This window comes from Methylotetracoccus oryzae (genome assembly GCF_006175985.1).
GTDB lineage: Bacteria > Pseudomonadota > Gammaproteobacteria > Methylococcales > Methylococcaceae > Methylotetracoccus > Methylotetracoccus oryzae.
This window is the reverse complement of record NZ_SRSH01000006.1, coordinates 115,344-173,014: the sequence shown is the minus strand read 5'-3', so window position 1 is coordinate 173,014 and position 57,671 is coordinate 115,344. Positions and strand designations below refer to the sequence as shown.

Annotated in this window: 45 protein-coding genes and 1 pseudogene (2 of these 46 cut by a window edge); 25 read left to right on the top strand and 21 right to left on the bottom strand. The window is 63.9% G+C overall.

Annotation, left to right across the window (positions count from 1 at the left end; translation table 11 throughout):
• Positions 1-939 carry the 3' portion of a tRNA uridine-5-carboxymethylaminomethyl(34) synthesis GTPase MnmE gene (mnmE, locus tag BWR02_RS08120; protein ID WP_139557249.1) on the top strand. The gene continues 411 nt to the left of window position 1, outside the view, so only the last 939 of its 1,350 coding nucleotides appear in the window; its start codon lies off the left edge, out of view; its stop codon occupies positions 937-939.
• Positions 940-1,133: 194 nt separating this feature from the next.
• Here the strand turns inward: mnmE and BWR02_RS08115 are convergent, their stop codons facing one another.
• The gene (locus tag BWR02_RS08115; RefSeq protein WP_139557248.1) at positions 1,134-1,481 is read right to left on the bottom strand and encodes a DUF3597 domain-containing protein; all 348 of its coding nucleotides are present in this window, start codon (positions 1,479-1,481) and stop codon (positions 1,134-1,136) included.
• A 420-nt stretch (positions 1,482-1,901) separates the two neighbouring features.
• Between BWR02_RS08115 and BWR02_RS08110 the strand changes: the two genes are divergently transcribed.
• Positions 1,902-6,563 carry a PAS domain-containing hybrid sensor histidine kinase/response regulator gene (locus BWR02_RS08110; RefSeq protein ID WP_139557247.1) on the top strand — a complete coding sequence of 1,554 codons (4,662 nt, stop codon included), beginning with the start codon at positions 1,902-1,904 and terminating at the stop codon, positions 6,561-6,563.
• A gap of 114 nt (positions 6,564-6,677) precedes the next feature.
• Here BWR02_RS08110 and BWR02_RS08105 read toward each other — a convergent pair whose 3' ends face one another.
• Entirely contained in the window at positions 6,678-10,136 is a 3,459-nt protein-coding gene (locus tag BWR02_RS08105) for a PAS domain S-box protein (RefSeq protein ID WP_236102042.1), read from the bottom strand.
• Between the two features lie 3 nt (positions 10,137-10,139).
• Complete coding sequence (locus BWR02_RS08100; RefSeq protein WP_139557245.1) at positions 10,140-10,622, bottom strand: DUF4118 domain-containing protein; 483 nt, start codon at positions 10,620-10,622, stop codon at positions 10,140-10,142.
• Positions 10,623-10,851: 229 nt separating this feature from the next.
• Here BWR02_RS08100 and BWR02_RS08095 point away from each other — a divergent pair, with 229 nt between their 5' ends.
• A complete protein-coding gene (locus BWR02_RS08095; protein ID WP_139557244.1) occupies positions 10,852-11,733 on the top strand; it encodes a bestrophin-like domain in 882 nt (293 codons plus the stop codon).
• 249 nt (positions 11,734-11,982) lie between these two features.
• Positions 11,983-12,927, top strand: coding sequence for a M48 family metallopeptidase (locus tag BWR02_RS08090; protein WP_201276196.1), 945 nt, complete (start codon positions 11,983-11,985; stop codon positions 12,925-12,927).
• A 478-nt stretch (positions 12,928-13,405) separates the two neighbouring features.
• Here BWR02_RS08090 and BWR02_RS08085 read toward each other — a convergent pair whose 3' ends face one another.
• Both BWR02_RS08085 and BWR02_RS08080 read right to left on the bottom strand, forming a co-directional pair.
• Entirely contained in the window at positions 13,406-14,353 is a 948-nt protein-coding gene (locus BWR02_RS08085; protein ID WP_139557242.1) for an alkaline phosphatase family protein, read from the bottom strand.
• A gap of 547 nt (positions 14,354-14,900) precedes the next feature.
• Positions 14,901-15,497, bottom strand: coding sequence for a hypothetical protein (locus tag BWR02_RS08080; protein ID WP_139557241.1), 597 nt, complete (start codon positions 15,495-15,497; stop codon positions 14,901-14,903).
• A gap of 33 nt (positions 15,498-15,530) precedes the next feature.
• Between BWR02_RS08080 and BWR02_RS20840 the strand changes: the two genes are divergently transcribed.
• Complete coding sequence (locus BWR02_RS20840) at positions 15,531-15,704, top strand: hypothetical protein (RefSeq protein WP_162560073.1); 174 nt, start codon at positions 15,531-15,533, stop codon at positions 15,702-15,704.
• Positions 15,705-15,838: 134 nt separating this feature from the next.
• Here BWR02_RS20840 and hmuQ read toward each other — a convergent pair whose 3' ends face one another.
• The 5 genes from hmuQ to parA form a co-directional block, all read right to left on the bottom strand.
• On the bottom strand, positions 15,839-16,141 hold the full coding sequence (gene hmuQ, locus BWR02_RS08075) for a heme-degrading protein HmuQ (RefSeq protein ID WP_139557240.1): 303 nt from the start codon (positions 16,139-16,141) through the stop codon (positions 15,839-15,841).
• A gap of 86 nt (positions 16,142-16,227) precedes the next feature.
• Positions 16,228-16,440: a hypothetical protein gene (locus tag BWR02_RS08070; protein ID WP_129883370.1), complete on the bottom strand. Its 213-nt coding sequence runs from the start codon at positions 16,438-16,440 to the stop codon at positions 16,228-16,230.
• A gap of 120 nt (positions 16,441-16,560) precedes the next feature.
• Positions 16,561-17,199 carry a DUF2459 domain-containing protein gene (locus tag BWR02_RS08065; RefSeq protein ID WP_162560072.1) on the bottom strand — a complete coding sequence of 213 codons (639 nt, stop codon included), beginning with the start codon at positions 17,197-17,199 and terminating at the stop codon, positions 16,561-16,563.
• A gap of 64 nt (positions 17,200-17,263) precedes the next feature.
• A complete protein-coding gene (locus BWR02_RS20835) occupies positions 17,264-17,680 on the bottom strand; it encodes a hypothetical protein (protein ID WP_162560071.1) in 417 nt (138 codons plus the stop codon).
• A 28-nt stretch (positions 17,681-17,708) separates the two neighbouring features.
• The gene (gene parA / locus BWR02_RS08060) at positions 17,709-18,332 is read right to left on the bottom strand and encodes a ParA family partition ATPase (protein WP_139557238.1); all 624 of its coding nucleotides are present in this window, start codon (positions 18,330-18,332) and stop codon (positions 17,709-17,711) included.
• Between the two features lie 253 nt (positions 18,333-18,585).
• Here parA and BWR02_RS08055 point away from each other — a divergent pair, with 253 nt between their 5' ends.
• From BWR02_RS08055 to BWR02_RS08015, 8 genes and pseudogenes are all read left to right on the top strand, one after another.
• On the top strand, positions 18,586-20,280 hold the full coding sequence (locus BWR02_RS08055; protein ID WP_139557305.1) for a SulP family inorganic anion transporter: 1,695 nt from the start codon (positions 18,586-18,588) through the stop codon (positions 20,278-20,280).
• A gap of 321 nt (positions 20,281-20,601) precedes the next feature.
• Positions 20,602-21,933, top strand: coding sequence for a TolC family protein (locus tag BWR02_RS08050; protein WP_162560070.1), 1,332 nt, complete (start codon positions 20,602-20,604; stop codon positions 21,931-21,933).
• Positions 21,930-23,048, top strand: coding sequence for an efflux RND transporter periplasmic adaptor subunit (locus tag BWR02_RS08045; RefSeq protein WP_139557236.1), 1,119 nt, complete (start codon positions 21,930-21,932; stop codon positions 23,046-23,048). Before BWR02_RS08050 ends, BWR02_RS08045 begins: the two co-directional genes overlap by 4 nt.
• The gene (locus BWR02_RS08040) at positions 23,045-26,116 is read left to right on the top strand and encodes an efflux RND transporter permease subunit (RefSeq protein ID WP_139557235.1); all 3,072 of its coding nucleotides are present in this window, start codon (positions 23,045-23,047) and stop codon (positions 26,114-26,116) included. The genes BWR02_RS08045 and BWR02_RS08040 overlap by 4 nt, the downstream gene beginning before the upstream one ends.
• Before the next feature lie 847 nt (positions 26,117-26,963).
• Positions 26,964-30,239: an efflux RND transporter permease subunit gene (locus BWR02_RS08030; protein ID WP_139557233.1), complete on the top strand. Its 3,276-nt coding sequence runs from the start codon at positions 26,964-26,966 to the stop codon at positions 30,237-30,239.
• Positions 30,239-31,456 (top strand): efflux RND transporter periplasmic adaptor subunit, encoded by a 1,218-nt coding sequence (locus BWR02_RS08025; RefSeq protein WP_139557232.1) that lies wholly within the window; start codon positions 30,239-30,241, stop codon positions 31,454-31,456. Before BWR02_RS08030 ends, BWR02_RS08025 begins: the two co-directional genes overlap by 1 nt.
• The gene (locus BWR02_RS08020) at positions 31,453-33,084 is read left to right on the top strand and encodes an efflux transporter outer membrane subunit (protein WP_139557231.1); all 1,632 of its coding nucleotides are present in this window, start codon (positions 31,453-31,455) and stop codon (positions 33,082-33,084) included. Before BWR02_RS08025 ends, BWR02_RS08020 begins: the two co-directional genes overlap by 4 nt.
• Before the next feature lie 315 nt (positions 33,085-33,399).
• Positions 33,400-33,714 (top strand): annotated as a pseudogene (locus tag BWR02_RS08015) (methane monooxygenase/ammonia monooxygenase subunit C); the annotation flags it as partial.
• Between the two features lie 175 nt (positions 33,715-33,889).
• On the opposite strand, the gene BWR02_RS08010 reads toward BWR02_RS08015, so the two are convergent.
• The 7 genes from BWR02_RS08010 to BWR02_RS21450 form a co-directional block, all read right to left on the bottom strand.
• Positions 33,890-34,606, bottom strand: coding sequence for a DUF2490 domain-containing protein (locus BWR02_RS08010; RefSeq protein WP_139557230.1), 717 nt, complete (start codon positions 34,604-34,606; stop codon positions 33,890-33,892).
• Positions 34,603-34,950, bottom strand: a complete 348-nt coding sequence (locus BWR02_RS08005) for a hypothetical protein (RefSeq protein ID WP_139557229.1) — start codon at positions 34,948-34,950, stop codon at positions 34,603-34,605. Before BWR02_RS08005 ends, BWR02_RS08010 begins: the two co-directional genes overlap by 4 nt.
• Positions 34,951-35,073: 123 nt before the next feature.
• Positions 35,074-36,723, bottom strand: coding sequence for a purple acid phosphatase family protein (locus BWR02_RS08000; RefSeq protein ID WP_139557228.1), 1,650 nt, complete (start codon positions 36,721-36,723; stop codon positions 35,074-35,076).
• A 315-nt stretch (positions 36,724-37,038) separates the two neighbouring features.
• Entirely contained in the window at positions 37,039-37,782 is a 744-nt protein-coding gene (locus BWR02_RS07995; RefSeq protein WP_139557227.1) for a DUF2490 domain-containing protein, read from the bottom strand.
• 226 nt (positions 37,783-38,008) lie between these two features.
• Positions 38,009-39,406, bottom strand: coding sequence for a L,D-transpeptidase family protein (locus BWR02_RS07990; RefSeq protein ID WP_139557226.1), 1,398 nt, complete (start codon positions 39,404-39,406; stop codon positions 38,009-38,011).
• A 481-nt stretch (positions 39,407-39,887) separates the two neighbouring features.
• Entirely contained in the window at positions 39,888-40,793 is a 906-nt protein-coding gene (locus tag BWR02_RS07985) for a GGDEF domain-containing protein (protein ID WP_139557225.1), read from the bottom strand.
• 199 nt (positions 40,794-40,992) lie between these two features.
• Positions 40,993-41,115, bottom strand: coding sequence for a hypothetical protein (locus BWR02_RS21450; RefSeq protein ID WP_268921403.1), 123 nt, complete (start codon positions 41,113-41,115; stop codon positions 40,993-40,995).
• A gap of 528 nt (positions 41,116-41,643) precedes the next feature.
• On the opposite strand from BWR02_RS21450, the gene hyfB reads away from it, so the two are divergent.
• The 9 genes from hyfB to BWR02_RS07940 all read left to right on the top strand — a co-directional run bounded on the left by hyfB (position 41,644) and on the right by BWR02_RS07940 (position 52,709).
• Complete coding sequence (gene hyfB / locus BWR02_RS07980) at positions 41,644-43,767, top strand: hydrogenase 4 subunit B (RefSeq protein WP_139557224.1); 2,124 nt, start codon at positions 41,644-41,646, stop codon at positions 43,765-43,767.
• Positions 43,764-44,705: a respiratory chain complex I subunit 1 family protein gene (locus tag BWR02_RS07975; RefSeq protein ID WP_139557223.1), complete on the top strand. Its 942-nt coding sequence runs from the start codon at positions 43,764-43,766 to the stop codon at positions 44,703-44,705. Before hyfB ends, BWR02_RS07975 begins: the two co-directional genes overlap by 4 nt.
• Positions 44,705-45,382, top strand: a complete 678-nt coding sequence (locus tag BWR02_RS07970; RefSeq protein WP_139557222.1) for a formate hydrogenlyase — start codon at positions 44,705-44,707, stop codon at positions 45,380-45,382. Before BWR02_RS07975 ends, BWR02_RS07970 begins: the two co-directional genes overlap by 1 nt.
• Positions 45,382-46,842 (top strand): hydrogenase 4 subunit F, encoded by a 1,461-nt coding sequence (locus BWR02_RS07965; protein ID WP_139557221.1) that lies wholly within the window; start codon positions 45,382-45,384, stop codon positions 46,840-46,842. The genes BWR02_RS07970 and BWR02_RS07965 overlap by 1 nt, the downstream gene beginning before the upstream one ends.
• A gap of 53 nt (positions 46,843-46,895) precedes the next feature.
• Positions 46,896-48,509: a hydrogenase large subunit gene (locus BWR02_RS07960; protein ID WP_236102038.1), complete on the top strand. Its 1,614-nt coding sequence runs from the start codon at positions 46,896-46,898 to the stop codon at positions 48,507-48,509.
• Between the two features lie 7 nt (positions 48,510-48,516).
• Positions 48,517-49,029: an NADH-quinone oxidoreductase subunit B family protein gene (locus BWR02_RS07955; RefSeq protein ID WP_139557220.1), complete on the top strand. Its 513-nt coding sequence runs from the start codon at positions 48,517-48,519 to the stop codon at positions 49,027-49,029.
• An 83-nt stretch (positions 49,030-49,112) separates the two neighbouring features.
• Positions 49,113-50,600, top strand: coding sequence for a sensor histidine kinase (locus BWR02_RS07950; protein WP_236102036.1), 1,488 nt, complete (start codon positions 49,113-49,115; stop codon positions 50,598-50,600).
• Positions 50,590-51,981, top strand: a complete 1,392-nt coding sequence (locus tag BWR02_RS07945; protein ID WP_139557219.1) for a sigma-54-dependent transcriptional regulator — start codon at positions 50,590-50,592, stop codon at positions 51,979-51,981. The genes BWR02_RS07950 and BWR02_RS07945 overlap by 11 nt, the downstream gene beginning before the upstream one ends.
• 212 nt (positions 51,982-52,193) lie before the next feature.
• Positions 52,194-52,709 carry an Hsp20/alpha crystallin family protein gene (locus tag BWR02_RS07940; protein ID WP_139557218.1) on the top strand — a complete coding sequence of 172 codons (516 nt, stop codon included), beginning with the start codon at positions 52,194-52,196 and terminating at the stop codon, positions 52,707-52,709.
• A 137-nt stretch (positions 52,710-52,846) separates the two neighbouring features.
• Here BWR02_RS07940 and BWR02_RS07935 read toward each other — a convergent pair whose 3' ends face one another.
• Both BWR02_RS07935 and BWR02_RS07930 read right to left on the bottom strand, forming a co-directional pair.
• Entirely contained in the window at positions 52,847-54,277 is a 1,431-nt protein-coding gene (locus BWR02_RS07935; RefSeq protein ID WP_139557217.1) for an RtcB family protein, read from the bottom strand.
• Between the two features lie 14 nt (positions 54,278-54,291).
• Positions 54,292-54,822, bottom strand: a complete 531-nt coding sequence (locus tag BWR02_RS07930) for an archease (protein ID WP_139557216.1) — start codon at positions 54,820-54,822, stop codon at positions 54,292-54,294.
• 44 nt (positions 54,823-54,866) lie between these two features.
• Between BWR02_RS07930 and BWR02_RS07925 the strand changes: the two genes are divergently transcribed.
• The gene (locus tag BWR02_RS07925; protein WP_139557215.1) at positions 54,867-55,346 is read left to right on the top strand and encodes a CDP-archaeol synthase; all 480 of its coding nucleotides are present in this window, start codon (positions 54,867-54,869) and stop codon (positions 55,344-55,346) included.
• 7 nt (positions 55,347-55,353) lie between these two features.
• Here the strand turns inward: BWR02_RS07925 and BWR02_RS07920 are convergent, their stop codons facing one another.
• Both BWR02_RS07920 and BWR02_RS07915 read right to left on the bottom strand, forming a co-directional pair.
• Positions 55,354-56,334, bottom strand: a complete 981-nt coding sequence (locus tag BWR02_RS07920; RefSeq protein ID WP_139557214.1) for a metallophosphoesterase — start codon at positions 56,332-56,334, stop codon at positions 55,354-55,356.
• 80 nt (positions 56,335-56,414) lie between these two features.
• Positions 56,415-56,729 carry a hypothetical protein gene (locus BWR02_RS07915; RefSeq protein WP_139557213.1) on the bottom strand — a complete coding sequence of 105 codons (315 nt, stop codon included), beginning with the start codon at positions 56,727-56,729 and terminating at the stop codon, positions 56,415-56,417.
• Positions 56,730-56,894: 165 nt separating this feature from the next.
• On the opposite strand from BWR02_RS07915, the gene BWR02_RS07910 reads away from it, so the two are divergent.
• Positions 56,895-57,272, top strand: coding sequence for a nucleotide pyrophosphohydrolase (locus BWR02_RS07910; protein WP_139557212.1), 378 nt, complete (start codon positions 56,895-56,897; stop codon positions 57,270-57,272).
• Positions 57,273-57,297: 25 nt separating this feature from the next.
• Positions 57,298-57,671: the 5' portion of a high frequency lysogenization protein HflD gene (hflD, locus tag BWR02_RS07905; RefSeq protein WP_139557211.1), read on the top strand. Its footprint extends 247 nt past the window's final position; only the first 374 of its 621 coding nucleotides appear in the window; the start codon lies at positions 57,298-57,300; its stop codon lies off the right edge, out of view.

Sequence of the window (57,671 nt, the reverse complement as noted above, 5' to 3'; positions counted from 1 at the left end):
GCGACCGAACAAGCCGCCCGCTCCGCGCAACGCTCACTGCAGGGCGACTTTTCCAAGCACATCGCCGCACTCTGCGACGAACTCGTCTGGCTGCGCACCTATGTCGAGGCGGCCATCGATTTCAGCGACGAAGAAATCGACTTTCTGAACTCCGGTCAGGTGTCCGCCCGACTTGGCGAGTTGTCGACCCGCCTGGACGCCCTCGTCGCGACGGCGCGGCAGGGCGAATTGCTCCGCGACGGCCTCACCGTCGTCATCGCGGGTCGTCCCAACGTCGGAAAATCCAGCCTGTTGAACCGTCTGGCCGGTCGCGACACGGCGATCGTCACCGACATTGCCGGCACCACGCGCGATCTGCTGCGAGAGCACATTCAGATCGACGGACTGCCGCTGCATGTGATCGATACGGCGGGAATCCATGATGCCCCGGACCGCGTCGAACAGGAGGGAATACGGCGTGCCCGGGCCGCGATCGCCGAGGCGGGCCGCGTACTGCTGGTCCTCGACGATCGCTTTCCCGAACAGGGAGAAGAACTGTTGCAGGAACTGCCGGCCGGCGTGCCGATCACGCGAGTACACAACAAGACGGACCTGACCAACGCCCCACCGCGAATCGAGGTCACGCCCTCGGGCACACATGTGTACCTGTCGGCCGAAACCGGTGCCGGTCTGTCCGAACTGCGTCAGCACCTCAAGGATTGCGCCGGCTATCGGAGCGAGGAGGGCGGGATATTCATGGCCCGCCGCCGGCACCTGGAGGCGCTCCGCCGCACCCGCCAGACTCTCGATCAGGCGATGATCAATTGCGGGGCCTCAAACCCGGAATTGTTCGCCGACGACCTTCGCGCAGCGCACGAAGCCCTCGGGGAGATCACCGGCCGCTTCACGACCGAAGACCTGCTGGGCAGCATCTTCAGCAGCTTTTGTATCGGAAAGTGAGCCGAAGCGGCGCCAACGCCGGCCATCCATCTAACGGGTTGGCACCCGCCAACGCACGGCCGTCCGATCAAACCTTCGAGCCGCACCACCGCGGATAGCCGTCATTGATGCTGCGCAACCCGATTACGAAAACCGGGCTGCGGGTATGGCGCATCCGGCCGCCCAGGGCGACCGGATACCGGTGGGCGAACCTATTACAGGAGTTCCGGGGGCACGTTGCCGCCGTTATCGGCAAGCTTCTGGAGCACGGTTTTGTGCAGCCAGACGTTCATCTTGGCAGAATCGCCCATCAGATCGGCCGGGCAACCCAGCTCGGTAGCGAGCTCCTTGCGAGCCGCCAGGCTGCTGTCCAGGCCCAGCAGCTTCATCAGATCGACGATAGATGTCTTCCAGTTCAACTTTTCAGGGTTCGCGGCAGCGCGGCTGTCGAGTTGCGCGGTGACGTCGACCAGAGCGGCGCCGGCGGCCCCTGCGGCTGGCGCCGAAGCAGCGTGGGCACTGCCGAAACCGAGCTTTTCAAGAATCGTACTGAACAGGCTCATCTGACTGACTCCTTGTGCGTTGAAGAGCCACCAGTGTACCGAAAGTTTGCCGGTACCGGGGAACACCGGACACCCGGGAGGACAACTGCCTTGGCGCCGGTATGGCCGCGAGTCGGGCCCGCAGAGGCTTTATCCCTGTGCCGCCACGGCCTTCCCGGCCAAGTTGACGCCGCTCATTGCGGTCGACAGACCCAGGCCTGAAGAATGCCAGCGACAAATTTCCGATATGCGCTTTTTGAATTAGACTACAGCCGCTTGACGGCGCCGCACTCCGCCGCTCGCCGCGTACGCTCCGCAAGCAAGCCCGTCCGTCGCCCTTGGGCGGCGGTCAACTGAGCCCTGAAGAAGCCTCCGGGGCAAGCAATCACGCCTTTAGTTTGGAAACCGATCGCCCACCCTCACGTTTCTCCCGAGGTTTCCATGCTCAAGCCAATCCCGACGTCGACGCTGTCGCTGCAGCAAATGCCACCTTCCGACGCCGGACGTGTTCAAAACCCCGACGCACGGCCGTGGCGGTTCCCGCTGGCCATCCTGATCGTCACTGGCCTGATCGGGGCTGTCAGTGCGTCCGCATTCTTCCGCGCCCGCGCTCAGATGCGCCAGGAGTTCCAGAATCAGCTAACGGCCATCGCGGAACAGAAACAGCAGCAGATCCAGCAGATGTTGACCGACATCAAGGTCGACGCCGATCTCTATGCATCGGCCGAATCCGAGGTCGCGCAATCCATCGCACGGTGGATTGGCGGCAAGCGGAACACCGCGTTGGAATCGACCATTCGCCACCGTCTGGAAGCCATCGCCACTGCGCACCATTACCTGTCGATCGCCCTGTTCGATGCGTCGGCCCATGACCTGTTGGTGATCGGCTCTCCTGATGCAACCGAGCACGCCGCTTCAGTGGCGGCCATCCTGTCCGCAGAGCGAGGTTCACTGGTCGACCTGCACCGCAATGCCAACGGCCGGATCGAATTCGGTATGCTCGCGCCGGTAAGAATCCCCGGGGCGCCGTCCCCCGCCGTGCTGTATCTGGCCAAGGACGCCGCAACCTCCCTTTTTCCGCTAGTCGAACGCTGGCCGATTCCAACCGAATCGGCAGAGACGTTCCTGGTCCGGCCGGAGCGAGACGGTGTCCGCTTCATCAGCCCCTTGCGCCACCGGCAGGAACCTCCACTGAGTCTGCTTAAGCCCCTGTTGTCCCCGGGGCTTCCCGCCGCGTCCGCAGCGCGCGGTGAGCACGGCATCCACCGCGGCCCCGATTATCGGGGCGCGCCGGTTCTGGCCTATACGACGCCCATTGCCGGAACCTCGTGGTCACTGATCGCCAAGATCGACGCGGCAGAGGCGGACGCGGGCGTCAGGCGCCTCGCCACGTGGACGGTCGCCGTCCTTTCGCTGCTGGTCCTCGGGCTCACTGCGATCGGTTTCGCATGGTGGCGGCACGATCGCCAACGGCGAGCGATCTCGGCGCTGCTGGACCGCCAGGACTCCGAGGCACGCTTCCGGGTGCTGTATGAGAATGCGCCCGTCGGGATCGCCCTGATCAGTTCGCTGACAGGCCGCATCCACCAGGCCAATCAGCGCTTTGCGGAAATCGCCGAGCGTCCGCGCGAGCTACTGGCCACCCTCGACTGGATGCAGATCACCCATCCCGATGACGTGCAGGCCGACCTGACGCAAATGGCGCGCCTGAATGCAGGCGAGATCACCGAGTTCCGGATGAACAAACGCTACCTGCGCCCGGATGGTTCGGTGGTCTGGATCAACATGACAATCGCTCCTCTCGGAATCGATATCGGCCAGGGTCCGACTCACGTTTGCATGGTCGAGGACATCACCGCGCGCATCGATGCGGAAAGCGCCCTGCAACGCAGCGAAGAGCAGCACCGCCTCCTCTTCGAGACTTCCCCCCATGGCATCGTTTATCAGGATCGGAGCGGGGCCATCGTCGACGCGAACCCGACCGCCGCCTCGATACTGGGCGCGAGCGTCGACGAACTGCGTTCCCTGGACTCGCGCGCTTCCCGCTGGCAAGCGATCCATGAAGATGGATCCCCGTTTCCCGGAGACACGCATCCCAGCATGGTTGCGCTGACCACCGGCGAACCGGCACACGGCGTTCTGATGGGGATCTTCAACCCCGCCCGCGGGCAACATGTTTGGATCAAGATCGACGCCATCCCACTGCGTGCGGCCCCGGGCGGCGACGTCTGCGCGGTGTACACGATCTTCGAGGACGTGAGCCAAAATCGGGCTGCCGAGCACGCGTTGCGGGAAAGTAACGCCCGTTACGACGATCTTGTTCGCCGGATACCCGTGGGGATTTACTCGATCCTCCAGCGCGCCGATGGCACGGCGCGCTTCGACTTCATCAGCGACCGACTCTGCGCCCTGTCCGGGGTGAAGAAGGAGGACGCGCTGGCCAATTCGGGCGTTCTCTTCGACACCCTGCACCCACAGGATCGCGAAGCGTTCGAAGCCGCTCAGAGCCGCGTGGCACGCACCCTTGAGCCATTCCGCTGGGAGGGCCGCTTCGTCGTCGGGGACGACATCCGCTGGCTTCGACTGGAGTCCGATCCCGTACCCCTGGCAGGCGGCGACATCCGTTGGAACGGTGTCTTCATCGACGTGACCGAGCATAAACGGGCCGACGAGGCGCTGCGGATCAGCGAAGCGCGCCTTCGTCTGGCCCTGAAGGCCGCTCGTCAGGGGCTCTATGATCTCGACCTGCGGACCGGGGCAGCGATCGTGAACGACGAGTACGCGTTGATGCTCGGCTACGACCCGCGCCAGTTCCATGAGACCCATGCGCGTTGGCTGGAAAACCTCCACCCTGACGATCTCGACGCGGCGCAACAGGCCTATCAGGACCATATCGACGGCAGGAGTGACGACTACCACGCCGAATTCCGGCAACGCACGGCGTCTGGCGACTGGAAATGGATCTTGTCCACAGGGCGCGTCGTCGAGCGGGATACAGAGAACAACCCGCTCCGGATGCTCGGCACCCATACCGACATCGACGAGCGGAAGGCCATGGAGGCGAAATTGCGGGAAAGCGCGTTTTTCCTGCGGGAAAGTCAGCGGGTAGGACAGTTAGGCGGCTGGCGCGCCGATCCGGCGAACAACACGCTGATGTGGACGGAGGGCGTTTACGAAATCGTCGAGATGCCCGCGGATTACCAACCGGACCTGGCCACCGGACTCGATTTCTACCTGCCCGGCTCGCGCGAACGGGTTGTGGAAAGCCTCCAGCACACGCTTACCACAGGCGAACCGTTCCGGATCGAGGTCGAAGTGCGCGGTGCGCGGTCCGGAACCGTCAAGGCGACCGAGCTGCGCGGCTTCCCTCACTATCGGGCCGATGGCGGCATCGACTACCTGATGGGGACACTCCAGGACATCTCCGAACGCAAGCTGGCCGACCAGCGGGAAGCGGCGCGCATCCAGGCCATGGATCTGATCGCCCGGAATGCCCCTTTAGGCGAAATCCTCGATGCCATCGTGCACGCCGTCGAAGCCGGCCAGCCGGGAACGCTGTGCAGCATCCTGTTGCTCGACCCCGAAGGCAAGCACCTGCTGGTCGGTTCCGCCCCGAATCTTCCCGAGTTCTACAATCGCGCCATCCATGGGCTGGAAATCGGCCCATCCTCGGGCAGCTGCGGCACAGCCGCACACAGCGGGCAGCGCGTTATCGCCGCCGACATCTCGACCGACCCTTACTGGAGCCCATTCAGGACGCTTGCGGCCAGCGCCGGCCTGGCTTCCTGCTGGTCCGAACCCATCCTTTCCGCCAACGGTCAGGTGCTCGGCACCCTGGCCATCTATCATCGACAGCCCGCGTGGCCCACTGACGGGGATCTGCGCCTGATCAAGCAGGCCGCCGATCTGGCCGCGATCGCAATCGACCGCTTCCACGTCGAGGCCGCCACAAGGGCCAAGAGTACGTTCCTGGCCAATATGAGCCACGAGATCCGAACTCCGATGAATGCCATCCTGGGTTTGAGCTACCTGTTGCGCAAGGAGCCCTTGACCCCGACCCAGGGCGATCGTCTGACCAAGATCGAACAGGCAGCCCAGCATCTGATGAGCCTGTTGAACGACATCCTCGATCTCTCGAAGATCGAGGCCGACCGGATCGTATTCGAGCACGCCGATTTTTCCCTGCCCGAACTGCTGGAACACACCCGGTCACTGGTGGCGGATGCGGCCCAGCAGAAGGGCCTTCGCATCACGGTCGACGCCCGCAATGTACCGCACCGGTTACGCGGCGATCCTACGCGGTTACGACAGGCGCTGCTCAACTATGCCGGGAACGCCGTCAAATTCACCGAACACGGCTCGGTCACGCTGCGCGCGCGCGTGTTGGAGAACACGGGCTCAACCCTGTTGATCCGATTCGAGGTGGAAGACACCGGGCCAGGCCTCGATCCGGGGCGCCGCGAGCGCCTGTTCGCCCCTTTCGTCCAGGCCGATGCGTCGACCACCCGGAAGCACGGCGGCACGGGTCTTGGCCTGACCATAACCCGCAGTCTCGCGCAATTGATGGGAGGCGATGCGGGCGTCGACAGCACTCCCGGGTGCGGCAGCACCTTCTGGTTCACGGCGCGGCTCGAACACGGCAGCACGATCGAGTCCAGCGACGAAGTGCCGGATGCCGATTCCGCTCTGAATGCCTTGCGCCGTAAGCATGCCGGAACGCGCATCCTTCTCGCCGAAGATGACCCCATCAATCAGGAGGTCGCCCTGGAACTGCTGCGGGCGGCACAACTCCACGTGGATACCGCCGAGAACGGCAGAACCGCCGTTTCCCGCTGCGCGAGTGCCGCCTATGATCTGGTGCTGATGGATATGCAGATGCCGGTCATGGACGGGTTGGAGGCCACGCGTGCCATACGTGCGCTACCGGGTTATGCGGCCACACCGATCCTCGCGATGACTGCCAATGCCTTCGAGGAGGATCGGAACGCCTGCCTCGAGGCGGGAATGGACGATCACATCGGCAAACCCGTCGTGCCGGAACGGCTCTACCTGACCCTGCTGCAGTGGCTGGAACAGCCAGCCGTAAACGGCCCGGCGCCGTGAGCGCGCAGGCGACACGGCGTCAATGAGTCTGCAGCCAGCGACTGGATTCCTCGGCACGGATGTCGTGGTGCCCACGCAGTCGACCACCCGTCTCGGATACATCGCAACGACAGCCTAGCGACGGTCTTGCTTGTCCCTTGAGGCCGCCATGCCCGGATCCGGCAGCACCCTGGCCAGCATTTTACTGATCCTCGACCAGTCCTGTATGAGCGCAGTGCCGATCTGCCGGATCTCCCCAGCCTCGGCGCCGCGGCGCAGCGCAAGACCCAGCGCGTCCGCCAACGCGGCGACACTCTCGATACCCAGGTTGCCGGCCGCTCCCTTCAACGCGTGCGCCAGTCGTCCGATCTCTACACGCTTGTCCTCAGCCAGGAGCTCCGCGAGATGCTGCAGGTCCGGCGGATGCTGATAGACCAGCATCGAGAGAAATCGGAGATAAGTCGGCATTTTGCCGCCCGTGTGGCTCAACCCTGCCTCCACGTCGAGGCCCGGTATCGCGGCCAGGCGCTGCCGGTACTCGTCCTCAACCGAAACCTCCGCGGCATTGACCGGTCCATCGATGGTGCTAATGGTCCTGACGGGTAACCACTTCAGCAAGGTCGCGTATAGGAGTTCAGGATCCACGGGCTTGGCGACGAAATCGTTCATGCCCGCGTCCACGCAATCGCGCCGGTCCTCGTCGAACACATTGGCGGTCATGGCCAGGATCGGGACTGCCCGACGCTCCGGCATCGCACGGATGAGGCGCGTGGCCTCCAGCCCATCGATTCCAGGCATCTGCACGTCCATGAGGATGAGGTCGTAAGCGTTGGCCCTGACCTTCTCCACGGCCTGCTGCCCGTCCCAGGCGACATCCACCAATAGCCCGGGTGCCTGCAACAGTTGCAATGCGACCTCCTGGTTGATGGCGTTGTCTTCCGCCAACAGCAGACGGGAGCCCGTGTGGTTCCTTCGCAGCTCCGCCTCGGCCCAGGCCAGCGAGACACCGGGGTCGAGCGGAGCCCCTTCCTCCCCCCGCTTCAACCGGACCGTGAACCAGAACGAGCTGCCCTGACCGGGTTCGCTGTCCACACCGACGGTGCCTCCCATCAGACGGGCCAGACGTCGGGTGATGGAGAGTCCCAGACCGGTACCACCGTGCTTGCGGGTGGTCGAGGCATCGGCCTGCTCGAACGCCTCGAACAACCGCGCGGCTTCCTCCGGCGCAATGCCGACGCCAGTGTCCTGGACAGTGAAACGGACCAGCAAACCCTCAGCGTCCTCCCCCAGCAGCAGCGCCCTCAGGCTGATCGAGCCGCTCTCCGTAAACTTCACGGCGTTGCCCGCATAATTGAGCAGCGCTTGACGCAAACGCGTCGGGTCGCCCTTCAGCCACAGCGGCACATCGTCGCCATCCACGTCGACTGTGAGGCTCTTGGCGCGGGCCTGTTCCGCGATCAGCGAACGCACGTGATCGAGGATGCTGGCCAGCGGGAAGTTCGCTTGCTCCAGTTCCAGCCGGCCGGCCTCGATCTTCGAGATGTCGAGGATGTCATTGATGATGGAGAGCAGGTGCCGCGCTGCCCCATCGATCTTGCCCAGCCGCTCCAGTTGCTCCGGAGTGGGGTTATCGCCCCTGAGCAGATGAGCCAGGCCCAGAATGGCATTCATCGGCGTTCGGATCTCGTGACTCATGTTCGCCAGGAAGGCGCTTTTCGCCCGATTGGCGCCTTCTGCTTCCGCACGCGCGGCGACCACATCCCGCGTCCGCTGTTCCACCAGTTGCTCCAGATGTTGGCGATGCGTCTCCAGTTCCAGGAACAGTGCCTTCTTTTCGGTGACGTCCTCTTGCACGGCCACGTAGTGGGTAAGCCGGCCATCGGGCTGACGCAGCGGCGAGATGATGGCATCGTCGACGTACTCGCTCCCATCCTTGCGCCGGTTGAACAGTTCGCCCCTCCAGGTCTGGCCTTGCGCCAGCATGGCCCGCAGGCTGCGGAAGGTGTCGGCCGGCGTCTGGCCGGATCCCAGGAATGCCGGGTTTCGCTGCAGGGCTTCCTCTCGCGCATAGCCGGTGTTGCGGCAAAAGGCATCGTTCACGTACTCGATCAGCGAGTTCGTGTCGGTGATGATGATGCTGGCCGGACTCTGCTCCACCGCGAGCGCCAGCTTGCGCAGCTGGTCCTCCGCCTGCTTGCGGTCGGTGATGTCGGTAAAGGTCACCAAGGTGCGCTGATCCGGCAGGCGGGTGACATGAAACTCGATGTCGCGGGGAACCCCATCGGCACGGTGAACGGAGTAGACTCTCGCCTCATCCAACGTGCCCTCGTCCTCGCGAGCCATCACATTTTCCTGCCAGGCTCGCTGCACCTGTTCCCGATAGGCCGGCTCGGGGTAAGCCCTCCTGAACATCGTGTCGAAGTCCGGAATGTCAGCCAGCCGATACCCCAGCAACCGGGTGGCGGTCGGATTCAGGTAAGCCGTCGTGCCTTCCGTGTTGATCAGCAGGATGCCGTAGGGCGCGTTCTGCATCACGGAGAGCAGATTCTCGCGGCTCTGCAGCAGCGCCTGCTCGTTCAGCTTGAGATCATGGATATCCGTGCAGGTACCGAACCATTTCAGAATGTTTCCCGCGTCGTCGACGGCCGGAACGCCCCGGATCAGCCACCAGCGGTACACCCCATCGGCCCGCCGCAGGCGGCATTCCAGGGCGTAGGTGGCATTGGTTTCGACCGCGTTCCGCCACGCGACCCAGGCCCGGCTCCGATCATCGGGATGGAAGGGGATGTTCCAGCCGTGGCCGGAACTCTCAGCCAGAGACAGCCCCGTGTAATCGGCCCACTGATGGTTGAAATAGGTGTTCCGGCCATCTGCATCCGTGGCCCAGACGATCTGGGGCATGGCTTCAGCCAGCAAGCGGAACTCCCGCTCGCTGGCCGTCAGCGCGTCCGCCAGCTGCTTCCGCTCGGTGATGTCCTGCACGATGCCCGCCAGTGCCAGCGGTCGACCCTGTTCGTCGTACCGATGCCGCCCTTTGGCCCAGATCGATCGCAGCGCACCGTCCGCGCGCCGGATGCGGCACTCGAAGTCCCAGTCGGCACCGCTGGCGGTCGCGTCGCGGAAACACCGGTCCACGTGGTCGCGATCGTCCGGCACGACATGCTCCAGGAACATGTCGTAGGTCCAGAGCGGCAGCGCCTCCTCGTAGCCGAAGATCCGGTCGTGCAGCAGGGTGCGCATGGCAACACGGGTGCCCAGATCCAATTCCCAGGCGCCGACGCCGAGCGTCTCCAGCGCGAAACTCAAACGCTGCTCGCTGTCCGCGAGGCGCGTTTCCGAGTGTTTCAGCCGAGAGATATCCAGCACGATACCGCGATAAAAACGCTGGCTGCCGTCGGCATCGAGCACCGCCTGCCCTCTCGAAAGTAACCAGCGTTCTTCTCCCAGCGGGCTATTTGCCACCCTCCATTCCAGATAGAAATCCCCGCCGGTCCCAACAGCCGCATGCAGCTTCGCGATGGTGGTATCGCGATCATCGGGATGGACGCTGGACGCCCAGGCTTCATAGGATGGCTCACAGCTGCCCGGTTCCAGGCCTTAGAGACGCCAGATGCTGTCAGACCACAGGACTCGATTGCTCTTTAGATCCCAATCCCAGAGCCCCGCGTCAGCCGCATCCAGCGCAAACTCCAGACGATCCCGCTTCGCCTCGAGATCCGATGCCTGAATACGCTCGATCTCCCCCGCCAGGTCGAACAGTTTCTGGTGAATCCGGCTAAACAAGACCCCCATCGATGTGAAGATGGCGAAACTGACCAGGTGACGGGAATCCGCCACGACCCAGGAGAGCCGCGGCTCGACGAAAAAGAACGCGGCCAGCCCGACCGAGAGTATGGTGGCGAGCAGCCCGGCGTAGAGTCCGCCCAGCCAGGCGCTGAAAAAAACAGCGGGGTAGAAGAACAGCCAGACGAGGGGAGGGACGTGGGGCCATAGCACCCACTGCAGCCCGCAGGCCAGCAACGGGATCAGCGCACCCCACACCAGGGAATACGGAAGCTCGGGACGACGCAAGTTCTTCATCGTGATGACTCTGCGGGCGCTGTTCTTTTTGGTTGATGGCCTTATACCCCGCGGGGGAAATTATGCTACGAATCGCCCTGATCCGCTTCGCGTGATCACCGTCCTGCCGCCAGCTCGAAGGCGCCGCCACCGAGGTGGTCCTCGGCATCAGCAGCGCGCCGACGCCTTCTGACCGATCCATTTACGGGATAATCCACTGCCGGATTGCAGACTTCAAAGGAACTTTTCGATGGCCTCGATTTACGATTTTCTCGCTTCGCTCAGCATGTGGGAGATCGCCGCGCTGTTCGGTGCCAGCTATACGCTGGTCAGCATCGCAGCGATCCCTCTGCGACGCTGGCTCGTCGGGCGGGATGAAACCGGCCATCACGAGGCACTCGATGCCGTGTTCAACTCGGTTTCCGCGCTCTACGCAATCCTGCTGGGTTTGATCCTGGTCGCTGCCTGGCAGAACTTCCAGGATGCCGAGGCCGAACAGATCGATGAAGCCAACCGTCTCGTCAGCCTGTTTCGTCTGTCCGGCGGACTGTCCGAACCGGAAGCACAGAAGATCCGATCCAGCTTGTATCGGTACGCACAATCGACGGTCGACGAGGAGTGGGCCTGGATGGACTCGCTGTACCGGCAGACACACGGGGTAACCACCGGCATCCCCAAGGCTTTTGCGATCCACAACGAACTCTGGTCATACTACGTTCGCTACACGCCGAAGGAAGCGCGCGATGAGATCACGCTGAATCATTCGATGGAGGAACTGATCCGCTTCACCGAAGACCGGCGATCGCGTCTGCTGGATGCAAAACCTTATCTGCCATCGGACGTCTGGCGCCTCCTGTTCGGGGGGGCGGTCGTCGTCATGGTCATGGCGGCCTTGTTCACGCAGGGCAGGAACGGCCTGTTCGCGATCATGAGCCTCGCCCTGGGGGCCTCCATCGCCTTCGAATTGGCCGTGGTCATTTCCGTCGACCACCCTTACGCCGGACGCACGGCCGTGGAACCCAATGCACTGCGCAATGCGGTTCAGGTCATGGAGCATCTGGCGCTGACGGAGGGCCTGACATTCGATGCGTCCAGCCCGGGCGTGACCAAACCGCCAGGTTCCCAGCCTTGATGCCGACAACTCCCCGCGACCGCCGCGGCAGGGCGGCCGAACGGCCGCGCTAATCGAGCCGCCCCATGGGCTCACGGACGTCCGGCTCGATCTCGGCCTCACCCGCGGGGCTCAGCTGCCGCAGGGGAGATCATCGGGGGGCGGCACATTCGGTCACAAGTGGCGCGACCCTCGCGCCCCCTCCAATCGACAGTCTTGCAATCTCGGTCTCGGGTCGTTATACACCTAGCTTGAATAACGGCGCCCGAAATGCGCTGCAGCGCGCTCTCGAACGGGATGCTCAAGACAGCCGCCAGGCGCTCGAGCGCGTTCGCCATACCGACCACGGACTGGCAGCCACCGACCAGCAACAGCCCGCAAAGGGCACAGCCGAATCGCATGAAACGACTCACCCACCCGATCTTATCCCTGGCCATCGGCGCGTCCACGCTCACTGCTTGTGCCACCAACCCGATCACGGGCCGCAGTCAGGCCGCGCTGGTCAGCGATGCGGAAGCCGCGAAATCCTCGCAACAAGCCTACAGCCAGCTCGTCGCAGAAGCCCACCGCGAACGCGCGCTCGACACCGACCCCGCCACGCTGAGCCGCGTGCGTACGATCACGGACAAGCTCGTGGTGCAGGCCCAGAACCTACGCCCGGAAACACGCGCTTGGCGGTGGGAAGTGCACCTCTTGCGCGTCAACGAGGTCAACGCCTGGTGCATGGCCGGCGGCAAGATGGCCGTCTATACCGGCCTTCTCGACAAGATCAAGCCGACCGACGACGAACTGGCGCAGGTGATGGCGCACGAAATCTCGCACGCACTGCTGTCGCACCAGGCCGAAAAAATGTCCCGGGTACAGATGCAGAAGGCCGGTTTGCAACTCGGCATGATCGCCGGCGCCATCGCTGGGTATAACCTTCGTACGGTGGCCGGACTGGCCGATTCCGCCGCGACCCTCGCGCTGCAGTTGCCGAACAGCCGGGAAGCCGAGAGCGAAGCCGACGCCGTCGGCATGCAACTCGCCGCTCGCGCCGGCTACAACCCGCAGGCGGCGGTCAGCCTCTGGGAAAAAATGCTGCACGCCAGCGGATCCCGCACTCCGGAAATCCTCAGCACTCACCCCAGCCCGGAAACCCGGATCGACGCGATGCGAAAACTGGCCGAGAAATACATGCCGGTCTATCAACAAGCCTTGCACGGCCGCGGCTAGGGTTCAGGCCTCAATTCCCAGGACCGGGGCTGGCGCTCGCCCGAGAGCCACACGGCGCAACGGCGGGGATGCCGCGGGTCGGGATTACCGAGGGCAGAACGTCGACGCCGCCTCAGCTCAGCGATGCCGACGCTTGCCGCGCTACAAGGTCGAGGCATTACCCGACCCCAGTGATGCTTGCGATGCCAGGATTTGCTTTCATTCCAGCGGCCTGCAGGGCCTCGCCCTCGGCCGAAAACACATGTCGGAACTCCCCGCCCACACTACTCGGCCAACGCTGCCGGTGAGCAGCACTTCTCGGTGCTTCCCGCCGGCCATCCTCGCCTTGATCGGAACTACCGGCTCGGGATTTCTGGCATTCCTGGTTCATGGCGCAACCTGGTTGGTGCGCTGAGTGGCTCCCCACATTGCACCACTCCTACAACCGTTTTGCCTCCGGCGGGTGCAATGCTCCTACTCTCGGATCTTATCCGCGGTGTCACGGCAGCAACAAACTCCGCCCCAGCAGCAATGGCTGGTAGGTTTTCCAAGGCAGTTCCAATACCTCGCAGAGTGTAGGAACGACATCCCACCGGTTGCCGTGCGGCTGCAGCGCAACGTTCGACGCCAGAAAGGCGTTCGGCGCATGGGCATGAATCCTGGCACCCGGCGCATCGAAGCCATGGTCGGAGTACACGAGCACCACCTCGGGATGCAGCCGGTCACGCAAATAGCCCAGTTGGGCATCCAGTCTGATCATCTCCGCGTTCCACTGCGCCGACCCAGCCCCATATTGATGCCCGGTACGATCGGGGGCGGCGAAATGAACGTAAATGAAATACTGCCAGCGATGTGTCGACTGGTACCAGGCGACGTACTTCGCAATGTGCTGTTCGACGACTGCCATGGTTTCGTCGGTGGTGAGGCTATGGTTCCTCGGGATCTCGGACGCATTAAAATAGCCATCGAGTCCCCCGGCCTTGGCCCAAACAGCCAAGTCGTACCACGGCTCGCGACGGCCATCCTTTAGTAGATCATCTCCCGTGTGTTGGGGTTTCGAAAAGATCGCACTCACGAAGGTTTCCGGCCGCTCCCGCTTGACGATACCGAAGATCGTCCAGCCCGGCTGGATCTTTGAGTCAAAATCCTTGTTGGTGCGAACCCCAGTGATATTGTAACCGAGTCCGGTGAGCACTTCGGCATGTCCCGGCTTCGTAGCGGTGACGGGCCCACCGAACATCGGCACGACCTTCAACTCCGACAGATGGGGGAGCTTTCCGGCACGCATCAACCTTTGCGTCAGCGTCAGATCCATCCCGTCGTAACTCACCAGCAGCACCGTCTCAGGCGCTGCCCACGCGCCAGCGCACCAGGCCAAGAGAACTGCCGCGACGATCGCGAAAAACCCATGGTTTCCTGCGCAGGATTTTTTCTGGATTCCGTTCATTACACCCCCCAATGGGTAAACGTTTTTTGAATCCCTCTTCACTGAAGCCGGGCTGTACCACTCCTACTCTTTGAACGCCGGCGTAGACGATTTCACCGATTGCCGCTGGGCCCGGTGGATGACCTTCTTTTGGTTTGATGGTTGTGAGGCGCTCTCAGTGAATTCGCCTACGGAAAGACGCTATCACGCTCGCTTTTCGCTCGAATCGGTGAATTTACCTACCTCTCGTGTGCTCTGTCCTGTAGATAATTGACAGGACCTCTAACTCGTACGGAAAAGACCGAATTCGCGCATGGACGCAGGGTGAATCGCTAACTGGGAAGAGGATGGCGCACGCCATCGCGCGAACACGCCGTTTGCAGCAGGGTGAGACAATCTAGCGGTGGGACACGGAGAAGGCCGGATGCAGCTCGGCATGATTGCCGGCGCCATCGCCCTTCGACTGCCAAACAGTCGCGAGTCAAGCGGATGGCGCTGGCATGCAACACGCCGCTCGTGCCACCTACCGCCGCGCGGAGTACCCGTATCAACGGCCGCCGGCCTCAGCTCAGCGATGGCGACGCTTGCCGCTCCGTGACTTTGAGGACTTACCTGAACGGTAATGCTTGCGGTGCCCGGACTTGCTTCGGTAGTGACGCTTCCCGGAATGCGCATGCCGCTCGGGCACCGCATCTCCGGCGTCCATACCTTCGGCCATCGGCACTTCCGTCGGGTCCGTCAGCCCAGCCCGCGGCGCTGGCGGAACCGGCTCGACCGGGAGCATGTTCCGGATACGTTCACGCGACCCACCGTCACTGTCGAATCCCCCAACCGACGGACTGCCGAAACCGGGTCGGGTCCAATGCCTGGGTGGGGGCAACGGGGGCGGTTCCGAAACGGTGGGATCGATCTGTTCCACCGTGTCGGGCACGGTAAAGCCGCGCTCCCGCCGCTCGACATCCCGACGATAAAGCCACTGCCGCATCTCGTCCAGTTCGGTCAGGCCGGAATTGCCATCGTCACCTTTGGCACCTTCGAGATCGGGCCGCAACGCGTTGGCATCCGGCGATTGCCGCTTCGGATACCACCGCCAGTCGCGGGCTGAGGCTGGCCCCAGCACCATAACCAAAGCGAGACCCAGTGCCAGGTGTCGCGTCACGCTCACGGCTGCCACCCTAAGCCCGCATCAGCGTAAGACATGGCACTCGCATCCGCCGAAATCGCGGCGGCCGTGGAGGAGGAGAAGATCCATGGTCGATCCGTACTCCGTATTCCGAAAGGCGAAGCGCTGGGCGCGGGCCAAGCGGCGAATTGCAGGGAAGAGGGCGAAAGCCGCGCGGAACGCAAGGTCCAGCGCCGAGACAGCGAGTAGCAACGGAGAGAGTCCAGCAACCAACGAAACACTCCACTGCGTCTGCGGCCGAAGCACGGGCTCGCGCAGCGAATCGGCGCGCAGTATTGCAGCAATGCTCGCGTCCGGCAAATCGGTGGGACCGACCCGAGGGCTTACAACACCACATCGAAACCTTCGAATTGCGGATGCCCGAGATACAGGCCCTTCGCGCCGCCGGCACTGGCATGGGCCTTCCGGAATGCTTCGGAGTGGGTCCAATCCTCGAAGGCCGCCCGCGAGTCCCAGATCGAATGCGATGCGAAGAGCGTGCACTCCTCGGTGGCCGGGCCACGCAGCAGGTTGAACTCCCGAAAACCCGGCACCTCGTCAAGGTAGGTTTCGCGCTTGCGCCAGATTTCCACGAACTCATCCTCGCGTCCCGGGGCAATCCGGAAGCGGTTCATAGCAATGAACATGTCGGTCACTCGTCTGTCGAAAACGCCCGGAACGGGTCCAGGCAGGCCCATCCGTCATCCCACCCCACTCGGCACCTAAAATCAGACTAGGCCTCGGGGCTGCTGTCAAAGGTCAAAATGACCGATTTACCGGTACGGGTGTTGGTCGCACGGAAGGTTGCGACACCCGCATCGAACTCCACACTCTCGATGGCAACGGGCGGGTCGTCATAATCGGCCTCGGCAATCCCCAGGCGGTCCATCAAGTCCTGATTTTCCTCGGCGGTCAATGTCATGTTGCCGTCGTCATCGATCTCCATCGCTCGCTCCGTGTCGGGCCAAAAGCTCACAAGAGTAGCGCCGCGTCCGCCGACTTGCCACCACAACCCTCGCTCTGACCGCAGCCACCGCAGGAAGATCCGTGGCTAACCGGAACGAGGTCAGCGGCAAAAGGCACGAGGCGCCAGGGTGCGGCCCCAGGGCCGCACCCGCCCCACGAGACCGCCGGCCGTCGGCGGATAGGGACGATCGAGCGGATAACCCGCCGCCGCAAGCGCGCCAGCGGTCCACGTATTGCATGTGTTGAACAGATGAAAACGGCCGCGCCCCGGGTAGAAAGCCCCGCTCCCCGCGCGGCCACCCGGTAGTGGCGCCGTACGTGCCGATGCCGCTCGATCGAAGCTGTCGTGAACGTAACGCAGCAGACTTTCCAGGCGGGGCGGCGACAGATCCAGTGCGATCAGGTCGCTACAGGCGAAGACCGTCTCGGGCGGACTACGTAGCCCGGACATGAAGACGACGCTGGGCGACGGCCAGAGCGCGGCTTTCACGGCCATCCAGACGCCCGGGTCGGCTGCCTGGTAGAACTCGCGCTCGCCCCAACCGACCTCGACAAAATCGGCCTCGGGAAAATCCCCGCGTTCCGGCCATAGCCGGGCGGACCCCGCGTTACGCTCGACGATCAGGCCCGCGTGCCAACCCTGACCCAACAGGTAAACGCGTGGCCTATTGTCGAGACGACCCGCTGCCGCAGGCTCGAAGCGGGTCGTGCCGCATGCCGCGAGCAGCGTTCCGAGCACAAGCAGAGCGAATAAACGGCAACATCCGTTCTCACGGTCGAAATCCCTGGCAGCGACAGGCGTGTCAAGCGGTCGCGGGCTGGGCGCTGCGTTTCCGCGCGCGTCGTTTTTCAGGTGTCGACGGCGCCAAGTCTTCATTCGCGTCGGACCAGGTGTGGGCGGCCGCCTCGCTGCCGGCACATCCCCCGTCGCGGAACCCGCGACCCAGTGCATTGTTCAGTGGCAGCAGATACCACAGCGTCATCGCGCTGAACGCGATGCCATAGCTGCCGTAGTAGCCAACGCCGTACACGGCAGCGGACATGGCGCGTCCGACCGGAGACAACAGGGAACGCCGGCGCGGTGCCAACGCTTCACCGGTGCGGCGCTCCGTGCGCGCCGGAGCACTCGGGTTTCCGTCGTCATCGGCGTCCAGCGACACGCCCGCGCGCTGGTCCAGCGTGCGACTCAGCGCGGCAGACAATTTGACCCTTTTCGTCATATCCGGAGCTTCTCCCGACTCGTCGACCTCAGGCCGCAATGGTTTCGCAAATCCACCGGTAAAGCCCTCCAATCTCCACAGCACCCCGCCCCCGGGGCTCGAATTCCTGTATCGCCTTGCCGACGGTCAGACAGTGCACGAACGCCGCGCGCTGCGTGATGCGCACCGGGACCAAAGGCACCTGATAGCCGGCCACGGCCTCGGCCGCCTCGTCGGCCAGCGAGCCGCGCGGCGGCACCGCGTTCAGCACGACAGCGGCTGGCGTGCCGGCCAGCCGTGCCAGATCGATCGTCGTACCGATCGCATGCAAATCGAGGATCGCCGGACGGCAGGGAATCAGGATCAGATCGGCCGCCCGCGCCGCGGCGAGGGCCGCACTTTCGGAATGCGGCGCCGTGTCGATGATGACGGCCGCCATACCGCCCTTGCGGGCCGCCTCGATATGCCGTTCCAGCCGATTCGCCTGCGCCGAAACGACTTCGGGCAGCGGCTCCGAGCGGCTATCGCCCCAGGTTGCCGCACTGGCCTGGGGATCGAGATCGATCAGCGCGCATCCGACGGATCCATCCCGGGTCGCCGCGACGGCGAGATTGATCGCCAGCGTCGTCTTTCCGGCGCCTCCCTTTTGCGAAATAACCGCGATGGTGATCATTAGTCCCACCGTAACCGAGAGCCTGAGCGCGGGTCAAGATCGGGGGCCCGGGCAGCGCCTCACCGGCCCGAATTCGGCGGCACCCGACACGCTGGTTCATATGCCCCGCCGCGAACGGTGGCTTTGCACCACGCCCTAGCGATGTGGCGGCCCGCCGGTCCTGCAAGCCTTTGAAAGTGCGTTTAGCCCACGAAAGGCCCGGTAGTTGCATGCACTTCAACGCATGATCTAGCCGAGGTAACCCGTGATCGCCATAGACCCCACGACCGCATCGCGCCAGACGCCGAAAACCGGCATTCCCGGATTGATCGAAAACTGGAAGTCCGACCTGACTTCCGGCTTTCTGGTCTTTCTGATCGCGCTACCGCTGTGCCTCGGCATCGCGATGGCCTCCGGCTTTCCTCCGATGGCCGGCATCATCAGTGCGATCATCGGCGGCGTGGTCGTCTCGCGTATCAGCGGATCGTACGTCACGATCAATGGCCCGGCGGCCGGGCTGATCGTGGTGATCCTGTCGGCCGTCCAGTCGCTCGGCGAAGGCGATGCCATGGCCGCCTACCGGTATACGCTCGCCGCGATCGTGGTCGCCAGTCTCCTGCAGATCGTCATGGGGCTGCTGAAGGCGGGGCGGCTCAACGCATTCTTCCCGGCGTCGGTCGTCCACGGCATGCTGGCCGCGATCGGCATCATCATCATGGCGAAGCAGTTCCATACGCTGCTGGGAGTCAAGCCGGAAGCGAAGGAACTGATCGACACGATCCTCGAGATCCCGCACAGCATCGCAAACTTCAACCCCGAGATCGCCTTCATCGGAGGCGTCGGTCTGCTGATCCTGATGGTCTGGTCGCGCGTACGCAACCGCTATCTGCGCATGGTCCCGGGTCCGCTGCTCGTGGTGCTGGTCGGCATGGCGCTGGGTCAATATTTCGATCTGGATCATCAACATGTCTACATGTTCCTGCCGAACGATCCGGCCATCCCCCATCACGAGTTCACGGTCGGCCCCGCCTTCCTGGTTGCCGTCCCAGAACATTTCTTCAGCGGGTTTTACTTTCCCGACTTCTCGAAGATCGGGACAGTTGCCTTCTGGGGCGCCGTGCTCAGCATCTGCCTGGTCGGCAGCCTGGAATCCCTGCTTAGCGCGACGGCCGTCGACAAGCTGGACCCCTATCGCCGGCAATCGGATCTGAACCGGGATCTGACCGCAGTGGGAATCGGCAACACCCTCGCCGGTATGATCGGAGGCCTGCCGATGATCGCCGAGATCGTCCGCAGTTCGGCCAACGTCGGGAACGGCGCGCGAACCGGCTGGGCCAACTTCTTCCACGGTGCATTCCTGCTGTTCTTCGTCGCACTGTTCCCGCACTTCATCCACGAAATCCCGCTCGCATCGCTCGCGGCCCTGCTGGTCTACACCGGCTTTCGGTTGGCCTCGCCCAAGGAATTCGCCAAGACCATGGGCATCGGCTGGGAGCAGTTCGCACTATTCGTCATCACCATCGTGGGCGTGCTGGCCACGGACCTCCTGATCGGCGTGCTGCTGGGGATCCTCGCGAAGTTGCTGATTCACGTGGCCCGCGGCGTCACCTTCCTGAATCTCTTCAAGATCATCTACACGGTCGAGAAGGCCGGCTCCGATACCTACCACATCGCGGTAACCGACTCGGCGGTCTTCTCGAATTTCATGGGATTGAAAGGCGATCTCGCCGCGATTCCCGCCGGCAAGACCCTCATCGTGGACTTCTCGAACACCACGTTCATCGATCATACCGTCATGGAATTCATCGACCATTTTCAGGCCGACTACAATGCCCGGGGCGGACGGTGCACGATTGTCGGTCTCGAGCATCACGAGCCGTTTTCCGACCACCCGCTCGCGGCGCGCCGGGCCAAGTCGAACGGAAACGGCAAGGGCCGGGTGAACAAACCCAGCGCGCAAATGGGTTGAGTTTTCGTATTGGAGACGAGCTTAAAATCCGGCCGGTGGCTCTCTGCCGAAGTCCCGGCCATGGTGCGCTGCCCCTGAGCGCGCCTGCGCCACGCAACGACCAGATTCAACATTTCGGGTGAGCCTGACCGGATCGCTTTTGCGCTCACCCTGAATTCGCGCGGCGATCCCGTTGTGCGGAGCGACCCGGACCGGGGAGCCCACGGTTTTTTCTTCTCTGGCATCACCGCGTTCAAGCCGTGATCACGAAGCGGTCACAATCACCGCTTACCCTGACCAACGCCAATGACTGGCGCCCATCCCGCCGTCAATTCTTCAGTCATGGACACGCACCGATCCCGAGCCGCTCTGCGCAGCACCCCGTGGATCATCCTTCTCATCATTGCCGGCTGCGCCTGCGGCCACCTGAGCGAAGCTTCGCCCGCAGCCGCAGTCCCACGCGTGCTGAGCGAGGATCAAGCTCTTGGCCTGTTCTACGCCCGTAATCTCGAGCTGATCTCGGCCGCCTTCGGTCTGGAAACCGCCCGCGCCGAAAAGATCATCGCAGCGGCGATTCCCAACCCCGAACTCAACCTGTATTCACAGGAAATCGCGCCGCACTACGTCGACCCGCGTTTTGGGCCTGCCATCTATGTCACCGTGCAGCAGCTCATCGAGACCGCCGGCAAACGCCGGCTGCGTACCGAGAGCAGCGTGCTCGGGGCCGAGGCTGCCGAAAGCGACCTGCGCGATGCAGCCCGCACGCTGAGCCAGGGCGTGCGTCGCGCTCACTATGGACTGCTGTTGGCCCAGAAGAGGGTCGAGGTCTCGCAAAGTCAGTTCGACCACGTGACTGAACTCGTGAAAGCGAACAAAGCCCGACTCGCGCTTGGGGATATTTCCGAACGCGACCTGGCCCGGATCCAGGTCGAAGCCGCGAAAGTCGCATCGGAACTGGACCAGGCGGGAGCCGAACTCGAGAAGGCCCGCGCGCAACTGGCCGTGCTGCTCGCCTGGCCCAAGGACAGCGAGCAGCTTTCCGCCGCCGATCGCTGGCCCGACGGCGATGCCTTTCGCAACCATACGAGCCTCGATGCCGCCACCGCCGCCGCGCTCGACCAAAGACCCGACCTGCAGGCCGCACGCCTGCGGCAGCAACAGGCCAAAAAGGACATGGAACTCGCCAAGGCAGAAGCCATTCCGAATGTCACGGTATCGGCCGGCTTCGGCCACGACTGGGGCAACATGGTCACGAATGCGGCCACTTTGTCGCTGCATGTCCCGATGCCCATCTTTTACCAGAACGAAGGCCAGATCGCGCAGGCGGGTATCCGCTCGAATGACGCCGAGGTCGCCATTCGGCGAACAGAGAATACAACTCGGGCCGAGGTGGCTACCGCCTTGGCGGCCTGGCAGGCCACCGATGCGGTGGTGCACCGCCTCGAGACCGAGGTCATCAAGCGGGCGGAATACATTCGGGATTCCGCCGAGTACGCCTACAGCCAGGGCGGCACCGATATCATCGACCTGATCCAGGCCCAGCGCGATTTCCGCGCTGCGCTGTTCGACTATTTCCAGGCGCAGGCCAATCGCGCCTATGCCTACGCCGATCTGAAGATGGCGCTCGCAGACGATGGCACCCGCGTGGCCATCGCGCCGGAGGCGAACCCTTGACTCGACTGTTGGCGCCGATCCTGCTGGCTCCGGCATTGCTGTTGGGATGCGACAGGCCCGAACCGCCCCCGGAAGCGAAGATCGCACCGCAAATCGATGGAGAGCGCATCACCCTGCCTCCCGAGGCCGGTGTCATCGAAACACAGGCCGTCGAACGCCGCGATGGTGCCGTACTTTACCTGCCGGGCCGACTGGCCTGGAATGAGGACCGAACGTCCCGCATCTTCCCGCCGTTTGCCGGCCGTGTGCGAGCGATCCTGGCCAAGGTCGGCGATACCGTCATGACCGGGCAGGTTCTGGCCTGGCTCGAAGCACCGGAATTCGGCCAGGCACAATCGGCCCTGCGCAAGTCCGAAGCCGACCTGAACCTGGCCCAGAAGAATGCGAATCGCCAACGTGCACTGTTCGAGCGCGGCATCACCTCACGGCGTGAACTGGATCAGGCGCTTACCGATCTAGCAGCGGCGCAATCGGAGGCCGAACGGGCCCGTACGCGTTTGTCGGCCTACGGTGTGGTCCCCGGCACCGTGGATCAGCGCTTCCCGATCCGCAGCCCGATTGCCGGCATCGTCGTGGAGCGCCAACTGAACCCAGGACAGGAGGTCGATGCCGCAGACAAAGAAGCCCTCTTCCTGGTATCCGACCCGACCCATTTCTGGATCATCCTCGAGGTTCCGGAAAAGGACCTGGCCGACGTGGAACTGGGGGATTTGTTTACTTTCTCGGTCAAGGCGTATCCGAACCAGCGATTCTCCGGCAAGGTCCGACAGATCAACGATTTCATCGATCCCCAGACACGCACCGTCAAGGTGCGCGGCGAAATCGCCGACCCATCGCGCCGACTGAAGGCCGAGATGTACGTCACCGCGGAACTGCGGCTGCATGGCGGCAGCGGCTTGCAGATCCCGGAGCAGGCCGCGGTGCTGGTCGGCGACAGCTACTACGTGTTCGTCGCCGAAGCGGAGCACACCTATCGCCGCCGCAAGATCGAGACGCGCAGTGCGGACCGCGGCCAGATCCCGGTGCTCTCCGGACTCGCGCCCGGCGAGCGCATCGTCGTGCAGGGCGCGCTGTTCCTGCAGCAACTCCTGCAGGCCGCCGCGAATCGCGGATGATCGAGCGACTCGTCGCCTTTGCCCTTCGGCAACCGCTGCTCGTCGCACTGGCGCTGATCGGCTACATCGGCGCGGGCGCGCTCGCCTTCCGCGGCCTGCCGATCGAGGCCTTTCCGGATGTCTCCGATACCCAGGTCAACGTCATCACGCTGTACCCGGGACGGGCATCAGAGGAGGTCGAGAAACAGGTCACGATCCCCGTCGAGATCGCGCTGTCGGGATTGCCGCATGCGGTGCGCATGTTCTCGCACACCCAGTTCGGACTGTCGTTCATCATCATCACTTTCGATGACAAGCCGGATGTCTATTTCGCACGCCAGCAGGTTCTTGAACGTCTGCGCGGCATCGACCTGCCCGACGGCGTCGAACCCGACCTGGCTCCCCTATCCACGGCCATCGGTGAAATCTACCGTTACAAGCTCGAAGCGGATCACCTCGATCCAAGGGAACTGCGCACGCTGCAGGACTGGATTGTCGCACGACAACTTAAACAGGTGCCGGGCGTCGCCGATGTCGTTTCATTGGGCGGAGAGGTCAAGCAGTATCACGTGACTCCCGATCTCGCGCGGATGCGCGATTACGGACTGGATCTGGGCGATCTATTCGGCGCGATCGGCCGTGCGAATGCCAATGCCGGCGGCGGCTCGGTGGAGCAGGGCGCCCAGCGTTATCTGCTGCGCGGTATCGGCCTGCTGCGTTCCAGCGCCGACATCGGCCGCATCGTCGTAACCGAGCGCCGCGGTGTTCCGCTGCTGGTCAAGGACATCGCCGAGATCCGGACGGCAGGCGCGCCGCGGCAAGGCGTCGTCGGTCAGGACGAGCGCGACGACATCGTTTCCGGCATCGTCATGATGCGCAAGGGCGAGAACCCCTCGGTCGTGCTGCAGGCGCTGAAGGCGAAGATCGCGACCCTGAACGACATGGGCCTGCCCCACGGTGTCACGGTCGTGCCGTTCTACGACCGGTCCTGGCTGATCGGCAAGACCCTGCATACGGTCTTCCGCAACCTCGCCGAGGGCGCGTTACTGGTCAGCGCCGTGCTTTATCTGTTCCTGTCGGATTTCCGCGCGGCCGCGATCGTCGCCTCGGTCATCCCGCTGGCCTTGCTCGCGACCTTCCTGGGACTGAGCTTCGTCGGGATCCCGGCAAACCTGTTGTCGCTGGGCGCGATGGATTTCGGCATCATCGTCGACGGCGCGGTGATCGTCGTCGAGAACGTGTTCCGCAAGCTGGGCGTGGCCGGAGCGACCACTTCGCGCCGGCAACAGATACTCGACGCGGCGGTCGAGGTCGGTCGGCCCACGCTGTTCTCGATGCTGATCATCATCGCCGCGCACCTGCCGATCTTCACGCTGCAGCGGCATGAAGGCCGCATCTTCGCGCCGATGGCCTACTCGGTCACCTCCGCGCTGATCGGTTCGCTGCTGGTCTCGCTGACCGTCGTGCCGGTGCTGTGTTTTTACGGGCTGCCGAAGCGCATCGCGCACGGCGAGAATCGGCTCGTCCGCGGGTGCAAGCGGGTGTATGAACCGGCGCTGGCCTGGTCGTTGCGGCACCCGAAGACCGTCGTCGGCACGGCGCTGCTGTCGCTGGCGCTCAGCCTCGGCATAGGCGCCCGACTCGGCACCGAATTCCTGCCCGAGCTGAACGAGGGCATGATCTGGATTAACGTCCCGCTGCCGCCGAGCATTTCCTTTCCGGAAGTCCAGGCCAAAACCGCGCAGATCCGGCAACTGTTGCATACCCTGCCCGAGGTCCGGACGGTCATCTCGAAAGCCGGACGGCCCGAGGACGGTACCGACCCCAAGCTGCTGAACAGCACCGAGTTCCTCGTCGAGATGTTCCCCGAACGTCAGTGGCGTGCGGGGATGGACCGCGCCCATTTGTTGCGGCAGATGGACCGGCTGCTGTCCGCGCTACCCGGTATCGAACCCGCGTTTTCGCAACCGATCCGCGACAACGTGCTCGAAAGCATTTCACAGATCGACGGCCAGATCGTCATCAAGGTGTTCGGCGACGACCTGAAGATCCTGAAGAACGAGGCCCACGAAATCCTCCGTTCGGTCGGCACGGTACCCGGTGTCGTGCGAGCCTTCATCGACCGCGACGGGGACCTGCCGCAGCATCTGCTCGAAATCGACCGTGAGGATGCCGCCCGCTACGGCATCAACGTTCGACAGCTTCAGGACCTGGTAGAAACCGCGCTGGGCGGCGCCGCGGCGACCGAATTGTGGGAAGGCGAGCGTCACTTCAGCATCGTCGTGCGACTCAAGGACGCCGAGCGCGCCATCGGCAACCTCGAGAACATCCTGATCAGTTCGCCGATGGGCGCGCAAATTCCGTTGTTCGAGGTCGTCCGCTTCCGGACCACCAGCGGTCCGATGAATATCAGCCGCGAGAACGGGCGGCGGGTCGTCTCGATCGGCATCTTCATCCGCGGCCGGGACATGGGCAGCGTCGTCGCAGACATGCAGACCCGGACGGCCACACTGCCCCCGTTACCTGAGGGCTACTCCATGTCCTGGTCCGGGGAGTTCGAGAATCAGGAGCGCGCGATGAAGCGCCTGGCGACGGTGATCCCGGTTTCGATCCTGCTGATCTTCATCCTGCTGTTCCAGACCTTCCAGTCGCTGCAGAGCGCGTTCCTGATCATCGCCAACATCCCGTTCGCGCTGGTGGGCGGCATTCTGGCCTTGTTCTTCGTCGGCTTTCCGTTGTCGGTCTCGGCCGCGATCGGGTTCATCGCGCTATTTGGCCAGGCCGTGCTGAACGGTGTCGTGCTCGTCAGCCATTTCAACCAGTTGCGGGAACTGGGTCACAGCGTCGAAGCCGCCGTGATGGAAGGCGCCCTGGTGAGGCTCCGCACGGTCCTGATGACGGGGTTGCTGGCGATGCTGGGTCTGTTGCCCATGGCCTTATCCACCGACATCGGTTCCGAGGTGCAGCGTCCTCTTGCCGTCGTCGTGATCGGCGGGCTGATCTCGGCCACGCTACTGACGCTGATCGTGCTGCCGACGCTGTATCTGCTCGTCAACTCCCGGTCCCGCCCGAATCCATCCGCCGGCTGACGAGGTGACGCACGCCCCGAGTTTGCCTACCCTGCCGGTTCGCCAGGCACGCTCGCGCCAAACGCCGCAACCCGAATAATCCGATGCGCGACCTGCTTCCCGAAAGCTCATCCTTCGACACCCCAACACCCACACGCCTGATCCACAGAATCCTTCGGATTGCCACCGACAACGACTCTTCGATCCTCGCAGGCGAGACCGTCTGCGGGAGGGACCCCGCAGCCGAGCCTACAGGGACGTATGCAAGGCGTGTCTCGACTGCCAGGTCCGCGCCCGTAAGCGCAGCTCGGACGAACGCACTTCCCAATCCCTACGTTTGACGATGAGCCGCGCCATGCCTCTGCCGTGCGCGACTTGGCGAGCAACCAGCGTCGATCGACCTGCCGAGCCTTGAGGCAACGACTGGCCGGCAGACTCGCATTTCGCGGCAGGGCGGCAGGGCGGCTGAGCGCCCCACCACCCGAAGCCGTGAATCCGTAGCCACCACTTCCGGCCATCGCCCCAATTCGGTGGTTTTGCACCACCCCTTACTGCCGATGCTGCGGGTGCATTGGACCCACCAGCCCAGCACCGACCGACGCCCACCTCACACCATCCTTTTGTTTCGCATAGCTGTTTTGTGAGTTCCCGGTGATGGCATCCACCTTGCGTTGCAATCAGCGACAAGGTTTTGTGCTGCCATCACGATGTCATCCGAATTCCAACGCGACCCGCACCGCGCGCCGGCGCTGACCCGGCAAGCTCACACCTTCCCAGATGCGAACTGCATCCGCTCCGCGCGATATCGGCCCGTGCTCCGCCGGGTTCGCATGCGCCCGTTAGGCATATCTGTCGCAACGGTGGGCCCATGAACAAGATCGTCATCATCGCCCTGCGGCGTCCGTACACCTTCGTCGTGCTGTCGATCCTGATCGTATTGTTCGGGATCCTGTCGATCGTCAAGTCTCCGACCGACGTCTTTCCGAACATCAAGATCCCTGTCGTATCGGTAGTGTGGTCCTATGCGGGCTTGATGCCGAGCGACGTCTCCGGCCGGATCACCTTCGTCTTCGAGCGCAACCTCACGGCGACGGTGGAAGGTATCGAGCACCTCGTCAGCCATTCCTACTATGGCAGCAGCATCATCAACATCTTCCTGCACCCGGAAATCAATCTGGCCGGTGCGGAAGCCGAGATCGATGCGATCTCGCAAACGGTCACGAAAATGCTGCCACCCGACATCTCACCGCCGATGATCATGCGGCTGGAAGCCTCGTCTGTCCCGGTGGCGACATTGCAGGTGACCTCCGACACGCTGACCCCGGCGGAACTGTACAACCTCTCCGTCACGCAAATCCGGAACCAGCTCGTCACGATACCGGGCGCGATCGTACCCCATCCCTACGGCGGCAAACCGGCACAGCTGCTCGTGTCGCTCGATCAGCAGAAGCTGCAAGCCCATCACCTGACGGCAATGGACGTCCACAAGGCGTTCGGCGACCAGAGCCTGGTCCTGCCGGCCGGCGACCAGAAGATAGGCCCGACGGACTGGATGGTGCAAACCAACGCGTCGCCGCTTGAAGTCGAGTCCTTCAACAACATTCCGATCAAGCGTGTCGGGAACGCGACCATCTACATCCGCGATGTCGCGGATGTCCGCGTGGCCGGTCCGCCGCAAACCAATGCCGTGCTGGTCGATGGCAAGCAGTCGGTGTTGATCGTCGTGATGAAGAGTGGCGAAGCGTCGACGCTAGACGTCGTCGACGGCATCAAACAGGCGATCCCGCGTATCGAACGCATGGTGCCTGGCGACGTGCAGCTGAAGCTGCTGAACGACGCGTCGGTGTTCGTCAAGGATTCGATCAAGGACGTGTTGCACGAGATGCTTACCGCATCGGCCCTGACCGGTCTGGTCGTGCTGCTCTTCCTAGGGTCGTGGCGCGCGACGACGATCATTGCGACCTCGATCCCGCTGTCGATCCTGTCGTCGATCATCTGCCTCCACTGGATGGGTCAGTCGATCAACGTCATGACCTTGGGCGGGCTGGCACTGGCCGTCGGGATTCTGGTCGACGACGCCACCGTGATGATAGAGAACATCGACACTCACCTCGCGATGGGCAAGCCTTTGGAAGTCGCCATCATCGACGCCGCGAATCAAATCGTGATCCCGACCTTCGTCGCCACGCTGTGCATCGTGATCGTCTGGTTGCCATTGTTTGAGCTCAGCGGAGTTTCCGGATGGCTATTCATGCCGATGGCCGAGGCGGTCATGTTCGCGATGCTTGCGTCGTTCATTCTGTCGCGGACGCTGGTACCGACGATGGCCAAGTTCCTCCTCGTGGACCACCACGGCGCGCCTGACGACGTATCCGCCGACCACGCCTGCACGGTGGCAAGCCGGAATGCCGAGGAGAGCGCGCTGGCCGGTCTCGGTGGCGCCCACTTTGCCGATGCCGTGCCGGACGAACGGCAGGCAAGACCCGAGACGTGGCGCGTTTTCAACCGCATCCAGCAAACCTTCGAGCGCGGCTTCGAGCGCTTCCGATCGCGCTACAACGATCTGCTGAAGCAGACGATCGCCCGCCGCGGTCGCTTCGTCGCGGGCTTTCTCGCCTTCGCCGTCGGATCGCTCGGGCTGTTCTATTGCAATGGCCAGGACTTCTTTCCGGAGATCAAGTCCGGGACGCTGCAGATGCACCTGCGGGCACCGCTCGGCACCCGGATCGAAGTCGCCGGCCGTATCGCCTCGCTGGTCAGCCACGACATCTCGGAACTGCTCCCCGGCCAAATCGAGGGCGTGGTCAGTAATTGCGGACTACCCGTGGGCCCACACAACCTGGCATTCATTCCGACCCCCACGATCGGCACGCAGGATTGCGACCTGACGATCGCCCTGAAGAACGAATCCTCGCCGGTCTGGGACTACCGCCGCATCCTGCGCGAGGGCTTGAGCGAGCGCTATCCCGGCACCGAGTTCACGTTCCAACCGGCCGACCTGACCGCGAAGATTCTGAACTTCGGCTCGCCGTCCCCGATCGATGTGCAGATCAACGGCATGGACATGGACGCCAACTACCAGTTCGCCCGCAAGCTGGCCAATGCGTTCCGCCGAATTCCCGGCGCCAGCGACGTGACGATCCAACAGACCATGCGGACACCCACACTGCTCGTCAACGGCAACCGCAGCCTCGGCCTCGGCATCGACCTGACGGCCAAGGACATCGCCGACAACCTACTGCTGACGACTTCCGGCAGCCAGCAGGTCGACCAGGAGTACTGGCTGGACCACAAGACCGGGAACTCCTACCAGGTCAACATCTACACACCGCAACCCCAGATCACGCAGATCCAGGACCTGTTGACGATCCCGATGGACAAGGGGGAAGTGCAGCCCACGGACAACAAGATCCAGTTGCTCGCCAACGTCGCCACACTGTCCGCCGTTGGCACGCCGGGCGAGATCACGCACTGGAACGGCATGCCTTTGTTCGACGTCTACGTATCCGCTGAAGGCCGCGACCTCGGCGGCGTGCTGGCCGACGTGGACCGGGCCGTCAGGGAGATGGAGCACCAGATGCCACACAGCGCCGCAATCGAGATCCACGGCCAGGCAGAGACGATGCACCGTGCCTACCTCGAATTGGCGGGCGGCCTGATCGCGGCCATCGTGCTGGTCTACCTGCTGATCGTCGTCAATTTCCAGTCCTGGCTGGACCCGTTCATCATCATCACGGCGCTGCCGGGCGCCCTGGCCGGCATCGCCTGGTCGCTGTTCCTGACCCAAACCAACCTGTCGGTCCCCGCGCTGACCGGAGCCATCATGTCCATGGGCACGGCCACCGCCAATTCGATCCTGGTGGTGTCTTACGCGCGGGAACGACTGGAGTTACACGGCGATGCGCTGCTCGCCGCGGTCGAAGCGGGTTATGCCCGCATCCGGCCAGTGATCATGACCGCATCGGCCATGATCATCGGCATGTTGCCGATGGCCCTGAGCAATTCCCAGAACGCACCGCTGGGCCGCGCCGTAATGGGCGGTTTGGCGGTAGCCACCTTTGCCACGCTGTTCTTCGTTCCGTGCGTCTACGCCATCGTGTATGCGCGGCGTGCTCACGCGAAACTCGCGATGGAGACGATCTGATGCAGAAGCTCATCCACGGGCTCGGCTTTCGGGCCATGGCCCTGCTGGTGCTGGTGTTCGTCGGCTATATGTTCCATATCCGCCAGCGCGAGGCCGACACCCTGCGCGTCGAAACTCTGGAACGCGCCGTACCGACGGTGGCCGTCACACAGGCGACACCCCTGCCACCGGTCGAGACGGTCACGCTGCCGGGCACGATCGAGGCCTGGTTCCAGGCACCGATCTACGCGCAGGTCTCGGGCTACGTGAAGATGTGGTACCGGGACTACGGCGCCCAGGTCAGAAAGGGTGAAGTGCTGGCCGAAATCAGCGCGCCGGCGCTCGACGCACAGTACGAACAGGCCAAGGCAGACATGGAAGCGCAGCGAGCCCAGTACAACCTCGCCCTCGTGACCGCACAGCGCTACGTCGCGTTGCGCAAATCACAGGCCGTGGCCGAGCAGTCGATCACGGTCCAGGAAGCCAACGCCAAGGCTGAAGAAGCCGAGTTGAACGCAGCCCAGCACAACGTCAACAACTTCGCGGCGCAAATCAAGTTCAAGACGATCGTTGCGCCGTATGACGGCGTCGTGACCGAGCGCAACATCAACGCCGGAGATTACATCAGCCGCGAAGGGAGCATCAGCGATCGCAGCGCGATCACCAACCTTTTCTCGGTCGCGGACATCCACAAGATGCGTCTGTTCATCTCCGTGCCGGGGACTTTCGCCTACTTCATCCACCCCGGTCTCACCGCAGACGTGACGGTGCCGCAATTCCCAAGCCGCCACTTCACCGCGAACTTCCTGACGGTCGCGAACGCATTCGACCCCAACACGCGCACCGTATTGACCGAGTTTACGATCGACAACCCCGACAAGGCCCTGTGGCCCGGCTCTTACGCTTCCGTAACGCTGTCGGTGCCGGCGGATCGCAATGTCCTGACGATACCGTCCAGCGCGATGGTATTCGACGAGAAGGGCACGCAGGTCGCGGTCATCACCGATGACGAACACATCCATTTCAAGCCGATCAAGGTCGGCAAGATCCTGGATGCGATCGTCGAAGTGACCGATGGCGTCGCCCGGAACGACCGCATAGTCAACAACCCCAGCGCAGCCTTGCTGGAGGGCGACCCGGTGCGCGTTGTCACGCCTCGGCGGGGTTACGACCTCGTCAGCGATGCCGGGACCGCGATGGCACGCACCAAGCCCAGTGCACCAACGACACACCAATGAACAATAGCCCGACACGCACAGGGCTCCCGCGCAGGAGCGCAGTTCGTACCCGTGGCCAGCGGCTGTTCGCCATGGCCGTGGCAGCGGGTCTGACCGCTTGCATCAATGGCCCTGCCATCGATCTCGCCCCGAACTACGCGCCGGTCCAGTTCGTCGTTCCTGATTCCTGGCACGGCGCCAGCCCGTTCATCGAAGCCAGGCCTTCCGATGCCGCGCTGCGAGCCGACTGGTGGACACTCTTCGACGACCCGATCCTGAACGAACTGGAAGCGCAGGCGATGGCCTCCAACCCGGACCTGCAGGCCGCTGCGGAGCGCTTCGTGCAGGCGCGGGACGAAATGATGAAGGCGCGGTCGGAGCTCCTGCCGCACGCCGGCATCGAGTTCGGAATGTCGAACAATCGGCAATCCGACAATGCCTTGTTTCGCGGGCTGGGCGAACCGAACCGGGACGCCAGCATCGCCACCGGGGGCATCGCCTCGTGGGAGCCGGATTTTTGGTCAGCCATCCGCAACCGGACCCGCATGGAGATTTACCGGGCCGAGGAGCGCGCGGCCGATTACGGCCTGGCCCGTCTGAGCCTGCAGGCAGAAATTGCCGCCAACTACTTCGCCTTGCGCGGGTTCGATGCCCAGGATGCGATCTACAGGCAATCGATCGAGAACTACAAACGCTCGCTCGAAATCGTCTATGACCAGTTCACCGGCCTGATCGGCTCAGGCCTCGACGTCGCCCGCGCGGAATACCTGTTGTCCAGTACCGAAGCCAAGGAACTCGATATCCAGGGCAATCGCCAGGTCGCCGAGCACGCCATAGCCATTCTCGTGAACCGCTCGCCCTCGACCTTTGCGGTTGCTCCGGTCGACGAACTCAGGGTCAAGCCATTCACGATGCCCAGTTCGATCCCGTCGAAACTGCTCGAACGCCGTCCCGATATCGCCGGCATGGAGCGGCAGATGGCCGAAGCCAATCGCGCCATCGGCATCGCGCGCGCGGCGTTTTTTCCGAACGTATCGTTCCGGCTCGACGGCGGGTTCGAGGACAACGGCTTCAACCTGATGAGACTGGCTAATGCCTATTGGTCCTATGGATCCTATGTATCGCTGCCGCTGTTCGAAGGCGGCTATCGCCGCGCGCAACTGCAGCGGGCCTGGGCTGCCTACCGCGAAACGGAGGACAAATATCGTGCCACGGTGCTGAACGCCTTCCGGGAAGTGGAGAACGGTCTGAGCTTGACCAGCCGGCTGAAGGCCGCCGCGGGGCGCCAGGATTCGGCCGTCGGTGCGGCATTGAAAACGCAGAACCTGACGATGGAACTGTTCAAGGGCGGTCTGATCTCGTCGCTGGATTTGCTCTATGCTCAGATCGCGACGCTGTCCGCACGGATCGACGAAGTCCAGATCAAGACCGCACTGCTGAAGTCCTCCGTCGAACTGGTTCGGGCGCTGGGCGGCGGCTGGAACCGCACGCAGCTTCCGACTGACGAACAGATTCAGCCGTTCGACGTATTCCAGTACACCGGCCTGGACAAGCCGGCTCCAGCCGGCGGCATCGACGTTCAGACGACCACCCGCCGGAACAGGGACCTGACTGGGCCCTTCACGCCTGCGCACCCCCGCAACCGCTGATCAGGCACCCGCCTTACGCCCGCGATCAAACGAGGTCTTGACCCTCCGCCTGTTGGATTTCTTCGGACCTTTGGATCGGGGGAGCCCCGATCCCAGCGCCAGCCACACGGAGTTTGCGACGTCTGTTTCCAATTCAGAAACGACCATTTTCTGTTTGGACGCGAAACCAGAAACCCAAAAACGGGATAATGTTTTCGGACCGAAATTTTTCTCTTTCGGTCGCGAATCCAAGAACAGACTCGATTCAGGAGGTAACCAACGATGGCAGCAACAACCTTGAGTGGTGTTGCAACCGTCGACAAGCCCTTGCTCGACCTGAGCTATCCGATTTACATCATCACCGGTTTCGGCGCGTTCCTGTACGCGAAGACGCGTCTACCGTGCTTTTCGGAAGGCATCTCGCTACCGTACCTGATCCTGGTCGTCGGTCCATTCATGATTCTGCCGAACGTCGGTCTGAACGAATGGGGCCACACCTTCTGGTTCATGGAAGAGCTGTTTGTGGCGCCGTTGCACTACGGCTCCGTGATCTTCTGCTGGTTGGCGCTGGCAGTGATGGGTACGTTGACCCAGACCTTCTACAGCTTCACCAAGCTGATCAAGAACGACCTGTGCCCGGACTTGCCGTAAACCAGAAACGGGCAATCCTCCCCTTCGACTCTCCTTGTAACGAGAGGAGCAGTTGATTACCTCGCTTGGACGCTTTGCGTCCCGGCGAGGCTTTTTTGCCGTACGCATACCGCTTCCTGTCGCGCACCCCTCTGGCACCAGTGGCCGATGGTGCCGGCTACTCCGGCGACCGGGGCTACCAGCCGACGAACAAAGAGCCCATGATGAGGTTGTTGTCGGTTTCATTAAGCAAATCGCGGTCCTCGACGTACTGGTTCATGTAACCGAGTTCGGCCCGCAGTTCCGGGCTGAAGCTCCAGCCGAAACCGAGAAACGCGCGATTCTGGTCGAAACCGGCCTTGCCGCCCCACTCGGTGCTGTTGACCCGCACGAAAAACTCGTCCCAGGCCACCAGGCTCAGTCGTTCGTCGAACGCGAAGGGCCGCAAATAGCGGATCAGCTGGCGCGGCCGGTAGCGGACATCGTCTCCCCGGATGAAATTGATGTCCACCATCGTCCGGAACATGAACACGCCGAATCCCGTCGGCATGATGTAGCGGAAGCCCGGAAAGAGGTCCTGTTGGGCGAAGTACGGCTTGCCCTCCAGTTGGGTCGGGACGAAATTGTAGCCGAGCCAGACCGTGGCTCGGTCGCTGAGCGAATAGCCCAGCGCGGCGCGCGCGACCCCCTGGTAGAAATGCTGCCAGTCTTCATTCCAGCGGCCCTGAAGCTCGAGCCACAAGCGCAGGCTTTCCAGGCGCGAATCGACGAAGCCGAGGCTTCCTTCGCCCACGAGCTGCGCCCAGCTGCCCCAGGTCGTGGTGATGTCCGCCGCGCCCGGGACAGCCACGGCCGTCAGCAGCCCGGCCAGCGCGACCGCACGGCAAGCGCCGCGAAAGCGCCGACACGTCATGGCTGGACACGTTTCACGTCGCACAAGGTCTCGTCCCGGCACTCTACATCGTAGAACGCGCTGCGACCGCAGCCCTCCGCGCGAACACGATAATCGCTGTACAGAAAGCCCCACGGGGCCCCCGGCACCTCCTTCTCCGACACGATGCTGACAGTTGCCGCAGGGCAGCTCAGATCCTGTCGGGCCTGGGTTCGTACCGTGCGCAGCGCCACCGCCGAGTTTTCATCGAGCAGTGTTCCGTCGCTGACGCAGCCGGAAGCAAGCGCCGGGAGCAGCACGAACATCCGACTCCAGCCTGTGCGGAGCGTCCCCTGTCTCCACGCTTTGGCGCGTCCATCGAACATGTTGTTACCTACACCTCGTCCACGAAAAAATGACGCTGTCGATGCCACTGCTCGCGGCGACGGGTCGATCGCCGCAAGGCACCGCCACTACGCCCGGTTGAGCCGCGGGCGGCGCTAGCTGCCTCAGCCCGGCGGCTCGCAGGTGCCTGTCGTATAGCGAAAGCTGTCGATCACGACGCCGGGCGAACCGTCGCCCTTCACGCCATAGGTGTCCAGCTGCAGCGCCCCCGCAGCAAATACCCGGAGGCGGGCGTAATGGTGCTGTGTGTTGTCGCGAAACGCGGTATAGGCCGGTGGCGTGAGCGTCTCGAACCGTGAAAACGCTCCGTTGATGCTGCTCATCTTGCCCCCCGGGCTGATCTTGACCCAGGTCACGCCATCATCGGCCGTGTAGCAGTCCCGGCTCAGGGAGGTCGGTGTGTTCGAAGCCGGAACGTCGACGAGTGGGTAGGTGCGCACGTAGGACTGGTCATGCGCCGTCAGGACCAGGGGCACGTGCAGGCGCTCGAACAGCGGCCCGACTTCCGCTCTTAGCGCCAGATTCGACCGATGATTCCTGCCGTCCGAAAACGGCGCCACATGCAGATACGGAATGACCCAGCGCGCGCCGGCCGCATAGGCCGCCTGAATGTCCTGCTCGATCCAGGCCTGCGTCCCGGCTCTGAGGCCATTCCTGTCCGAAATCGCAAAAATCGCGACGAAATGCACATCGCCGATATCGAATGAATAGCTCCGACGACGATCGAACCCGGCCGGCGTCGGAAAGCGCGCCTGCCACGCCGGCAGGTTTTCATCCAGCCCGACTTCGTGGTTCCCATAGACCGGCATCATGGGCACATGGCCAGCGATCGGCTGCATCTGGTTGAACCAGGCGTCGATCGTGGCATCGAGCGTCACATAGCGTTTATCCGTATTGAAATACGCGTAATCGCCACCGAGCAAAACCATCCGCGGCTTCAACCGCGCAATCTCGTCGATGACCTGTTGCGTGCCTGTGGTCAGGCCATCGAGCCGACCGATGAGGCCGGTGTCCGCGACGAATATGGCATCCCAGTCGGCTCCCGCCGGCGGGGCCGTGCGCAGCGTGAAGGTTTCGCTCCACAGTCCGTCGCCGCCCTGAACCTGGTATTCATAGGATGTGTTCGGCGCCAGCCCGTTGATCGCGACCTCATGCAGCGTACCCTCCGTGCCCGAGGGGCGTGGCCCGCCCGCCGCGGCATGCCAGATCAGCGAGCCCGGGGTTCGGTACCGGACCGCGGAAATCGATAAGGGATCCAGGGTGCGCCAGACGACGATCATCGACGTCGTCGGGTCTGGCCCCCATGCCAGATGAACCTGATCCAATGCGTTGCTCCGCCGATTGGACACGGTGAAGCTTGCATCCACGACGTCGACTCCGCCGGTCGGCAACACGACCTGAGCCGTAATCCGGTGAACGCCGTCGGCCAGCCTGCGGGTGTCGAAAGGCAGCGCCGACGTCGCACTGCCGCCGGCGAAATCATAGGGAGCGTTGCGCTCCACCCGGCGAGGCGCCCGAGTCATCGCCGGATCGTCCAGGTAGAACCTGACCTCCCTGGCACTCGCCGTGGCGACCAGAAATGCATGGATATCACCCGCTGCGTCGAGTCCGGCCAAGGCTATCGAGCCGGACCGATCCCGCGCACCGCTGACCCGCAACTCATGTGCCCGAACTGCATTGACCCAAACTACCGCCAGCACCAGGCAGCAAGCGCACCAGAGCCGATACGGGCCCCGATCGAAGACAGTCGTCATAGTCTCACCTCGTTTCGCATTCGAGTACAGCGCCGCCTCGCGAAACAGCCCCGTCGACGACCCTGCCCATCGCCGGCCTTATGCGGTCAACATTACCATACCCTCTGGGAAATCCGCATTTTACGCACCGTTAAGGGAATGCCTCGGCCGGAGACCGCGTCGCGATCGGCTGAAGTCCTCGACCTACTCTTCGACTTGTCGCACGCGCCCCGCGCGCCGTGCAAGGGCGGCGTGAGCCCCCCAAAGCAAGCTTATCGGAAAGCGCCCCGGGGGCGCCGTCGCCGACGCGCCGTGATGCGGAGCGCCAAAGCCCGTTCACCAGTTGAAGAAAACAGAACCCATGATCAGGTTGTTGTCGGTCTCGTTGATGAGGTTCTTGTCCTCGACGTACTGGTTCAGATAGCCGAGCTCGGCGCGGACGCCCGGCGTGAAGGTCCAGCCCAGACCGAGAAAGATGCGGTTCTGATCGAAGCCCGCCTTGCCACCCCACTCCGTGCTGTTGAGGCGCACGAAGAATTCGTCCCAGACCACAAGACTCAGACGCTCCTCGAATTCGAACGGCCGCAGGTAGCGGATCATCTGCCTGGGACGAAAACGCGCGTCGTCACCGCGGATGAAGTTAGTCTCGAACAGTGTCCGGAACATAAAGGTTCCGAATTCGGTCGGCAGGGTATAGCGAAAGCCCGGCCAGACATCCTGCTGCGCCACATAGGGCTTACCCTGAAGCTGGGTTGGCAGAAAGGTGTAGCCGAGCCAGACCGTGGCACGGTCACTCAACGAATAGCCCAGCGCGGCCCGGGCCATTCCCTGATACCAATGTTGCCAGTCTTCATTCCAGCGCATCTGGCCTTCGAGCCAGAGTCTCATTTTTTGCAGGCTGGGATCGATGAAGCCCAGATCGCCTTCGCCCACCACCTGCCCCCAACTGCCCCAGCTTGTCGCGAGCTCCGCATGGCCGGCGTCGGCAAACGACAGCAACAACACGAGGACAGACAACCCGACAGCGCGGGCGGGGCGCTTTGCCGATGCCTTGAAAAAACACCGCGAGCTTGGCTTCATGGGAACTGACGCAATGGGGGTCGGAGCCTCTCTCTAGCAGACCCCGCGCCATCTACCCGGATCGGGACACCCTTGTCCTATTCAATGACTTACCCAACCGCAGCGATCAAGCCTCGGTGCGAGGTGGTTCCTTTAAACCACAAGATCCGGCTCTATGCCCCGTCTTTCCCGGAAGAACCAACGCGAGGCCTGCCCCCGCGGCCCAGTCGCTCATGCCCGGCCGGCCCTAACGCGACGCGCTGCGCTGCACCGTGACCGGCACGCCGAGCGCCGCCCAGTCGTAGAGCCAGCCAGCTTCTTCAGGCGCCTTGGGCCAGCGGCGGTTGTTCGTGCGAGTCGGGATGTTGACGCAGCCGTGACTGGCCGGGCGGCCGAAACCGTTGTGCCACCAGGCGCCGTGCAGGGCATAGTCCGCATGGAAGTATTGCGCGTAGGGCACGTTCTCGACCACGTAATGGCCAGGCTCGCCAGGCTTGGCCTGACTGCGCATCGTCTTGCGCGGATAGCGCGCGTAGATGTAGTAGGACCCGGTCACGGTCGGTGTCGCCGGCTTGCCGGTGCTAACCTTGATCGTCTTGACGATCTGCCCGTTCTCGATCGCGCTCAGCCGCTGGGAATCCAGGTAAACGACGATCTTGCGGTCGGCCCCTGTCTGGAAGCTGCCGAGCAGCACCGCCGTGTTGGTCGCGCCCTTCACGGAGCGGATCCGGCCCGGCTCGGCACGCACCTCGATCGAACTGGTCGCCGGCCACTGCGGCTTCGGTGTGAACCGGAGCCGCTGGGCGCCAAGCCATTGCCAGCGGCCGTCGACCGGCTCACCGGCCGCGGTCTGGACGCGCAACGCCGCGGGCACCTGTTCACGATCGACTATCGGCTCGGCGAATCGCAACTCGACCGGCAAAGCCAGCCCGAGGTTGGTCTGTCCTTGAAGACTCAGGTCGGCATTCAGTGGCGGGGCCGACGTCAGTTGCAAGGCCAGCGGGGGGAGCGGCACGCCGTTGGGTGTCTCCCATTGCACCTCGACCGGGATCGTACGGCCCTTGGTGTAGCCGTCGACGACAATACGAAATGTGCGTCGCTCAGTATCGGGCTCGACCTTCGCCTTCAGGTCGCCTCGAACATCGAGACGCCCGACCGCCCGGTCGAAACTCAGCGCGACGGCATTGTCCGGGCCGATGGGCCGCAGCGTGCCGCCGTCCAGCCTGGGAACGGCGAGTGTCGTGAAGTCGAACTCGCGCGTGATCGGCTCGCCCGCGGCGCTGCGCCCCGCGGCGGACACCCGATAGCGCGAACCGAACTGCAGCGGCGGCGTGACGACGTATTCGTCGCCCTTCATCGCACCGCTGACCGGCTTGTCTTCACCGTCGTGGATTTCGACACGCTCCAGCCGCGTGCCCCCCTGCGCGCGCAGCGTGATGCCCAGCCGTGGATCGACCTCCCTGCTGCCGGCAGGCGGCTGCATCGTGATGTCGGGCGGACTTCCGCTCGCCAGGGCCGGCCATGGCCACTCCATTCGCGGCCATGGCATCTGGGCACACCCGCCGAGACCAAGGACGAGCGCCAGCAGGGAATAGCGCGGGACCGCCGGGCCATCCGCGCGTCGGGTCAGGTAGGATCGGACCATCTTTTATCTCTCGCTTCGCATCTCGGCTATGGCCCGCCTGTTTGTCACGGGGGGCACATCGACCGCTTCGTTGGCCGCCGACGCCCAGCACGGCCCGTGACTGTTCACGCCCCCACGCGCCGGAGCGGGCGGGAGGCCGAGACACGCCGTGAATCCGTCCCTGGAGGCTAGCCTGCGGGTTCCCTCCCGCAGACGGTCTCGCCCTCCCGACTCGCTCCCACTACCCAGCAAAGGGGGGTGAATGGTTACGCACGGCCCCGGGGTATACGCTGCCTATCAACCGAGGCCAAGCATAAGGAATTGGACGCAATTTTTACAGTCGGCGACGACCTGGCGCACGGCGCAAGAAGTTGACGACAGTCACCGGACAGCCGGGTGCATGCCGACACGTCACACCGGCTTCGCCCTGCAACCAGGACCGGGAACGACACGTCGCGCAACGGCTTGCGCGATGCCGACGGGGCACCCGGGGGGCGTCACATCACGACAAGGTTTGCGGCAAGACCGACGCGGAATCCGCTAAGTCAGCGGGCGAGTCGTGATGGTCGCGGAACACGACGCAGTTCTTGCCCCGCGCCTTGGCCAGGTACATCAGGCGCTCGGCGGTACTCAAGGCGGCGACGGCATCCGGTCGATGCGCGGCGATGACGGTGCAGCCCACACTGGTCGTGACCATGCCGTGAGGTCCCGGCGAATGCAGAATGGCCTGCCGCAGCTTGTCGATGGCCACCTCGGCCCCTGCGAGGTCCACTCCGCTGAACAGGCAGGCGAACTCGTCGCCGCCCATCCTGGCTATGAGATCGGTACGCCGCAGCGCTGCGGCCATCGTCCGGGCAACCACGCCCAGCGTCTGGTCCCCAGCCAGATGACCGTGTATGTCGTTGATCAGCTTGAAGTCGTCGAGATCGAGATAGGCAATGGCGATGCTCTGACCGCCGCGCGCGGCGAGATCGAGACGGTGTTGCAGTTCCTCGAGAAAGGTATGGCTATTCAAGACCCCGGTCAGAGGATCCGTCCTTACCAAGGACTGCTGAGAGGCCAGACGACACCGCAGCCGCACCACCCACTCTACGAAGATCAACAACAGCACACACTGCAGCGCTGCATTCGCCAACAGGGGCCACGCGGGCGTCGACAGCACCTCTGCCCAGGAACCGAAGGCAAGCGGCGCCAACGGCGACAGGGCGGCGATGACACGACCGGCCGCGTTCCCTCCGTACCAGGCTGTCCCACCCACCGGTCCGAGGTAGAGCAGCGTGAGATCGATGTCACCGCCCACCCATCGCTCGCCCGCAGCCACGAGCAACAGCGCCGCGGTCGCCAGCGCCAGGATGCGATAGCGCGGGATCTCGGACTGTGCCCGCTTCGCCGGGGTGACCATCGTCATGACTCGGTTTCCATCCGCGCCATTCCGGGTCGAACTGGGCAGCCGGGGCGCATGCCTAGCCAGGCAACCGATGCGAACGGCCAGCGCACGACCGCACGGCTAGCAGATGCCGGCGGCGCACTCGGTCCGATTGGGGGGGCGCCGCGAGGGGCACCCGCGAGCGCGTCGGAGCAGGGATCAACCCCTGCATCACGACGCGTCAGAGCAGCACGATCAGCGCCAGCACCGCCATGAACGCGGTCAGCACATAGGTCGCGAACTGCTCCGAGTCCTCGGCTGCTGCAGCGCTCAATCTTTCGACAAATGCGTTCAAGGTGGACATACACGGGCTCCTCAGCGGCCAAAACACAATCAACGCGGCGAACGCCGGACACCCGATTCATAAGCAAGATCGAAACCATCGCCCATTATGTCTTTTTTCATACGTTTGCGGACACTTTACCGGGGCGCACACCAGGGAGTGGTGGAAAGGCACCACCGCGGACCCCCGATTCCCCGCTGCGTCCCTGTGGTCTCGACCACCTGGGCCCAGGAACCGAAAACCTTGTGCTCAGCCACTGAGTCATCGGTGGAAGACCCCCGCGCATCCACGGCGCTCGGTTCATAACAACCTGATCACTCCGAGCAGGATCCTCGTCATGTCTCAGGATTCACTTCGATAACAGTCTGTTAGCACCGTGTCGGTGGTGTGGCACGAACACTGCAAACGCCTCACCGTGCAGGCCCCGAGGCTCCGCTGACCGCCGCCCCAATCGTCGAGGCGCTCCCGTCCACGCGCCGAGGCCAGAACTGCCGCGCCCCTGCGGCAACGCACGAACCGTCCCTCCGCAGACCGCCTTTCAGGAGATTCATGCTCGTCTTGGCCACTGTCGCACTGCTTGGCGCCCTGCTGTCGGCAGCGCTCCCGCTCGTTCAGATCGACGCCGAACAGAGCCGTGGTTTGGTCGTCCGCTTTCTTGCCCACTGGGCACGCCGCCGGCCGCGGGACCGGACGGCTCAGCTCGACGAACAGCGCTTCAAGTCCGCAGTCGAGTATGCCGCGTTCGGTCTGCTCGCCGGCTCGGGGCTCGCCAGTCTGGTGGCGGGTTGCGTAACGCTGCTGGCCGGCCAGACGCGGGTCGATCAACTCCCGCTGGGCCTGCCATGGCTGGCGTGGCACCTGCGCCTGGATCCCCTGGCCGGGTTCTTTCTGGGCGTGATCGGCCTGGGCGTGTTCGCGGTCGCGCTCTACGGTCCGGGCTATGTCCGATCTTTCCGGCACAGCGGACACTCCTTTGCGACACTCGGCTTCTGCACTGGCGTGTTCGTCGCGGGCATGGAACTGGTCGTGTTGGCCGACGACGCCTTCCTGTTCATGATCGCCTGGGAACTGATGTCGGTGGCCAGCTATGCCCTGGTTGCCTTTCAGCACGAACACGCCGCCAATCGGCGGGCCTCGTTCCTGTATCTGCTGATGGCCGTCGTCGGCGCGATCGCGCTGATCCTGGCCTACGGCATCGTGGCCGCGTTCGCGTCGGCCCACAGCTTCACTTTCGACGCCCTGCGTGCGGCACCGCTGTCGCCGACCTGGGCCAGCATTGCGTTCGCTCTGGCCCTGATCGGTTTCGGCATGAAGGCCGGACTGGTGCCGCTGCATGCCTGGCTGCCCGAAGCGCATCCCGTGGCGCCGTCGCATGTCTCGGCATTGATGAGCGGGGTCATGCTGAAGGTTGCCGTGTACGGTTTCCTGCGTTTCGTCTTCGACATTCTGGGCGAGATCCAGTGGCAGTGGGGCGCGACGACCCTGCTGCTCGGAACGGTGTCCGCAGTGCTCGGGGCCTTGTACGCGTTTCAGCAAAACAATCTGAAGCGCCTGCTGGCGTATTCCTCGATCGAGAACATCGGCATCGTATTCATGGGCTTCGGCCTGTCCATGATCTTCTTTGCCAAGGGTCACGGCGAACTGGCGGCGATCGGCCTGATTGCCGCGCTTTACCATGTACTGAACCATGCCATGTTCAAGACCCTGTTGTTCCTGCAGGCGGGGACGATCCTGCACCAGACTCACGAGTCCAGTCTCGAGCGGCTGGGCGGGTTGATCAAGCGGCTGCCTCGCACCTCGTTCATCATGCTGGTCGGGTGCATCGCCATCTCGGGCCTGCCCCCCTTGAACGGTTTCGTGTCGGAGTGGCTGACGTTCCAGACCGCGCTGCAGGCTTCCGCGCTCGACAGCGGCATTCTGCGTAGCTTCGTGCCGGTCGCCGCGGCCCTGCTTGCCTTCACCGGTGCAGTCACCGCCGCCGCCTTCGTGAAGGCGTACGGCATCGGCTTTCTCGGGGCGCCCCGCTCGCGCCATGCGGCCCACGCCGGCGAGCCCTTGCACCGGGGCATGTTTGCCGGGCCGGCATTGCTGGCCGCGCTGTGTGTATTGCTCGGGGTTCTCCCGGGTCAGGTCATCGCTGCCTTGGGACCCATCAGCCGCACCCTGCTGGGTAACGATCTGGCCAGCGCCTACGCCAATGGCTGGCTCTGGCTGACCCCGGTGTCGTCTCGCGTCGCGTCTTACTCCGCGCCGTTGGTGCTGCTGGCCTGCGCGCTCGCCGCCTGGGTCAGCTTCCGGCTGCTGCGCACACCTAAACTGGCGCCGGTGCGGGATCGGCCGCGCTGGGACTGCGGTTTCGGCGGTCTCGATGCCCGCATGCAGTACACGTCGACCGCGTTCAGCCAGCCCTTACGGCGCGTGTTCAGTCCCTTGTACGAGATCGATGAACGGGCGACCCGTGAGGATCGCGGGCATGCGTTGCTGACTCCCGCCGCACTGGACTTCGAACTGCGGATCGGCGACCGCTCCTGGCGTCATGGCTATCTGCCGCTGGCGCACGGGGTCGAAGGGGCCGCGCGCCAGATCGGGCGCATCCAGACGGGGAACATCCGCACCTACATCGCCTATTCCTTTTTTACATTGCTCGCCCTGCTGGCGATGGTGAGCGCATGAACTGGCTAACCTCGATCGTCGAAACGGCGTTGTTCATCTTGCTGGCCCCCCTGTTCGCCGGCTGGGTCAAATGGGTCAAGTGCCTCCTGCAAAACCGCCGTCCACCACCGCTGGTGCAGCCTTACCGCGATCTCGCGAAGTTGTTCCGCAAGCGGCCGATGATCGCCGATACCGCGTCGTGGATCTTCGAGGCGGCGCCGTTCGTCGTGTTCGTCACCGCCGTGTTCGCCGCAGGCATCGTGCCGTTCGCCATCGCCCACCTGCCCACGGCCAAGGTGGCGGACCTGATCGTACTGGTCGGCTTCTTCGCCCTGGGACGCTTCTTCCTGACCCTGGCCGGACTCGACCTCGGAACGGCGTTCGGAGGCATGGGTTCCTCGCGGGAAATGATGATCGCCTCGCTGGCCGAGCCGGCGATGTTGATGGCCGTGTTCACGCTGGCGATGAGCGCCGCGACGACGAACCTGTCGCAGGCCATCGACTGGGTCCTCCAGACGGGTCTGGTGCTGCGACCGTCGTTCGTGTTCGCGCTGGCGGGATTGATGCTGGTCGGTATCGCCGAGACCGGCCGTATTCCGGTCGACAACCCCGCGACCCATCTGGAGCTGACCATGGTGCACGAGGCCATGGTGCTCGAATACAGCGGCCGCTACCTTGCGCTGATCGAATGGGCGAACCAGATCAAGCTGATGCTCTACGGCGTGCTGATCGCCAACATTTTCCTGCCGTGGGGCATAGCCGAGAGCCTGACACCGCGTGATCTCGCCCTCGGTTTCGCATCCATCATCGGCAAACTGGCTGTGCTCGGCATCGCCCTGCCCATCAGCGAGACTCTGTTCGCGAAGATGCGGGTGTTCCGCTACCAGGAATTTCTGGGATTCGCTTATCTCCTCAGCCTGCTCGGCATGTTGAGCCACGTGATCCTGGAGGTGAACTGATGGGCCTGATGCAGCAGACGATCTTCGAACAGGCGGTGCTGTTCCTCGCCGCGCTCGTCGTCTTCACGTCGTTCCTGATGCTGGCGCAGCGGCGCCTGTTTCCGCTCGTCGGCCTGTTCGCCTGGCAGGGACTGTTGCTGGCTCTGACCACGGCGCTGGTCGCGTTCAACCTGCACTATCCCCACCTTTACGCGTCCGCGCTGATGACGCTGCTGATCAAGGCTGTCTTGATCCCGCTGATGCTGCGCCGCTGGATCATCCAGCTGGATATCCACCGCGAGGTCGAATCGCTGGTGTATCCGGCCTACGTGATGATGGCCGCCTCGGCGCTGGTGTTGTTCAGCTACTACGTCGTGCTACCGATAGAGCAGCTCTCGACGCTGGCGTCACGGAACGCCATCGCCGTCAGTTTCGCGGTCGTGCTGCTGGGAATGCTGCTGATGATCTCCCGCCGCCAGGCGGTTACCCACGTCGTGGGGTTCATGTCGATCGAAAACGGTCTGTTCTTCGCCGCAGTCACCGCGACCAGCGGCATGCCGATGGTGGTCGAACTCGGCGTCGCCTTCGACGTGCTGGTCGCCGCCGTCCTGTTCGGCGTGTTCTTCTTTCACATCCGCTCCAGCATCGACTCCCTCGACGTCGATCAGTTGAACCGGCTGCATGAGGTGGAACGTTGATGATCTCGCTGCTGCTGTGGGTTCCGCTGATGGGCATGTTGGCGATGACGCTGCTCGGTCACCGCGTCAGGGCAGGCCGGATCAATGTCTATGTGAACGCTGCGATGCTGGCGGTCAGCCTGCTGCTGGCCGGACAGGTCTGGGGCAGCGGTCCCGCGGAAAGCGCCGACGGGATGCTCCGGGTGGACGCCTTCAACGTCTACCTGATCGTCCTGACGGCCTTCATCGGCTTCACGACGTCGCTGTTCTCGGCGCCCTACATGGAGCACGAGCAGGGCCACGGTCGCCTGACCGAGGGAGGCTTGCGGCTCTACCACGCGATGTACCAGGGCTTCATGCTGGCCATGTTTCTGGTGTTGACCGCCAACAACATGGGCCTGATGTGGGTCGCGATGGAAGGCGCCACGCTCGCCACGGTGCTGTTGGTCGGACTCTACCGGACGCCCGAATCCATCGAGGCGGCGTGGAAGTATTTCATCCTGTGCGGACTCGGCATCGCCCAGGCCCTGTTCGGCACCGTGCTGCTGTACTTCGCTGCCGAACAGCTGCCGAACGCAGGTGAGCATGCCCTGACCTGGTCCTGGTTGTATGAACATTCGGCCGAGCTCAATCCCGAGGTGCTGACGCTCGCCTTCGTCTTTCTGCTGGTGGGCTACGGCACGAAGACCGGCCTCGTCCCGATGCATAACTGGCTGCCCGACGCGCACTCCGAAGGCCCGACCCCGATGTCGGCCATCCTGTCCGGGCTGCTGCTCAACGATGCCCTGTATGCGATCGTGCGCTGCAAGATGCTGGTCGACGGCGCGACGCATACACCGGCGGCCGGCTACATGATGATGGGCTTCGGCCTGTTGTCCTTCCTCGTGGCGGCGCTGTTCCTGCATCGTCAGAAAGACATCAAGCGCCTGTTCAGCTACTCGTCGATCGAGCATATGGGCGCAATGACCTTCGCCTTCGGCGTCGGCGGGCCGCTGGCGACCTTTGCGGCCCTGTTGCACATGACGGTGCATTCATTGACGAAGTCGGCCATCTTCGTGACCGTCGGCCACGCCTCGCAAATTGCCGGCACCCAGCGGATCGAGCACATCCGCGGCCTGATCCGGACGCAACCTGCCATCGGTTGGGGCCTGCTGATCGGCACGCTCGCGATTGCCGGTTTCCCGCCCTTCGGCGTCTTTACCAGCGAGTTCCTGTTGCTGCTGGCGACGATGCAGAGCTATCCGTGGCTGACTCCGCTCTTGCTGATCGGCATCGGCGTCGCCTTCGCGGGTCTGTTCCGGCATTTGCATCCCATGGTCTACGGGCCGTTACCCGAAGGCCAGCACCCCGTCACCGCCAACGTCTGGCCGGTGTTCGCCCACCTCGCCATCGTGCTGTGGCTGGGCCTCGCGATCCCGAGCGGCCTCGCCGAGTGGTTCAACCAGGCCACGCAGCTGATCGCCGGTGACCGGCCGCTGTGAGGTATCCGGTTTATCACCGGCACGCCGTCTATTGCCCCATGCAGGAGGACGTTATGGATGTCTGGGCACCGCTGAGCGACGCGCATCGCGCGTGGATGATCGAGCTGAACCGGGAACTCCAGGCTCAGGGGGTCGCTATTCGGGACGGCACCGGCTCGGCACTGCTGCCGGCGCATCTATGGGAAGTCGGTTCCCATGACTGGGAGCGCGTGGCCCGCGCAGCGCATCGTCGTCAGGCTCGCTGGGCCGGGCTGTGGCTGGATGACCTGGGCAATGGGCAGCTACGCGCCCATGCTGCGTTAATGAAGCACGGCGGACTCCTAGTGCTACGCACCCACCTGGAACCGCCGGATCTGTCGCTGCCCTCCCAGGCTCATGCGTTCCCCGCAGCGGACCGCATCGAACGGCATGCTGCCGACCTGTACGGCGTGACGTTCAAGGGCCATCCGGACCCGCGCCGCTGGACTCGGCATCAGGCCTGGCCACCTGACACTTTTCCACTCCGCAAGGCCTTTTCCGCGGCCGGCGACCCGGCTCCGGCAACGCCCCCGGACGCCGATTACCCGTTCCTGGCCAGCCCCTCGCCCGAGGTCTACGAGATACCCGTCGGGCCCGTGCATGCCGGGATCATTGAACCAGGGCACTTCCGGTTTCTCGCGGTCGGCGAGACGATGTTGAATCTCGAGGAGCGGCTCGGCTACGTCCACAAGGGCATCGAGAAGATCGCCGAGGGCCGTGACCCCGAAAGCGTCGCACGCCTCGCCGGCCGCGTCTCGGGCGACTCGACTGTCGCCCACGCCTGGGCCGCCTGCATGGCGATGGAACAGGCGCTGGGCAAGGTGATACCGCTGCGCGCGTTCCGTCTGAGGGGCATCCTCACCGAACGCGAACGGATCGCGAACCATCTCGGCGACATCGGCGCGATCTGCAACGACGTCGGCTTCCCCTTTGCGAATTACCAGTTCAGTCGGTTGCGAGAACAATGGCTGCGCGACAACGCGGCTTGGTTCGGCCATCGGCTGCTGATGGACCTCGTCGTGCCCGGCGGTGTCGCCCACGATCTGGCTGAAACCGACGCAGGAGCCATGCGGGATCATATCGCGGCCCTGAGGCGCGAACTCGACGAACTCCGTCCGATTCTCGACGCCAATCACTCGTTGCAGGACAGGCTGGTGGGCGCCGGGCATCTGAGTTTCGAGGCTGCGCGCGACCTTGGCTGCCTGGGCTACGTCGGTCGCGCCAGCGGCTTCGACACCGACCTGCGTCGCGAGCGTCCGTATGCCCCTTACGACGAAGTGACCGTGCCCGCTGTCCTCCGGACGGAGGGCGATGTGGCCGCGCGGCTCAATGTGCGCTACGACGAGATCAACGCCTCGCTGGCGGTCATCGAACAGTTGCTGGACCGGCTGCACCCGGGACCCGTACTCGCGGATCTCGCGCCGCCCGGCCGCGCCACCGAGGGCATCGGCCTCATCGAGGGCTGGCGCGGCGAGGTCATGAGCTATGTCCGCCTCGACGCGACAGGCCGCGTGGCCCGGTTCTATCCCCGCGATCCCAGCGTGTTCAACTGGCCGGCGCTGGAACAACTGATACACGGCAACATCGTTCCCGACTTCCCGTTGTGCAACAAGTCGGTGAACGGTTCGTACTCCGGCCACGACCTGTAGCGCCCAGATGAAATCCATTCTGCTGAAGATCGCCCGAGTCGGCATCGTCACCGAACCGGCGCGACCCTACTCCGACAGCGAACTGGAAGAAGTCGGCGCCGAACTGCGCACGGTCATCGACCAGCGCTTCCGTGGCAGTCTGGCCATACGCCAGGTCGACGCCGGTTCCTGCAATGGCTGCGAGCTGGAAATCCATGCGCTGAACAACGCCTTCTACGACCTGGAGCGCTACGGCGTCCATTTCGTGGCCTCACCGCGCCATGCGGACCTGCTGCTCGTGACAGGCCCGGTGTCGCGGCATATGCAGCATGCGCTGAAAGCCACCTACGACGCGACGCCGGACCCGAAATGGGTGATCGCCGTCGGTACCTGTGCGGCCGACGGCGGCGAATTCGGCGTGTCCTATGCCAGCCTGGGCGCGATCGAGAATGTCCTACCGGTCGATGCCGTGATTCGCGGCTGTCCGCCCACGCCCTTGACGCTGTTGCGCGGTCTGCTGACGTTTCTGACCCGGCGTTAGCCTCATCCCGCCGCTTAAACCCCGACACCCCCAAGCGCGCCATCCGTTGACCGTCCCATGTCTGGCATCGACGACTTCGTATAATGGCGGAACGTACCCTCAACGGGCTGCTAACCGTGCGATCCCTGATCTACCATCCCGCCCAACTGCGCGGCTGGGCCTTGCTGGGGCTATTGCTGCTCGTCCTCGCCATCCTCAGCGGCATGATTTGGCGCAATCTGGCCCGGCTCGAGTCGCTCGGCTCGTACGTGCGTTATTCGCACCGTATCCAGATGGCGAACCTGAGCATGCAGAACGCGCTGCTGGAACACATCGCCGACAATCAGGTGATCGACACGGGGCGGCTGCAGGGCATTTCCGAACAGGTTCGCGAACTGGTCCGGTTCGACCGTCACCTGGACCCGGAAACACCCGCCCGCCTGCTGTCCGTGGAACGCTCGCTGGCCGATCCCGGTGACGGCAGCGATTCGCCGGAAGCGTCGCGCACCCGGCTTCTGTCGGCGATGACACTGATGAGTCAGGCGCTGGACGAGGAGACGACGCGGCGCGAAAAAATGCTGAAATATCTGAGCAGCGACACCCGCTACGAAGTCGCGCTGGCCAGCGCCACGTTGGCGGCCATCCTGCTGCTGGCCGGGTTGTTCCTCCGCCACCGCATACTGGCGCCGCTGAATGATCTGCGCGTGCTGCTGATCCGGTTGGCCGAAGAGGACTTCAGCCCCATCGAAACCCAGCGGCTCGACCCCTTGTTGCGGCCGGTTTTCAACAGCTACAACGACATGGTCAAGCGGCTGGCGGAACTCGAGGGCGTGAAGCGGATGCATACGCAATCGCTGGAGGCCGAAGTGCGTGCGGCAACGCGCGCGCTGCTCGAACAGCAGCGCAGCCTGGCCCAGGCCGAGCGCCTGGCGGCCGTGGGCGAGCTGGCCGCAGGCATCGCCCACGAGCTGCGCAACCCGCTGGCCGGGATTCAAATGAGCTGCGCCAACCTGCGTGGCGAAGTCGAGAATGCCGAGCACGCGCGACGACTCGACCTGGTCACCTCGGAACTGAAGCGGATGGCACGCCTGCTGACAGACCTCCTGGAGCGTGCCAAGCAAAGCCCGGCTCCGGCGCGCCCGGTGGCCTTGTCGAAGCTGGTCTCGGAATTGGTCGCCCTGACCCGCTACCAGATCCCGTCCCATATCGAACTTCGCAGCGAGGTACCGGCGGATCTCGTGTGCCGGCTCGCGGAGAGCCGGCTGCGCCAGGCCCTGCTGAACCTAGTCCTGAATGCTGCTCAGGCGATCGATAGCCATCCCGGCAACATTGTCATCACCGCGCAGCGCGACCATCGCTCTGTCATCATCTCGGTCTCCGATGATGGCCCCGGCTTCAGCCAGGAGTTGCTCGCCGGCGGAATCCAGACCTTTGCCACCAGCCGGAAGCAGGGCACGGGCCTGGGCCTCGCGATCGTCCAGCGATTCGCACGCGACATCGGTGGCCAGCTCAGGCTCGCCAACCGGCTCCCCCAGGGTGCAGAGGTCACGCTCCAGATCCCCGTGGAAGAGGGTCCGATTCATGCCGAATAGCCTGCTGATCATCGAAGACGAAGCCCTGCTGGGCACCGAACTGTCCCGCCACTATAGCCGGACCGGCTGGGAGGTCGAGTGGGCCCGAACGCTGCAGGACGCCCGCCAGCTGATCCGGATCAAGGGCTTCGAGCCGCTGCTGATCCTGTCCGACATGCACCTGCCGGATGGCAACGCGCTCGACCTGATGGAAGAGTTGTCCGCACGCTTGACCTACGCCGAGTGGATCTTTCTGACCGGCTACGGCAGCGTGCCTGACTCCGTCCGGGCGCTCCGGCTCGGCGCCTATGACTTCCTCGAAAAGCCCTGCGAATTCGAACGACTCGATCTGGTCATGGCGAGTGCGGTCCGCTCCGCATCCGCCCATCGCCGGCTGATCGACCAGGCCCAGAATCAGCACCGGCGGTACACGGCCGAAGCCTACATCGGTCACAGCGCGGCAGCACGCCAGGTGCGCGATCTGCTAAGCCGACTGACCGACGTGCCGTTCAGTACCCTGATCATCAGCGGCGAGACGGGGACCGGCAAGGGACTTGCGGCCCGCGTGCTCCATTACGGAGGCAAGCGGGCCAAGGGTCCCATCATCGAACTGAACTGCGCCGCGCTGCCACGCGAACTGCTCGAATCGGAACTGTTCGGCCACGAGGCCGGCGCTTTCACGGGCGCGACGGCCCGCCATCGCGGCCTGCTCGAGCAGGCCGACGGCGGCACGCTGTTCCTGGATGAGATCGGCGAGTTGCACCTGGATCTTCAGGCCAAGCTGCTGAAGGCGATCGAGGACCGCAAGTTCCGGCGGCTGGGCTCGGAAAAAGAGATCGCTGTCGACGTGCAGATCATCGCGGCCAGCCATCGCGATCTGGCGGACATGGCCCGACGCAGTGAATTCCGCCAGGATCTCTACCACCGCCTCAGCGTGTTCCGGCTCCATCTGCCGGCCCTGCGCGAATGCAAGGAAGACCTGGAAGAATTGGTCCCCTTGTTCATCGACGAATTCAATGCCGCCTCGGGAAAGCAGGTCAGAAGCGTCCCGGAGCCGGTCTGGGCTCAGCTCCGGGCCTATGACTGGCCCGGCAATGTCCGCGAACTGCGTAATGTGGTCGAGCGTTGCGTGCTGCTTTCCGACGGGCCGGTCTTTCCCGGACAATGGCTGCAGTTGCCGGGCGTTGCGCCGCCCCCCGGACCGGACGCCGGGGGGGATGCGAACAGTCTGCGCATCCCCCTGGACGGCAGCATGGCGCTCGACGACATGGACTGCTACATCATCCGCACGGTACTGGAGCGCTACGACGGCAACGTGACCGGTGCCGCTCGTGCCCTCGGCACCACGCGCGAGACGCTGCGTTACCGCATCCGCAAATACGGCCTCGGCGACACCGTCTGAATCCCGATTGCCGCGTACCGGTTAGGCCGAAAGACAGCGTTGACTCGGCCAGGCGAGGCGGCGTATACGGTTGTTACTCCGCGTGTTCTGTGCTCGGCCACCGGATCGTCGGCCATCGATTTCATGATGATGACCATCCTGTCGTGCACTGAGGCCATGCCGTCGGCGAGCACACACGGAGACGCCAAGTCCAAACGCAAGGAGTCATCGCCATGTCCAAGAAAGACGACAAAGAAACCAAGGAAACCTCGAAGCAGGTTCAGGTTCAGCCCGCACGCCACACGGCGATCGGTCCGTTCGAGGAAATGGAACACCTGTTCGACGAATTCCTGTCCCGCGGCGGCTGGATACAGCCCTTCCTGCGTCGCGGCTTGTCCGAACTCGACATCCCGATACCTTTCGGCGCGCGCTCGCCGAAAGTCGACGTGATCGACCGCGACGACGAGGTCGTCGTCAAGGCGGAATTGCCGGGCGTCGAGAAGGACCATGTCGAGGTCTCGATCAACGACAACCTGCTGACGATACAGGCGACGGCGGAGCACGAATCCAAGGAAGAGAAGGGGCAGTACTACCGGCGGGAACTGAGCCGGGGAGAATTCCAGCGTACCGTCCGACTGCCGGGCCCGGTCGAAGGCGACAAGGCAAAGGCCTCGTTCAGCCAGGGTATTCTGGAGATTACGGTGCCGAAGGCGCCCGGAGCAAAACGCCAGAAGATCCGGATCGACTGAAGCGGGCGGGGCGCTACCGGCGGCTTCCGCCAGCGCTGCGCCCCTGCATCGGTATCGCGAAGTCCGGGCAAACCGCCCCGGACGACCGCAGCGGTCATGAGCGGCCGGGCAGACCTGCAACCCACTCGCCCGGCCGTTCAGCCCTTGATGCAGATGACCGGCTTCAGGCGGGCCACCAGCCGCGCGAGGCCGGCGCGCTCGCTGGCCAGCACCACGGCATCGACATCCTTGTAGGCACCCGGCGCCTCCTCGGCGACGCCCCGATAGGACGGGCTCCTGATAAGAATTCCGCACTCGGCCAGCGTGTCGACGACTTGCCGACCGCTCCAGGTGCGGGTTGCCTGGTGACGGCTCATGCTGCGGCCGGCGCCATGACAGGCGGACGCGTAGGACAGCCTCGCGTTACCGGCCATGCCCGCGAGAATGTAGGAGGCCGTACCCATCGAGCCGCCGATCAGCACCGGCTGTCCGGTTTCGCGAAAAACCTCGGGCAACTCGGGATGGCCCGGCCCGAAGGCGCGTGTCGCACCTTTGCGATGCACATGGAGCGGCCGCGGCTTGCCGTTTACCGGATGAGTCTCCAGCTTGCAGGTGTTGTGAGACACGTCGTAAAGGAGGTCGAGCGAGGCCCCGTTGAAAAAGCGCTGGAAGATGGCCCGCGTCAAATGCGTCAGGATCTGCCGGTTGGCGAGCGCGCAGTTGATGCCGGCCCGCATCGCGCCCAGATACTGACGCCCCACCGGTGAATCGATCGGGGCACAGCCGAGTTCGCGATCGGGCAGACGGATGCCGGCCTGCGCCGCCGCCGTCTGCATGGACTTCAGGAACTCGGTGCCGATCTGGTGGCCGAGACCGCGCGAGCCGCAGTGGATGGTCACGACGACCTGCCCGACCGCGAGGCCAAAACGCGCCGCGGTCGGGGCATCGTGAACCTCGGCAATCTCCTGCACCTCGAGATAGTGGTTCCCCGAACCGAGCGTGCCCATTTCGTTACGTTGCCGTTCCTTGGCCCGAACCGATACCGCTGCCGGATCGGCGCCGGCCATGCAGCCCTGTTCCTCGATGCGCTCGAGATCCTCCGGCGTGCCCCAACCGCGCTGCACCGCCCATCGCGCCCCGCCCACGAGCATGGCATCGAGAGCGCGGTCGTCCAGGCGGATGTCGCCCTGGCTGCCCAGACCGGCGGGAATCGCCGCATAGAGCGCATCGGCGAGTTGACCCTTGACCGCTTCGATGGCATCCCGGCGGAGCCCCGTCAGCAAGGTCCTGACGCCACAGGAAATATCGAAGCCCACGCCGCCGGCCGATACGACGCCGCCTTCCGATGCATCGAAGGCCGCGACACCGCCGATCGGAAAGCCGTAGCCCCAGTGGGCATCGGGCATCGCATAGCTGGCCCCGACGATGCCCGGCAGCTTCGCGACATTGGTGATTTGCTCGAAGACCTTGTCATCCATGGCCTCGATCAGCGGCGCGTCCGCGTAGATGACGGCCGGGACCCGCATGCCGCCGCTGGGGGCGATGCGCCACGCACATTCCGAGAGGCGTTCCAGTCGACCGGTGTCCATCGCCGCCGCTCCGTTCAGACATCCACGACGCATTGCGCCAGCCACGCTCCGCCAGCGTCCGGCGCGACTTTCAGCGCCGTGTAGGTGGCCCCCTTGACCTCGACGGCGGGTCGGTGCCGCGCCCGATCGATCGCCTCACCCCAGGCCGTCGCCTCCAGCCCGTCCGCGTTCACGCGGACCTCGAAGCGGCTGAACAGCATGCGGCGCACGGCCATCTCGTAGATCAGCGCATTCAGCCAGTCGACCAGCAGTGACTCCGTATCCGGCGCCTCGCATCGGATCGTCACCGCCCGCTCGGGGCGTATCGTCGCGGGGTCACAGAGGATGGCGACCATCGCAACCGCGGCCTGGGCGAAAGCCTCGCTGCAGTCGCGACCGAGCCCTCGGACCCCCATGTCCGCCATGTGGGAGAAATGTTCCCAGCGCGGGAGCGCGCGGGACTCCTCGGGCGGGCGGACGAGCGTCGGCGCCTGACTCTCGGGAACCGCCTCCGACCGGCCAAGGCCCGCGTCCGGCAGCTCATTCGGGTTTTCGCAGCGCGGCATTCAAGATACCCTACCGGCCATGGTTTCGCTTCGAGCATCCTAGCATGGTGGCGGTGCAGCTGCTCTTCGTTATCGGCCTCGCGAACGGCGCGCCGATTCTCGCCCAAAACCTGCTGCGGGATAACTGGCAGTACCCAGTCGACTGCGGTAGGAACTTCCCCGACGGCCGCCCGTTGTTCGGCGTCTCGAAAACGTGGCGAGGCATCGCCGCCGCACTCGTCGCCGCGACCATCGGTGCCGTCGGGGTCGGTTTGTCGGCAGCAACCGGGCTTTGGCTGGGAATCGGGGCCATGGCCGGCGACCTCATGTCGAGCTTCGTCAAACGGCGGCTCGGCATTGCGCCGAGCGGCATGGCTTTGGGGATCGATCAGGTACCCGAAGTGTTGCTTCCGCTGCTACTGGTGCAACACACGGTAGCCCTCACCACATCCGAAATCGCGGCGGTCACCGTTCTGTTCCTGATCATCGAATTGCTGCTGTCGCGGGTGCTGTACCACCTGCATATCCGGAAGCAACCCTATTGACGGCGACTCAGGCCGCACGCAACCGGTGCAGCGTCACCTCGGGCGGGCAGTTGAAACGCACGTCGGCCACGCTGACACCGCTGCCAGTCGAAGTGTATCCCTGTAGCCCGTTATAGCGCCAAGCGCCAACACAGATCTTCCGTGGGGCGTTGGCGTTCAGCATCAGCGGAATGCCGCCAGGCAGGCAGATCTGGCCACCATGCGTATGACCCGAGAGCATGACGTCGAAGCCGGCGTAGGCCGCATGGCGATACATCTCCGGACTGTGCGACAGCAAGATCGAGACGGCATCCCGCGGGATATGATCCGTGGCCTTCTCGATGTTGTCGGCGCGGTAATAGTGGGGATCGTCGATACCGGCGAGATGGATGGTCGCGGATTGCCGACTGATACGGACCGACTCGTTCAACAGCAGGCGGATGTCCATCGCCGCGAGTCCCGGCGCCATCCGGATGGTGTCGTGGTTTCCCAGCACGGCGTAGACCGGCCCGCGCAGATGCGGACGCACCCGCTGCATGGCATCCAGGGCCGCCTGATAGGGCCCGTAGGTCTTCACCCGGTAGTCGCCCGTCAGGACGCAGATGTCGTAGTCGCCGACCTCGCGCAAGGCGCGGATCACCGCATCGGGACTATCCGGCGCCATGTCCAGATGCATGTCGCTCAGATGCAGCAGCGTGAACCCGTCGAACTCACGCGGCAGGCGTTCGATGATGAGTTCGTTGTGGCGGACCTTCAGCGCGCGCGCATTGTCGCGCCCCCGCCGCTCCAGCATCGCCAGTCGGAGGGTGAAGCGGATCAGGGCATGCAGGGAGGTCCAGTTCTCGATATGGAAAATCGTCCGCCCCTGGCCGAAGATGCGCGCCTCGTAGTCGTGTTCGATGCCGAGCCGCTGCTCCAGGTGGCAACGCCCGACTCGCTGCTCGAGCCAGTGATAGTCCCCCACTTCGACCGGGGGACAACGGAGTTTGGCAAGCTTGTATACGCTCATGACGGCGACCCCTGTTGAGTCGATGTCGGATTCGGCCTGCAGTATAGTAAGGCAACGGCGCAGATCACGCCGCCGCTCGCCTACGAGGTATGTGCAAAGCTATCCAGCAGGCGAGCCAGCTTGCCAATCGCATCCTCGATGGCGGGCACCATCGGCGCGACCGCATGGGGATCCTTCAGGGCGCGCTCGGCCTTGTTGGCGGCGGCCGCCATGCTCTGGAGCGCTTGCTGATAGGCCGGGGCAGACGTGCTGTACTTTGCACCGGCGAGATCGATCTTTTGCTGGAACAGCTGGTCCATCAATTCATCGATCGTATCGGACGCGGTCGAAGCGCGGCCACTCAGGGTCTCCAGCGCTCGAATGGTTCTCTGGATGTCGTCGGTCAATTTGTCCATGGCTTCACAACCCCCGTTGCGCTTGATCAAGTATTTCGCTATCCGTCTGCAAGGCCGTGACACCCGCAATCCCACGCAGCATGCCGGGCGCGGATGAACGAATGGACGTACACCCGTTATTTTCGCCTACTTCGGTGCGATTCCAAAGATTCAATCGGAAAGCTCATGGATCTTCATCATTTAAGCGAGCGCCTGCGCCGCTTCGCCAACGAGAGGAACTGGGAACAGTTCCACAGCCCGAAGAACCTGTCCATCGCGTTGTCGGTCGAAGCAGCGGAACTGCTGGAGCGCTTCCAGTGGCTGACCGAAGAGCAATCGAGCGCGCTGCGGGATCGTCCCGATGACTATGCCGCCGTCGTCGACGAGATGGCTGACGTCCTGATTTACCTGGTACGTCTGGCAGACCGCCTCGACGTGGACCTCGAAGCGGCGGTCGCCGCCAAGATCGAAAAGAACGAGGCGAAATACCCGGTGCATTTAGCGTACGGAACCGCCGTCAAGTACAATCGCCGCGACACGAACAGCGACGGCTCGCAGGCCTAACGTCACTCCCCGGCGCCTCCCAGAAATGATCAAAACGCAGACGAATCAAGTCATCGCACTCGCCGGACTGACCCAGTGCGTCCACGCGGTGCAACAGATTGCCAAACGCGGCCATACGGACGAAGAGGCGATGCTGCCGTGCATCGCCAGCCTGCTCAAGGTCGATGCCGACGACGTGCTCGACATCTACGGCGGGCTGCCCGCACTGAAGCAGGGATTGCAGCTGCTGGAAAAGCAGATGGGCAATCCCAACCAGGTAGATCCGGAGCTCTCCCGCTATTCCGCGACACTGTGGTTCCTGGAACGCAAGCTGATGAAGTCCAGGGACAAGATGGCCCTGATCACGAACGGCGTGCGCAACATCGCGGAACGCGTCGCCGCGACGGACCTGCTTCAGGA

What these genes read in the sequence shown, in the direction of transcription:
- BWR02_RS08010 (WP_139557230.1), bottom strand. Translation starts at nt 34,606, where the DNA reads ATGACGTGTCGGCGCTTTCGCGGCGCTTGCCGTGCGGTCGCGCTGGCC.
- BWR02_RS07945 (WP_139557219.1), top strand. Translation starts at nt 50,590, where the DNA reads ATGCCGAATAGCCTGCTGATCATCGAAGACGAAGCCCTGCTGGGCACC.
- BWR02_RS08000 (WP_139557228.1), bottom strand. Translation starts at nt 36,723, where the DNA reads ATGACGACTGTCTTCGATCGGGGCCCGTATCGGCTCTGGTGCGCTTGC.
- BWR02_RS07920 (WP_139557214.1), bottom strand. Translation starts at nt 56,334, where the DNA reads ATGAGCGTATACAAGCTTGCCAAACTCCGTTGTCCCCCGGTCGAAGTG.
- BWR02_RS07910 (WP_139557212.1), top strand. Translation starts at nt 56,895, where the DNA reads ATGGATCTTCATCATTTAAGCGAGCGCCTGCGCCGCTTCGCCAACGAG.
- BWR02_RS08085 (WP_139557242.1), bottom strand. Translation starts at nt 14,353, where the DNA reads ATGAACGGAATCCAGAAAAAATCCTGCGCAGGAAACCATGGGTTTTTC.
- BWR02_RS08050 (WP_162560070.1), top strand. Translation starts at nt 20,602, where the DNA reads ATGGACACGCACCGATCCCGAGCCGCTCTGCGCAGCACCCCGTGGATC.
- BWR02_RS07940 (WP_139557218.1), top strand. Translation starts at nt 52,194, where the DNA reads ATGTCCAAGAAAGACGACAAAGAAACCAAGGAAACCTCGAAGCAGGTT.
- BWR02_RS08070 (WP_129883370.1), bottom strand. Translation starts at nt 16,440, where the DNA reads ATGGAGATCGATGACGACGGCAACATGACATTGACCGCCGAGGAAAAT.
- BWR02_RS07955 (WP_139557220.1), top strand. Translation starts at nt 48,517, where the DNA reads ATGAAATCCATTCTGCTGAAGATCGCCCGAGTCGGCATCGTCACCGAA.
- BWR02_RS08095 (WP_139557244.1), top strand. Translation starts at nt 10,852, where the DNA reads ATGGCCTCGATTTACGATTTTCTCGCTTCGCTCAGCATGTGGGAGATC.
- BWR02_RS08005 (WP_139557229.1), bottom strand. Translation starts at nt 34,950, where the DNA reads ATGTTCGATGGACGCGCCAAAGCGTGGAGACAGGGGACGCTCCGCACA.
- BWR02_RS07960 (WP_236102038.1), top strand. Translation starts at nt 46,896, where the DNA reads ATGGATGTCTGGGCACCGCTGAGCGACGCGCATCGCGCGTGGATGATC.
- BWR02_RS07935 (WP_139557217.1), bottom strand. Translation starts at nt 54,277, where the DNA reads ATGGACACCGGTCGACTGGAACGCCTCTCGGAATGTGCGTGGCGCATC.
- BWR02_RS08090 (WP_201276196.1), top strand. Translation starts at nt 11,983, where the DNA reads ATGCGCTGCAGCGCGCTCTCGAACGGGATGCTCAAGACAGCCGCCAGG.
- BWR02_RS07985 (WP_139557225.1), bottom strand. Translation starts at nt 40,793, where the DNA reads ATGACGATGGTCACCCCGGCGAAGCGGGCACAGTCCGAGATCCCGCGC.
- BWR02_RS08030 (WP_139557233.1), top strand. Translation starts at nt 26,964, where the DNA reads ATGAACAAGATCGTCATCATCGCCCTGCGGCGTCCGTACACCTTCGTC.
- BWR02_RS07925 (WP_139557215.1), top strand. Translation starts at nt 54,867, where the DNA reads ATGGTGGCGGTGCAGCTGCTCTTCGTTATCGGCCTCGCGAACGGCGCG.
- BWR02_RS08020 (WP_139557231.1), top strand. Translation starts at nt 31,453, where the DNA reads ATGAACAATAGCCCGACACGCACAGGGCTCCCGCGCAGGAGCGCAGTT.
- BWR02_RS08110 (WP_139557247.1), top strand. Translation starts at nt 1,902, where the DNA reads ATGCTCAAGCCAATCCCGACGTCGACGCTGTCGCTGCAGCAAATGCCA.
- BWR02_RS07965 (WP_139557221.1), top strand. Translation starts at nt 45,382, where the DNA reads ATGATCTCGCTGCTGCTGTGGGTTCCGCTGATGGGCATGTTGGCGATG.
- BWR02_RS20835 (WP_162560071.1), bottom strand. Translation starts at nt 17,680, where the DNA reads ATGACGAAAAGGGTCAAATTGTCTGCCGCGCTGAGTCGCACGCTGGAC.
- BWR02_RS20840 (WP_162560073.1), top strand. Translation starts at nt 15,531, where the DNA reads ATGGCACTCGCATCCGCCGAAATCGCGGCGGCCGTGGAGGAGGAGAAG.
- BWR02_RS07950 (WP_236102036.1), top strand. Translation starts at nt 49,113, where the DNA reads ATGGCGGAACGTACCCTCAACGGGCTGCTAACCGTGCGATCCCTGATC.
- BWR02_RS08025 (WP_139557232.1), top strand. Translation starts at nt 30,239, where the DNA reads ATGCAGAAGCTCATCCACGGGCTCGGCTTTCGGGCCATGGCCCTGCTG.
- parA (WP_139557238.1), bottom strand. Translation starts at nt 18,332, where the DNA reads ATGATCACCATCGCGGTTATTTCGCAAAAGGGAGGCGCCGGAAAGACG.
- BWR02_RS21450 (WP_268921403.1), bottom strand. Translation starts at nt 41,115, where the DNA reads ATGTCCACCTTGAACGCATTTGTCGAAAGATTGAGCGCTGCAGCAGCC.
- BWR02_RS07975 (WP_139557223.1), top strand. Translation starts at nt 43,764, where the DNA reads ATGAACTGGCTAACCTCGATCGTCGAAACGGCGTTGTTCATCTTGCTG.
- BWR02_RS07915 (WP_139557213.1), bottom strand. Translation starts at nt 56,729, where the DNA reads ATGGACAAATTGACCGACGACATCCAGAGAACCATTCGAGCGCTGGAG.
- BWR02_RS07995 (WP_139557227.1), bottom strand. Translation starts at nt 37,782, where the DNA reads ATGAAGCCAAGCTCGCGGTGTTTTTTCAAGGCATCGGCAAAGCGCCCC.
- hyfB (WP_139557224.1), top strand. Translation starts at nt 41,644, where the DNA reads ATGCTCGTCTTGGCCACTGTCGCACTGCTTGGCGCCCTGCTGTCGGCA.
- BWR02_RS08040 (WP_139557235.1), top strand. Translation starts at nt 23,045, where the DNA reads ATGATCGAGCGACTCGTCGCCTTTGCCCTTCGGCAACCGCTGCTCGTC.
- hmuQ (WP_139557240.1), bottom strand. Translation starts at nt 16,141, where the DNA reads ATGTTCATTGCTATGAACCGCTTCCGGATTGCCCCGGGACGCGAGGAT.
- BWR02_RS07930 (WP_139557216.1), bottom strand. Translation starts at nt 54,822, where the DNA reads ATGCCGCGCTGCGAAAACCCGAATGAGCTGCCGGACGCGGGCCTTGGC.
- BWR02_RS08100 (WP_139557245.1), bottom strand. Translation starts at nt 10,622, where the DNA reads ATGAAGAACTTGCGTCGTCCCGAGCTTCCGTATTCCCTGGTGTGGGGT.
- BWR02_RS07990 (WP_139557226.1), bottom strand. Translation starts at nt 39,406, where the DNA reads ATGGTCCGATCCTACCTGACCCGACGCGCGGATGGCCCGGCGGTCCCG.
- BWR02_RS08115 (WP_139557248.1), bottom strand. Translation starts at nt 1,481, where the DNA reads ATGAGCCTGTTCAGTACGATTCTTGAAAAGCTCGGTTTCGGCAGTGCC.
- BWR02_RS07970 (WP_139557222.1), top strand. Translation starts at nt 44,705, where the DNA reads ATGGGCCTGATGCAGCAGACGATCTTCGAACAGGCGGTGCTGTTCCTC.